Genomic DNA, 57,671 nt, shown 5'->3' with positions numbered 1-57,671 from the left:
GCATGGGTAGTTTTAATTCTTGGAGTGTAATAACAAACCGTATAATCGCCCGCACCTGCAATGCCTCTTGTAAAAGGCAAGGTGGTATTGTGGTCTGCATCGGGCATTTCTTCATTTCCTCTTATGCCTTCAACTGTTAAAACATTTGGCCAGGTTCTTTGTTCTCCTGTTAATCTAAATTCATCGTGGATGTTAACCATAAGCTCATTATCAGCCGCACGCTGAATTGATTCGTGCAGCCAGGTAGTCCATCTGTGAGAACCAACTTCTACAAAGCCATATTTGATACCTGCTATGCCCCATTTTTTATAAATAGGAAAGATCTGGGCATCTTGTTTCAGTAATGCCTGCTGATTTACATAAAGCCAAATTCCAATACCCTTTTCTTTTCCATAGCGAATCACTTCAGGCAAATCCAAATCAATAGCTGCTTTACTTGCATCTGAATCAAATGTAAAGGCTGGCCCATACCATTTCCAGTCAAATAAAACATATTGAAGATTATGTGCTGCTGCAAAATCAATCCACGCTTTGGCACCTTTCTCCGTAAGAGATAAATCTCTGACAATCTTACCCGGCTTTATCCAAGAGGTATTTTTAATTCTCGAAGACTCATTGAGATTAAGTAATAAATCATTATTCTCGATAAGTTCTCCGGGAGTTTCTCCAGCCATGACAACACGCCAGGGAGTGCCAAAATAAGGTACCTTGTCTACTGATTCATAAAGAACCGTTTTCAGGGTATTTTTTTTAGTCTTCGATAAGTCAAAGTTCATTTTGACATAATCTACCATACTGGCCTCAGCCAAACAGGCATATAATCCGTTCTCTAATTCTAATGTTAAGGGGCGAACACTCTGACCCGTCCAATCCTTTAATGGTTTTAGTGTAAATGGCCCTTGTGCCCACGGCTCAAACCAAGCCATTGTATTGTCTGGAAAAGTAAACTCGGTATTTTCTTGTGTAATTTTATAATAAATTCCTGTTGGATTATCATGAAAATAATAACGCATCGCAAGGCCTTCATCATAAAGTCTGATCTGAAGATCCATTTTATAATTAGAAGAAACTTTTTGCTCGAAGGTTAAAATAATTTCATTGTATTTTTCTTTGATAATTTTTCGCTCTCCGTATAATGGAGTCCAGGAACTATCAATACTTTTACTTTTAGATTCTTTTAAAATCAGCTCATCCATCCAATCTCCTGAGGGAGTATTTTTAATGGCCAGCGCCCATTCAGATGCACTATTATCTAATTTAATATCTAGCCCTGAATCCAGTAAAACTGTTTTGTTTTTAAAATTTAAGCGATAAGAAAAAATACTTTTTCCTGATGAATTTTGTTTTTGCTCCAATACGAATTCATAATTATTGTCAGGAGAGAAAAGTTTTTTCTCTAATACTGTTTTAAAATTAACGGTCTGTGAATAGCCTGAGGTTACAAAAAGACTAATAACAATTAAAACTGACTGAACTAAAGGCTTACTTATTTTATACATTTTATTTGTGTAATAAAGAATTTGTCTGCATTAGGCCCTAAAAAAATAATTCTTAATGAATTTTTATATCAGGCAATACTTCCCGGTATTTAGACTGAGTTTATGCAGTAAACATATGTGTATAATAGAAAGTCCCCGGGGTACATATAGAAACTAATTTCCCCAAGGACTTAACTACATGCTAATTATATTTTTTTTCCGTAAAACTCAATTTCTGCTACATTATTACCATTACCGGCAGTTTCATTATAATAATAAATATAACGGTAACTGGTTGAGGTATCTGAAATTATAAGCTGATTCCAGCCGTATATAGGTGTTGTAGAAATAGCTGCCAGCAAAGTTCCTCCATTAGTTCCCACTTTAGAAGGATCATTTGTACCATAAATTTTACCATTCAGCATTCTTGCTGCATAAGTTGCTCTGGGATAATAACGAACTGCTTTTAAAGTAGCTGCCGCTGATGCTTCAAAATCATATCCCAGATAATAATTACTAGCTCCTGTTCCATCAACAAATGTTGCTGTATTTCCATCAAATGCTGCAGCAATTGTAGTGGCTTCATTATTATTCCACGAACCAGGAGTTCCGATAATCGTGCCGGATATCTTTACTGCATCGACTAAGAAAAATCCTGCATCAAGCTTCTGTAATCCCACATAAACATTAAGTGTACCTGTAATACCTCCTTTTGGAACTTTTACCTGAATTTCTGTATCGGTAACTGAAATAACTTCACCATAAACTCCTCCAAAAGCAGCTTTTATATCACTTTTCACAGTACCAAAATTCTTTCCTGTTATTGTAATTATATCATCTTCTAAACCCATCAAAGGTGTCACATTTGTAATTACACCACCTGGAATGAAAGTAAAGCTGCCCGGAAGCTCTTTGGTAAACTTCCAAACTTTTACCGATACTTTACCTGTACTTTGTGCATTGTCAGGAACGGTTACAACAATTTTATTATCTTCAACACTTTTTATATTAGCGGCAGGAACAGCTATACCATTAAAATAGACAGTAACAGCATTTTTTAATGTTCCGAAATTAGAACCATTGATTGTAATCTCCTGTGTAGGACGAGCAGTCGCAGGAGAAAAATCACTTACTGAAAGCTCCGGATATTCCTGAATTTTGAAATTAGCATCTGATTCACACCCATTCAGCAGATTCAATAAACCTGCCAACAGCACGAACCCGATACCCTTTTTAATTTGTATTTTCATAATTAAAAATTTAAGATGAATATTTTTTTAAGCTGGCAGCTATACAAAATATACCTGCCGGCTGGATTATTTTATTTAATAACCCGGATTTTGTTTAAGAGAAGGATTTAAATTTCTCTGATCTAGCGGAATTGGCCATAAATAATTTTTCTTAGAAAAAACGCGGTTGCTTTTACCATCTACAACTACACATCTCAATGGTCCCTGAGCCGTATTTACAACTTCTTCTCCCCAGGTAAAAGTTGAAGGCTTATAAGCTGCAGTTGGATTTCCTAAAGCATCTTTGTATGGAGTACTATATGATGCATCTCCAACTACCTGGCCACAAACTGACTGATTGAGCTCTGCTTCGGCAATTCCCCATCTTTTCAAGTCATCATAACGAAACCCTTCACGGTATAGTTCTAATGTTCTTTCTCTTCTAATTTCATCTTTCATATTTAAACCATTAGAGCTTACCAATGCATTTGTCAAAGAAGCAACACCTGCTCTGGCTCTTATTTTATTGATTGACATATTCAAATCAGCATCAGTAATTGCTCCGTCTCTTTCAAATAATGCTTCTGCATATATTAGATATATTTCAGCCAGTCTTATAATTGGATAATTAGCAGATTCCTGATTGGCATTTCTGTAAGTACCATATTTATAAGCAACAAATTTTCTATTACCATAACCTGCAATTCCGGTAGTTAAAGATGTTGAAGCTGGTGCAGCTCCTCCATAACCCAAAAGTCTTAAGTCTCTATTCTTATATTCATCTCCAACTGCATGATATCCCTGAAACAAAGGAGATTTAGAAGGCGGCAGACCATCTGTGCATAAAAACATATCCATCATTTTTCTACTCGATCCTGCATTTTGCGACGTAAGCGATAAATTCTGGTTTCCTGTTCTTAATGTTACATCATAAACTCCGTAAAGAATAAATTCATTATTTGATGCTTTTGTTAAACCTGCGGGATTACTGCCGGCATCTTCCAGACTAAACAGATAGTAATAACTCTCGTTTATCATACCCGCAGTAGAATTATAATTCCACAATGAGTATCCTCCATTATCTATTATTTCTTTAGATAAATTCGCAGCATCAGTTAGAAAATCATTAATCTGATTTGAAGCAGGACCGCCTGAACCTTCAAAATCTGTAGTAGTCCCATTATATTTTCTCCAGGTAGCTTCGTATAATTCTACCTCTGCCTTTAATCCTTTTGCTGCCCATTTACTAACCCTGCCTTTATCAGCTGCTACTATCGCTGACTCTATAGGTAAATTAGCTATTGCTTTGTCTAAATCTGATAATATTTGTGTTACAACCTCATATCTGCTGTTGCGGGGTGCCTGCAATTCAGGTGAATTTATATTAAGGACATCAGTCACAATAGGTACGCCGCCAAAAGTTTTTAACAAAGAATAGTATGCATTTGCCCTGAAGAAATATGCTTCAGAAATATATTGTGCAATATCATTTTTGTTACCTGGATAATCTGCTTCTTTTGACAGAAGAGTATTAGCCTTTCTTATCCATGCGTAAGGATTATTCCAGCGGTTATCGCTACTCCCCGGGGCAATTGTGCCTCGTCCCACATCTGACTGAAAATTAAAATAAACTGAAAGATCTGATGAGAAATCCATATGATTATAGATTTCATTTCCCCCATATGGAGATCTCCATCCCATTAATTGATTGTAAAAATCTGTTGAATAAGATTTAAAATCTGATGCTCTTTTAAAATAGGATGCATCGTTAAAGGTATCTTGAGGTTTAAGATCTAAAAAATCATCCTGACATGAAAAAAGGCCTAATGTCAATCCCCCTATCAAAGTCATATATATTAACTTTTTCATACTATATTTTTTATATTACTATTTTTAAAATTTTCTTAAAACCCTAGATTTAAACCAAAAGATAAGGTTCTATAGTAAGGGTAACCGGCATTTTGAGATGTTTCACCCATCTCAGGATCATATCCGTCTTTGATTTTAACAGCTTCCCATAAATCGTTACCAGAGAAATAGAATCTTACTCTTTCTAATCCTGCCCTGTCGCTTAAACTTTTAGGAAGTGTATAACCAATAACTAAAGTTTTCAAGCGGATATATGCGTTGTTTTCTAACATAAAGCTGTTAGATGCATAATTCCAGTTTGCTCTGTTAGTATTAGTTGTTAAACGCGGGAATTCTGCATCGGGTTTTTCTTCAGTCCAGGTCTTACCTAAGAAATTAGTAGGCTGATTTGTATAAATAGTTGAAAATGGATACGCTAAATATCCCGCACGCATAATTTGTTGTTTTGCAACACCCTGAAAGAAAGTCTGAAAATCAAATCCTTTATATGACGCCCCCAAATTTAATCCGTATACATAATGGGCATTAGCATCTCCCATGTATTTAAGATCGCTCTTTTTACTTCCGGCACCGGTAATAATACCATCTCCATTCAAATCAATTCTTTTTGTGTCACCTGGTCGTAATTCTGAAGCAGTTCCTTTTACTACTCTGGTCATTTCCTGACCTCCGGCAGCATAAGAAGCATAATAAGCATCAACCTCTGCCTGATCTTTAAAATAGCCGTCTGTCTGATACAAAAACCATGAATTTAAAGGAAATCCATTAACATTATTTTTACCAGCGCCATAAGTATCAGCTCCTTCTTTATGCATCAGCTTACTTTGTGTGTCCCCAATATTAAAAGAAACGTTATATGAAAAATCCTTTATCCTGTCTTTCCATGCAATAACAGCTTCCCATCCGTCAACACTCAATTCACCGCTATTGGTTTTGGGAGCTGCACCTCCTAAAACTGCCGGATAAAGTACATCTGTTAACATTCCCTTATTACTTTTCATAAAATAATCATAGCTCGCTGTTAATCTGTTGTCAAAAAATGCGAGGTCAATACCTATATTTTTTTGGGACACTCTCTCCCATTCCCTGTCTAAACTAATAAGCCCGTTGCCTGCCAGAGAACTGCTGGTCTGCTGCGCTGGAGGAACTCCTAAAACTATTGTTCCCATATTTACTGCAGAGATGTAATCGTAGTTTCCTATTCCTGCATAATTACCCATAACACCTGTACTTACCCTTATTTTTCCAAAATTTAGAACAGAGTTATCTTTAAGGAAAGACTCTTTAGTAAATACCCATCCTAATTCGACAGAACCAAAATCTTTAAATTTATGTCCTGGCGCAAAGTTTGACGCACCGTCCATACGTCCTAAAACTGATACTAAATATTTCTCATCGTAATCGTAGCTTAATCTCGCCAGGTATGAATAGTTCCCAAATTGTGATTTTCCACCCGAGTTACTCTGAGTCACAGGATCGGCAGCATTTATGTCATACACTCCAAGGTCTGTAAAAAAAGCACGGGTCGCTGATAAGGTTCTGATTTGAGTTTTTTCAGCATTGAGACCAGCAACCGCCGAAATGTGATGGCGGCCCCAAAATGTTGCATTATATCTCAGCAAAGCTGAATAATACTGATAAAATGAATCATAATCATTGGTTTTATAACCAGGGTTTGAAGCACTTTGAATTGTTTTTGCAAGATTTTCTACTGATTTATTACCATACCAGTCATAAAGCTGAACCGGGATTACATATCTTTCCTGATTAAAATCTTCTTTCTGATAAGATACCATTCCTTCTAAATCTAACCCTTTAAGGATATTAAAGGTCCCTTTAAAATCAACTCTGCTGGTCAGTGAAGTTTTATTATCCCTTCCACCATCTGATGTTGCTGCTGCTGAATTCCTGTTACCTACATTTCCAAAATTTGCATTCCACTGCCCATACGGGTTTTTAGCAGGGAAGAAAGGCATATCATTAGCATATAAAGTTTCATCCAGTCCCACAGATGGGCCTTTTGTTATGGCATCTATAAAGCTTATCGCTGTTTCAAGCTTAATTCTTTCAGATAATTTATAATCATAGTTAAAACGCAGATTATATTGCTTCTGCCCGTCATAAGCAGTTGCCAGGTTTCCCTGGTTATCAGCAGTTGCAAACGAAAGACGATATCCTGATTTATCTGTTTTACTAGAGATACTTAAATTATATTGGTAAGAATATCTTTGTGCAAACATTTCGTCAATACGGTTTCCATTGCCAATAAACACATCCCCCCAAAACTGTGTTGGATAAATTCCTTCTTTGCCTGTGGCCATCATTTCCATATTTTCTTTTGAAATCCATGCCCACCAGTTTGGTGTCTTTTCTTCTTTATTTGCTGCAAGCCAAATCTTAGCGTAGTCAGTTGATGAGGCAGAAAAATTTGTAATTCCATTTTCTGTGAAACGAATATTGCTGGTAAAATCTACTTTTAACTTCCCCTTACCTTTTTTAGTTGTTACCAAGATTACCCCGTTTGCCGCTCTGGACCCATAAATTGCAGCCGAAGCATCTTTTAGGACACTGATACTTTCGATATCATCCGGATTCATATTCTGGAATGAAAAATTATTTAAGGCAGGTACGCCGTCAATAATTACTAAAGGACTTCCCCCGTTTATGGAAGTTGCCCCACGTATTTGAAAAGCAATTCCCTCATTACCAGGTCTTGAAGAACTTCTGGTTACTACAAGTCCCGGGCTCTGCCCCTGAAGGGCTAATCCAACATTTGTAACGGCCCTGTCTTCAAAAACTTTACTGGATATCTGCTCAACTGCGCCGGTTACAGCCGCTTTCTTTTGAGTTCCGTAACCCACAACCACCACTTCATTTAAACTTGATACATCCTCAAGTAAGATAACATCAATAACTTTATCTGTTAAATTCCCTACTTTTATTTCCTGAGTCTTAAAGCCTACCGAAGTAAAAACAAGTATTGCATCGGCAGATGATACCTTTATAGTATAACTACCGTCAAAATCAGTACTTACTCCGCCCTTTTGTCCCTTTATAGCTACGTTTACCCCTGGTATTCCCAGTTTACCAGAATCTGTAACTTTTCCTTTTACTATAATATCCTGCAGAACCTTTTCTAATTCTGTTTCTTTTAAACTTAAATTATGGGTCGTATTGGAACCGGCATACAGGTTACCTGCAGCACTACACCCAAACAACAATACCAGCAAGGCCGGTTTTGATAAAAATTTCAGCTTAAACTGATTGATTTTTGGTTTAGTCATAAACAATTAATTTTTGGTTAGTATTTTAGTTAGTTTTGTTAGTCATGTGTTATTTAAAAAAAATCTCCAGCGATATCGTTTGAGTTTTTTTAGATAAGTCTGCAGCATTGGTAATAAAAATCCATAAAAGTGTTATGAACTATTCTGAGTGGTCATTACTCTTTAAAAACAGCTGCTAAACAAACTATTAAGTTGAACTATAGATTAAAGAGAGTTTCTGATTTGTATATTAAAGCTGCTTCTGATCTGCTCTTTTTCATTCCTTAAAACCATTAAACCTGCCTGTTCTCCCAGTCGTTCAAAATCTGTTGAGACGGCTGTAATTCCGAGAACTTCTTTTAAAGAAGAATCATTATAAGAAATGATACCAATATCTTCTCCAATTGTAAAATCATTATTCCTAATCTGTTTAATAAGCTCTATCAAATCTTCTTCTTCCACACTTATATAGACCGTATTTTTTTCCAGGTTTTCACTGGCGGCATCTGCAGCAATTCCAAATTCATAACCGGACTCAATGCAAAATTTTAAAAAACCTCTTTTAATTCCTGCTGGCAGTTTGGCAGCCTTAGGAAACACTAATTTTATAGCCTTGTATTTTTTCAATAACGGATTCAGTTCGACAAGAGCTGAATAAATATCATTTTCAAAATCCTGATATATACATGCTACATTTCCTAAATGATCCATTTTTTTATCCAGGAGAATCAATCTTTCAAGAGGTATTTCATTTTTAATAAATTCAGTCACTTCATCTTCTTTTTCGTCAAAATTTGCATTTAAAATGTAATGTGTATATTCTTTAGACCTGCTGTTTATAATATGCTTTTTAAATTGTTCATAATCGTTCTGATAAACATAAAAATCAATAACAGCGGTCTCGTTCAAAATATAACTAAGCGCATCAAAAATTTTCCTTTGATAAGGCCCCAGTTTATTAAACAATAAAAACACCTTAGCTTTTATTTCTTCACAGGCTGATTTTAAATAGTAACCTTTTCCCGGAATGGATTCAATAATATTATTTTCTTTCAAAAAAGCATACGCCCTTACTACTGTATCTCTTGAAACATTATGATCAAATGCAAGTTCATTAACAGACGGCAGTTTATCATTAAATTTTAATGACCCTGTACGAGTAGCATTCAAAACAGAATTTACAATTTGTTTATGTTTGCGGACTCTTGAATAATCACTTATTGTTATTATATCCTTTAAATTTTCCATTAGAATAGCTGTTAAGATTTTAAAACCATATTCTTATATAAATCCTTATATAATCATTACCGTTATCTCTATAAGAGGGGTGTTTTTTGAGGTTAAGTCAGCTGTCGGCTATTTAACCCCGACAGCTGCCTGCCGATTGTTTAGATCGGCTCTCTACTTAAACTCACAGGTAAACCAAACCCGCATTATTATATTCAAAAAATAACAAACAATTATAAAAAAGCAGACTTGCATTTATATTCCTTCTTTTTTATACAGAACTTATTTTTATAAAAACAAGAACTTGAAAAATCCCTTCTCTTAAAAGCAAAAAAACATTATAACGATTGCGTAAATTATACAAATCTCTTTCTGTTAAATCTTCTTTACTTTATTGTTAAGTTTCTTCGTTAATACATTGTCAAATTTAGGATGAACAACTTTTTAAAACGATAAATTATAATTCATTATAGATAAATTATCATCCATTTTTTTATTCATTGTAAAAAAAATACCTACTTTTTTTTCTTATACCATATTTTATATCTAAAAAAAATAAATTATTATTAATCACTTATCATCTTTAAAAACAATCATTTAACATTAAATTCTATCTTAAAAAATTTGTAACCACTATAAATGCAATACAAATCGCATCATATCGTAATAAAGCTGCTAGTTATAAAGTGTAGTCCCTACGGGCAATGTCATTAAGTTAAGCTTTTAGAAAATAAAATTATTGCAAATCAGATCCGTGTTTATCAACGTTTTTACGAAGTAAATCTGTTTTATCCGCATCACAATTAGACGCTGATTTTACTGATTCGCTAAAGCGAAAACGCTGATAAAAACTGATTTTTCTAATTACTTTCTTAATTAAACTGTTAAGTAATTTTATAGATTTACTCTTAACTTAATGACATTGCCCGTAGGGATTAAACTTTTTTAGAGCCGATTTATTTATTGAATTATTAAACCAGCAACTTGAATTAATTATGTATTTTAAGTGTGAAATAAAGATTTTTAATTACGGTTTATGTTTGCCTGAAATAAGAAATAAGTACAGCTTGGCATTTCATATCATAAAAAAGCACATTCGAAATTTTAACTAAACTGTTAAAAACAGCTGTTATCTTTTTCAAAAAGACACAAAAAAAGCTGACTTTTAATTAAAGCCAGCTTTTTATTTTTTTTTTAATCAGGTTCTCAAAACATTGTTATTTTTCTCCCCCTATTTCTCAGGTTTACCTTCTACAAATTGTGTAGGAGTTAAACCAAAGAGCTCCCTAAAGGTTTTAGTAAAATAAGCCGAAGAGTTAAAACCGCACATATGGGTAATTTCTTTAACCGAATACTGTTTGCTCAATAATAATTCTGAAGCATATTTGAGTCTTATCGTTCTTATAAAATTACTTGGGTTCTGTCCTGTAATAGAACTTATCTTTCTATAGAACTGTGACCTTCCAATGCTTAGTTCCTTAATTATATCCTCTAATGCAAAGTCTGGATCTGAAATATGATGCAGCACAATTTTGGTTGTTTTATCTAAAAAAGCCTCATCTAGTGAATTAGTAGCAATTTCGCTGGAAGGCAGTATACTGCCAATAGAAGCAAACCTTTCTTTTGCTCTTTTTCTTGCTTCGAGTAAATTTTTAATTCTTGCCTTTAATACATTTATATTAAATGGTTTTGAAAGATATTCATCTGCACCTGTATCATAACCTTCAATCCTGTCTTCTTCAAGACTTCTTGCCGTAAGCAGTATAACAGGAATATGACTGGTTTCTAAGTCATTTTTTACCTGACGGCATAATTCAAAACCGTCCATCTCAGGCATCATAACATCACTGATAATAATATCAGGAAAATATTTTTTTACCTTCTCCAGTCCGATCAAACCATTAGAAGCCTCTTTAACCTGGAATTGATTGCTGAGTTCATTCTTTAAATGGCTTCTCAGCTCTTTATTATCCTCTACAATTAAAACCACCGACCTGTTACCTTCTTTATCAATATCTACCGAAACAAACGCTTCATCTTCATTAGATATGGCAATTTCATATTCAGCCGAGATTAAAGAATTTCTATCAATTTCATAGTTACCTGCCTGATGCGAATTAACTAAAGACTTTTTATTAACCTGAAGATCCGCAGGTATTCTAACAATAAATGTGGTTCCAACCTCGTATTCGCTTTCTACTAAAATTTCACCTTTATGCAATTCGACTAAACTTTTAATAAAATTTAATCCAATTCCTGTTCCCGTTTTAGTACTATCAGGATGAAAAAATCGCTGAAACACTTTATTAATTTCTTCTTTTCTGAGTCCAATTCCAGTATCTTTAACTTTCATTTCCAAAACTCTTTCCATTTTTGATTTTTTAAAAAACCATAATAAAGAAGTTGTTTTCTCTTGCATTGATTCTGAAAGGGACAATGTTATTGTACCTCCTTTATCAGTAAACTTAATAGCATTTGAAAGTAAATTACTTAGAATTTTTTCAATTTTATCAGGATCAAACATTCCGTAGAATTCTTTTTTTGGAGAATCAAACACAAACTGAATTCCTTTAGCCCTGGCCAAATCTTCAAATAACAAGAAAACATCTTTGCTAAACTTGACAATATTTATCCTGCTGATTTCTAATGGTGTTTTACCCAGATCCATTTTCCTTAAATCCAGAAGCTGATTTACCAGATGCAGCAGGCGCCTGCTGCTTCTTTGAATAATCAACGCCGACTTTTTAACTTCTTCCGGATCATTAAACGAAGAGAGAATCTTATCAACAGGGTTTAAAATCAAAGTAAGAGGTGTTCTGAATTCATGAGATACATTGATAAAAAAGTTCAATTTCATCTGATCCAGTTCCTGTTCTTTTTCTTCCCGGATTTTTCTGGTATAATAATTCACCCCAAAATATAAAAGCGAGCTAAATGCTAAAATATAAAAACAATAGGCCCACCAGGTTTTCCAAGGCGGTGAATCAACTTTTAGACGGATAGCCGTTTTTTTTGCCTGATCCCACTGCCCATCAATAGCTGCGATGACTTCAAAAGTATAATCGCCCGGTTCCAGGTTAGAATAATTAGCAATCCTGCCAGAACCTGCATTAATATATCCCTGATCCAATCCATCAAGTTTATAGGCATACTTAACTCTCTCAGGATTCTGGTAATTGAGTGCCACGAAACCAAACGAAATATAACCCTGATTATATTTGAGTTCTATTTCTTTAATTTTTGTTATTGCCCTGTCTAACAATACCCTGCCATGAATAACTTCTCCCGGACTCACTTTTTTATTAAACAGCCGGATTTCGGTTATTACAGGATTCACAACATTTGATTTTAACGAAATATCATTAGGATTAAAAATATTAAATCCATTTATTCCCCCTACTATAATACGCCCGTCCTGCGTTTTATCAATAGATTTACTCTGAAATTCAGTACCTTGTAATCCATCATGGGTATTAAAATTTTTAAAAACCCCTGTTTTAGGATTAAAGTATGACAATCCGCCTTTGGTGGTAATCCATAAATTTTTATTATTATCTTCCTCTACACCTACAACTAAGTTATTTGGTAAACCATTTAATGAAGAATAAGAATGTTGTAAATTTAATGCCGTATCCAATTCATACAATCCCATATCAGTCCCTACCCATATGTTCTTTTTGTAATCTTCAGTGATATAGTTAATGCGATTTCCCTGAATATTTTTAATTTTAATTTCATTAAAATTAATTTTATCAGGAATCCGACCTTTTATAGTATTCAGACTCATAACACATAAGCCCTGGGAAGTCCCTACAAAAAGCCTGTTTTTAGAATCAATAAAAAGTGAAAATACAAAATTACTTATCAGACTCCTGGAATCTCCCGGCTGATTCTTGTAGTGATAAAATTTTTCAGATACAGGGTCAAACAAATTTAATCCGCCAGTGGAAGTTCCCAGCCATAAATAACCATTTAAATCTTTTTTGGCACACCAAACCGTATTTTGTCCAATGGAAAAAGGATTCGTTTTACTGTATTGATACGGTTTGACCTTACCTGAATCTGTATAAAACTTATTGAGTCCGCCATCCCAGGTACAAACCCACAAAACACCATTATCTCCTTCAACTAAATTTACAATTTTATCTGAACTTAGTGCATTTGGATCACCTGCCCTGGCTCTGTAATGCCTGAAAGTTCCTTTTTTTTCATCAAAAAGATTCAATCCGCCGCCATCAGTACCTATCCAAATTCTTTTTTTACTGTCCTGAAGAACAGATTGTGCTATCTTAGCGCTCAAACCTTCATTGCTCTCTGACTTATAAAAATAATGTCCGAAAGAAGTTTTAGAAATAGCCAGCTTGTTAAGTCCTGTGTTATAAGTAGCAATCCAGTAAATTCCATTTTTATCCTCTAAAACTTCAGAAGCCTGATTATTAGACAAAGAAAAAGGATTAAAAGGATTGTGCTGTAAATGCTGCAGCAAACCTTTGTTTTTATCCAGAAGAAAAATACCATCTCCGTCTGTTGAAGCCCAGACAACACCTTTTTTATCCTGATAAAGATGAAAAATCGGAACACTTTTATTTAAAGGAGAAACATTCTTAAAAGTCCCTGTATGTACATTAAAGAGAAACAAACTCGAAATATCATTGCCTATCCAAAAATCCCCGTCTTTGTCAATTAGAATTCGTTTTGGAAGATGATTCAAATATTGGCTTCCTTTAAAATCAATAGGAAACCTTGTAAAATTATTGGTCTGAGGATTATATCTGTGCAGATGATTTCCTTTCGTTCCTAACCAAATATTTCCTTTCCTGTCTTCAATAACACTCGTTACATCATTGCTGTCCAGCGATTGCGGATCTTTTGAATTATAACCGTAATGAGTAAACTTAATCTTATCATAAGTCCCGCTCTGGGTATCATCTAACAATAATTTGGTAACACCATTTTTGGCGGCAACCCAAAGTGAATTATCAATCTTATGATACAAAAGCCCGTTGATTTCTTCTCTAAAATTTGCGCTTTCTTTCTTTTTTTGATCTAAATTAATCTTATAAAATTTCTCTGTATCCCTGTCAAAAACATTTAAACCATTACTGGTCCCAATCCAAAGGCGTCCCTTGTTGTCTTCTGTTATTACCGTTATTCTATTATTGCTAATAGAATTGGGATCATCAAGGATATTACGATAAATTTCGAAATCATATCCATTATACTTGTTCAGTCCATCTATAGTTCCAAACCATAAAAATCCTTCATGATCCTGAAAAATATCAACACAGGTACTACTGGAGAGTCCTTTTGAAGTATCAAAGTTCTCAAACTTAAGATTTGAATACTGAGCATGTGATATGAAGGCTGTCAGTAAAAAAAGGCATCCTGTAATTATTTTGCGTTTCATAGCATATGCTATCAATTCATTAAAATTTAATTTTATTTTTTATCAAAGTCTTCAAAAATAAGGAATAAAAAAAGAAATATGAAAACTCAAAAAATTTAATTTTACTATTCAATACCGCTTTTCACTAAAAAATACAATGGCGCTGTCGCATCTAAAGTTAAATTATTTCTTTGCTTTTTTTAAATTCTTAAAATTAATGGATACAAAAAGGAAAGGAGGAACGATTATTCCAACAACGGGATAGGATTTTTTATCTATAACTAAAAATAAAACAATGCTTTAGGATGTCTTTAATTCTTTTTTACTATGCCTGACAAACCTAATGATTACTTTAGGCCGAAAAGAATGGGCCATTTGCCCTTATTTTCTACAGCAGTATGAAACACTCTTTAACAAACAGTTCATAACAGCTCTTAATAAAATTATACATACGTTTGAAGAACTAAAGCAGATTGAAAAACTAACTAAACTAAAACCATGAAAAAAGAAAATGAAAACAACCTTATTCCAAATCGGTTGAGCAGAAAATGGTACCTGGCCATACTAGCAATGACCGCAGCATCAACAAATTTTATTCAGGCAGAAGGCCGATTAATCAAATCTTCGTTTGAAATTACTAAAATAATACAGCAGGAAAAAACAGTAACCGGGAAAGTAGTCTCGACAGAAGATAATATTGGAATTCCCGGTGTAAATATTATGATAAAAGGAACTACTAAAGTTGTCACAACAGATTTAGACGGTAACTTCAGTATTAAAGTAGAATCAGATCAGGATATATTAGTTTTTACCTCTGTAGGACTGGCATCGCAAGAAATAAAAATAAACGGCAGATCTGTAATTGATATTGTCATGGTTTCAAGTGCAGAGAACCTTGAACAGGTAATTATTATAGGATATGGTTCACAGAAAAAAGCGGACCTAACAGGAGCTGTTACAACTATAAAAGCAAAAGATATTAACGGTATCAGAGCAGGAAATGCTGCTGAAGCGCTTCAAGGCAAAAGCGGTCTGACTGTTGTATCAGCAGGTGCACCTGGATCTAGTCCAACGGTAAGGATTCGCGGAATAGGAACCAACAGTGATTCTTCACCTCTATATGTTGTAGACGGAATGATGACAAATGATATAACCTGGCTGAATCCGAAAGACATTGAAACAATGAGTGTTCTAAAAGATGCATCTGCAACTGCCATATATGGTTCCCGAGGAGCAAACGGTGTAATCGTTGTTACCACTAAAAAAGGCAGGCTCGGAAAAAGCAGTATTACTTACTCAGGAAATGTTGGACATCAATACGTTATAAACAACTATAAAACAGCCAATGGGTCACAATATGCTTCACTGATGAATACTGTGGCAGCAACAGCCGGGCAGCCTGCTCCCTATACAAATCCTTCGCAGTTTGGAAAAGGAACAGACTGGATGGATGAAATCAGCAGGACCGGCCTTATGTCTGATCACCAGATTTCTGCCTCAGGAAGCACCGAAACTGTAAGCTATAATATAAGTTTAGGTTATTTCGAACAGGAAGGCGTATGGAACAATACCGATTATAACCGCTGGACGCTGCGTATAAATAACGATTATAAACTGAACAGTAAAATAAAAATCGGGCATAATTTCAACCTAAGCAATTCTAACACAGGCCAGGCACTGACTTATAGAACTGTACGTTCAGTACTTTCAGGTTCTCCTCTGATAACTCCAAAAAATGATCAGGGAGAATGGAATCCAATGCAGAACAATGATCTTATAAACCCCGCAGCCGAGCTTGAGTTTAATAAAGATGCTAATACAAACGATCTGCGCTTTGTAGGTGACCTATGGGGAACATGGGATATTGTGCCGGGACTTCAATTCAAGACTTCATTTGGAGAAGACTGGATGCTTACACGCTTTGACCAATTTCTGCCAAAGTACAGTATTAACCCTTCTTTCCAATTTAACAACCCAAGCAGTTATACTGAAAATTACAGTACTAATAACACCTGGCTGTGGACCAACACCCTTACCTATGATAAAACCTTCAAAGAAATCCACCGGGTAAACCTGCTGGCTGGACAAAGTTCTGAATCTTCTCAATGGCGTGGGCTTGGTGCCACAGGAAGAAACTACGCAGTTGACAATTTAGATTATGTTTCTATATATTCTGCAAGTATTAACAATAGAACTGTAAATGCATTTCTTCCGGCAAAATCATCCAGGGCCTCTTTTTGGTTCAGAACAAATTATGCTTTAAAAGACCGTTATCTACTTACGGCTACAATCCGCGCCGACGGTTCCTCAAAATTCGGTCCTAACAACCGATGGGGGTATTTTCCTTCTGCAGCACTAGGATGGAGAATCAGCGAAGAAAATTTCTTAAAACATCTAAGCTGGCTTAATAATCTAAAAGTAAGAGGAAGCTGGGGTATGACCGGAAATGATAAGATTTTTAACAATGTTGCCTATTCACTGGTAACACAGAGTGATGAATTTCATGCCGTATTTAACAATCAGGTAAATCCAGGTGCAGGTATTGTAAACGCTAACAATCCTAATGTTAAATGGGAAAACAATGTTCAGGCAGATTTTGGACTTGAAATGAGCGCACTAGACAGCAGACTAACATTTGAATTTGATTATTTTAACCGCAAAACGAAAGACTTATTGATGATTCTTCCTATTCAGGGAGGATCAGTTGGTATAGCGCCTACATACAGCAATGCCGGTTCTGTACAAAACAAGGGGTATGAAGTGATGCTGGGATGGCAGGATAATAAAAATGATTTTAAATATGGTATCAGCTTTACAGGGAGTTCTTTTAAAAATAAAGTGATAGACTGGAACGGCCTGACCACAACCAATACGACATTCTCTACCAATCTTCAGACCCGCATACAGGAAGGCAAACCTTTCAATTACTTTTATGGGTATAAAACTCAGGGAATATATCGTACTCAGGCAGATATTGACTCTTGGAATGCATATGCTGTAAGTAAAGGAAAAGCCGCTTATCATACTGCTGCAAAATTAGGCGATATGATATACACAGATACAAATGGAGACGGACAAATTACTGCTGATGACCAAACTAATATAGGAAATCCATTTCCTAAATTTACAGGCAGTATAGCTTTAAATGCAGAATACATGAATTTTGATTTTAACCTTGATTTTACAGGAAGTTTCGGTGCAAATGTCATGAATAATTCATACAACGATTTTACATCTCCAAACAACAATATGCATACTGACTGGCTTGATTCATGGACACCTTCAAATACAGAAGCTTCAATGCCACGTCTGGCAGCAGGCTCAGTAAATACGAACAGAACTATTGATATTATGGTCTTCAGCGGAGATTATGTAAAATTAAGAACAGCAACACTGGGCTATACCCTACCGGATAGTATTATTGAAAAAACAGGAATCAGCCGTCTGCGTTTTTATTTGACAGGTGCTAATCTTCTATATTTCACTAAATATAAAGGTTTCACTCCAGAGTTAGCTGACGGGCTTGATTACAACTCTTTTCCAATCTCTGGAAGTATTCAATTTGGTGTAAACCTTAATTTTTAAATAATTATTAAACCTTATTAAGCATGAAAAAGCTAAAATATATATTAATTATAGGAGGGTTCAGCCTTTTAGTATCGTGTGACGACTTCCTTGATGTAACACCTCAGGCACAGCTAACCACGGATGTTTATTTTTCCGACGAAGAAAGCATAAATGATGCTGTAAACAGAGTATACTCTTCTGTAAACTGGCGTTTTTTCAGACTTGGGACAATGTATTTTACTTCCCATGAGTTCTCCTCCGATGATGTAAAGATGAATACTGCCGATGTTAACTTTACCTCAGCGTACACCTTTACCAATAGTCCGTCAAACATTTACATAGAACGCCTTTGGGAAAGATGGTACCAGTACCTTAACGACTGCAATCAGGTATTAAAGCTCACAAGCAAATACAGTGGCCCAAAAGCCACCCAGTATAATGCACAGGCACGCTATTTCAGAGCGTACTGGCATTTTGATCTGGTAAATGTATTTGGGGATGTAGTAATAAGAGATCATGTCCCTGCAAATGAGGAATTCAATATTCCTAAAAGTCCTCAGGAAGATGTCTACAAACTTATCATAAGCGATCTGGAATTCGCAGCTGACAACTTGCCGACCCGTCAGCAGTGGGGAGCAGCAAATCTTGGACGTGTGACTAAAGGTACAGCTCTGGGGCTTTTGGCTAAAGTATATTTATACAGACAGGACTATGCCAACGCTTATAAATATGCAAAACTTGTAATTCAGAGCGGTGAATATCAGCTTGATCCTGTTTTTAGAAATCTCTTCGCAATAGAGGGCAAATATTCAGTTGAAAGTATGATGCCGGGGCATTATATCTATCAAAATATAGCTGGAAGAACTAGAAATCCATATGTAGAATTTCAAGGCATACCAGGATCAGGATTAGGAAGCGCCTTTTTTGCCCCTTCTGATGAACTTGTCAACAGCTTTGAAGCTAATGATCCGCGTAAAGCAGCATCCATTTTTACAAAAGGTGAAACAATAGAAGGCTACACCGGTACTTTAAACTGGGCAGCCGGATTTCAATATGCTAATAAAAAAGTAATCTGGCCTACTGCACAGTGGCCTGATACTGATTTTTTTAAACAACAGCTTAATCTTCCTTTCCTTCGTTATGCTGACTTACTGCTTATATATGCAGAAGCCGCAAACGAAACCGGAAACAGTACAGACGCCCTAAATGCATTGGAACAAGTCCGCTATAGAGCACGCGGTAATAAAACTTTTGATGAGGCTGGGGTTCTTCCACAAATTACTGTAACTGACAAAGCACAGTTACGTCTTCTTATATGGAAAGAAAGAAGAGTTGAACTTGCCATTGAAGGTAACCGCTGGTTTGATCTTATACGTTATGAGAAAGTGGTTCCTGGTTATACAACCAATATCATGAATAACTTAGGACGAACAAACTTCAGTTATCAAAAAAACAGCAAATTTCCAATTCCTTCCACCTACATTACAAATTCAAACGGGGTATTGACACAAAATCCTAATTGGCAGTAATTAATCATCTATCCGTTTTTTCTGGGCAGTTGTCTGCAATGCAGCGACTGCCTTTTTATAGATTATTTAAAATTGAATTTAAACACACTATTCATAACAGATACTCAATATATCTGAGCAAAGCAGTAACTAGTTTGAGTCTGAAAATTCAGTTATTTTTTGATTACCTGCACTTGAATATACTACTCTTTCAATTTTAATTCTGATAAACCTACTTACGAATTAAAATATTTTTTTATACACTTTAAATATCTAAATACTTCCCAGATAAATGAAAAGCTTCAGAGAAATCTGAGGCTTTTTTATGAAATAAATCTGCTTCTTACACTCCATTTATAATAAGTGAATTTGAGAAACCTCAACAACAATTACACAACATAAATTTTGCATTTTTAACTAAGGATTAATCTCCACAGATAAGTCTCCTCCGGCATATTAACCTTACGCTATTTCAAAACCCTTTTTTAGAATAATTCTTAAAAATCAAAAAACTTTTATTAGATTTATAAGAATAAAAACTGCACGGGGTCAGAAACATTTACACAGCTTTTATAAGAATTCTTCAGGCTGCAAGGAAACATTACCTGTAAATGCTGCTTTAAACTGAAAAAGTACCTCATTTTTTGAATGCCGTAAACATAAATTTAAAAAATTATGACACTAGCAAAACCTATCATCCGGCTGAAATTAAATTTAATAGTCAGCTGCTTTGTGTTGACTTTATTCCCCGCTTTTATAATTGCACAACAAAACTCAAATCCCGGGCTGAAAAGTATCTCAGATCAAAATGGACAAAAAGATTTTGATTTTGAAATTGGGAAGTGGAACACAAAACTTAAAGTTCTTAAAAATCCCCTTTCTGGATCTACAACCTGGAATGAATACGAAGGGACAACAAATGTCATAGGAGTTTGTGATAATCGTTCTAATCTGGTTGAACTCAACGTTAAAGGTCCGGCGGGACAAATTGCTGGCGTGAGTCTGCGTCTTTTTAACCCCAAAACAAACCAATGGAGTCTCAATTTTGCAAACATCAGAGACGGAAATTTAGTTATACCATCAATTGGCAGCTTTAAAAATGGACGCGGAGAATTCTTTAATGAAGATATTTTTGATGGAAAGAAAATTCTTGTTCGTTTTATTATCTCAGTAATCACGCCTAATTCTTGTCATTTTGAACAAGCATTTTCGACTGATGGAGGAAAAACATGGGAAGTAAACTGGATTGCAGATGATACAAGAATAAAATCTTAAAAAAACTAACTATTTCCTGTTAGGGTTCTAAAAAAAAGCTCCTGATTTCTCTGGAGCTTTTTCTATATATTTATTTCTTTGAAGACATAAGTGCAAATTTGTGCAGCCGCGTCTAAATTTAAAATCATTTTACTCAATTAAAGCTATATTCTCCCTAGTTTTTGACTAAGATCATACCAGAAATACTTGATTTCCTGTAAATACTTTATGAACTAATTAGTCCCCAGCACATCTGGAATATTATCTAAAAATTAAAGATGATATAAAATAAAAGGTTTTGTATTAATATTTATAAAAATACTACAATACCAGTATGAATATCATAATATCCCCCTATAATTTTTATATCTCCCTTTGATTCCATCTCTTTCAGAATAGGGCTTTTGGATTTAATAGTTTCAATGGTATTCAGAACATTTTCTTTTGTAACCGCTTCTACATATGCATCATTTTTAGAAGTGGTTTCGCCTGTAAAATCTTTCACCCTTTTTATTGCCGGTTTTATATTAGCCAGCATTGGTGTAATATTCCCAAGCTGTACATTATCAATAGCACTTTTTACCGCTCCGCACGATCCATGTCCCAGAACCAATATTACTTTCGCCCCCGATACCTTACAACTATACTCAAGGCTTCCTAATATATCAGTATTAGAAAAGTTCCCTGCAACACGAGCCACAAACAAATCACCAATGCCTCTATCAAATACATCTTCAACCGGTACCCGGCTATCTATACATGATAATACTACAGCTTTTGGAAATTGTCCTTCTGAGGCATTTCTTACCATAGCTGAATGATCTCTCAATGTCAGATTATTGCTTGTAAAACGTTTGTTCCCTTCTTTTAAAGCAGTAATTACATCATTAGGTTTCAAAGCTGCCTGTTCTGCTGCGGTCAATACTCTTTCACGCAATATGGGCTGGTTAACAGGTACTTTATTGACAGTATCCGAGGCCGCTGTTTCTGATTCTACAGTCTTAGTGGTTTTCTCTTTACAAGAAAACAGTGTTATCGCCATAGCGAAGTAAAGGATAGTTTTTTTCATGGTTTAGAAATTAAATTTGTAATAAAGATAGTTCAAATTCAACATACTGAAAACAATCATTAAGCTAAAACATTTTATGCCTTATAATAATTTAGATGATTATACTCCGCCTTTAATTTTAATTGGAGCCGAATCACTAACTTTTGCCCAAGTAGTACCTTCTACTTTATCTGTGGATATTACGGAATGATTATTCTTTAAAATAGTATCCCAATCTTCTTTTTTATTGACACCATATACTCTGCTAATGCGTACTGTTGGGGTCGTATAGGCATATTTTAAACCTTCAGATTTCGTCATATTGACAACAACAATGTTATTGATATCTTTATTGTCATTGTAATCCATATCGCTAAAACAGCGGCGATCGAGGATATCGGTGTTGGAATATTTTTTTCTCCAGCTTTTTCTGCCGCTCAGGCAAAAAATAAATTTGCCGGGCATATTTTCAATTTTTGGCCATCCGTATACTCTGGCATTATCATATAATCCGGCATTTTTATCGGGCATCATAGCATTTGGCATAAAGATTTTGTCATCACCGAAATACTGCTGGAGATAGGTATCAATTTCTTCATGAAACTGGTCATATTTTCCTTCGTAGCTTTTTATATCCAATGTTATAAATACAGGATAGTGCAGTTTGTCTACTTCGTGCCAGATTTTGAGAATGTCAAGAAAATACTTTAATTTAATCTGGCGTCCGTTAGAGTGGCTTACTGTAAAGTACCCTTCATTAATAGACTTATAAGGAGTATATTTTGTGGAATGTCTCCAAATATCCAATTCCAGTCCCAGACACCCATCTTTAGCCGGATCGCTGGCATTAAATGATAACTGCGTCGACAGGAGAGGCAATGCATCAACATAACTGTTGTGCGAAGCTTTAATCTGAATTTGATTGTAAAGGCGGTCTTTAATTTCCATAGTTCTTGATTTAGGGTTTAATAAAAAGGTTCAATGCCAATAAATAGACCTGGTTTGAATTTCTAAATCATTGGTACCAGGATTTGGTGTGCGGTAAGTTTTTATTTAAAGAAAATTCTTTAAATAAATCATTACGAATGTAGAAAACTTAATAAACAACCACCACAGTAGAAATACGTGTTTATTAATTAGCAACTTAAATTAAATAAAAAAATAGACTTAAAAATTCTATTATTTCTGATGATTTTTTTGCGAACTGTCAGGAATCACAGCCAGACATCTAATACCGATTTTGTTTTTTTTGACGACTTAAAATAAGCTGTCTATTGGTTCGGATCCTATTATTGGTGACTTGATAATTATAAACATCTAATTTACAACGATAAACTAAAAAATATTATCTTTATAAATTTTAATAAAAAAATTAATAATTAAAGACGGTTAAAATGAAAAATAATATTCTTTTTCTGTTTTTTATTCCTTATTTATCTTTTGCCCAAATCGGAATAAACACCACTGATCCCAGAACAACATTAGATGTCAATGGAGCAGTTACAAGTAGAGAAGTAAGTTTTACAGTGGCTTCTAACGCGGCGAACATTAACACCGAAACTTCACTGGCCAATATTACAGGTACTGCTACGGGGACAGTTACAGTAACGGCATATACCCCGACTATTAATGGCCACATGTTAATTATTTCAAACAATACTACAGGTGGTTTTGGTGCAGCATTTGCAGGAACAACTATTCCTAATGGTCAGGCCATCGCTTTTGTTTATACCAATAGTGCATGGAAAACTACAATGGGATCATCGACTATATCGACAAACAATCTTTACAATAGTGATGGTTCCCTGACTGGTAATCGTACGGTAACTCTGGGTTCAAACACCCTTACTTTTACCGGTACAGGAAGGGCTGAATTTCTCAATTGGTTCGGATATGCCAGAGATTCCCGAATGGGGATTTCGGCAATATATAATACATCTGTTGGTGATGTATACGGTATGGAGCAGGTTTCGACTGCCCAAAGCGGTACAACTCCGGCACTGCGTTTATATACAGCAAATGCAGCATCAGCGCATCTTGCTTTTGGCAAATATACTACTGCAACTGCTTTTACTGAATTTGCCAGATTCACCAACGGGGGCAATTTTGGTATTGGTACTGCTGCGCCAACATCTACCTTTCAGGTAAATGGCAGTATTGCTAATAGTATCACGGTTATTTCAGGAAATTTAACATTAGATCAGAGCCATAAAACAGTAATTATTCCGCTTGGGTCTGCATTTACCGTTACGCTGCCTGCAGCAGCAGGAATATCTGGGAGAGTTTATACCATTGTCAATAATACAGCCGGTTCAAAATCGCTGACCGTAAATTATTCTGATTTAACCGGAACTTCTGTAAATACAATCAATGCAGCAAGCAGTATAGAAGTACAGAGTGATGGTACAAACTGGCATCAGATACAATAAGGCAGAAAGAGTTTTGACAGACTTATCAATGTGAAATTGAAGGCCGAAACTTTATTACATAATCTTAAAGGACAATTAAAATGAAAAATAAAATTCTGCTCTTGTTTTTTATTCCCTTCTTATCCTTTGCTCAAATTGGGATGAATACTACTGATCCCCGAACGATGCTGGATATTAACGGAGCGGTCACACTTAGGCAGGCAAATTTTACGGTGGCTTCTAATGCGGCCAGTATTAATACTGATACTTCGCTGGCCAGTATTACAGGCACTGCTACAGGCACTGTAACTGTAACAGCATTTGTCCCGACTATTGATGGACATTTATTAACTATTTCAAATAATACTACCGGCGGTTTTAATGCAGCATTTTCAGGTACTACTATTCTCAATGGCCAGGCCGTGACTTTTGTCTATATCAGCGGTGTATGGAAAACTACATTAGGAACATCAGTAACCGCAACTGAGATTTATAACAGTAATGGTACGCTTACTGGCAATCGTACAGTCACTTTGGGATCTAATAATCTTATTTTTTCGGGCGGAAGGACTGAATTTCAGGCTCCAGTCGAATTAGATTTTGCAAAAGACACACGAATGGGAATTTCGGCAGTATATAATACATCTATAGGTGATGCTTATGGTATGGAGAAAGTTTCAGCTGCTCAGACTGGTACAACAGATGCACTGCGTTTTTTTACAGCGAATGCTGCAACAGCGCATCTCGCTTTTGGTAAATATACTAATACAACGGCTTTTACTACCTTTGCCAGGTTTACCAATACGGGGAGTTTTGGAGTCGGAATTTCACCAGCATCTACTTTTCAGGTAAATGGCAGTATTGCCAATAGTATTACAGTTATTTCAGCAGATTTAACATTAGATCAGACCCATAAAACAGTAATCATTCCGCTTGGATCTGCATTTACTGTTACGCTGCCCGCCGCTTCGTCTGGAATAACGGGTCGAATATATAATATTATTAATAATTCAGCCTCATCAAAATCCCTCACAGTAAATTATATTAATTTAGCAGGAAGTTCCGTAAATACAATCAATGCCTCAAGCTGTATTGAAGTACAGAGTGATGGCATTAATTGGTATCAGATACGATAGACTATTTTATTCCTATTTGCTTTAATTAAAGATTCGAATATTTAAAATTTTTAAAAGTAACATTACCTTCCCCTATAGAACAAAGCGCTATTCTAAGACCTAGAAATCCGCTTAAAGCATTATGATTATAAGAAGAAACTTCGGCAGAATTTTCAATTTTAATCCATTGCCTGCCATCAAGACTATAAAACATATCTACATTATTTTTTATGTTTTTCAGTCGAAGATATACATGTCTTTTATGTACATTTTTCTCTGTCTCAAACTGCCATCCTCTAAGGTTTGCCAGGATATTTTCCTTATCTGCCAAAATACCAGAATAATGACTATTGTCATAAAAAAGTACCAGCCCGCCAATGGCATCACCTTCAATTTCCATTTCAACATCGGCTGTATAAGAATGACCAGATGGTACACAAACCATAGGAGAACTGTTACCTACTCCATTGCCTTTACCTTTTATGACAATACTATTATTAGTTATCTTAAAACGTGAATTATCAACTCCATTAAAAAATTTCCACTGTGGTTGAAGCTGTGTGCCTGAAAAATTATCACTCTGTGAAAAACGCGAAACTGCTGTACCCTGCGGCCTGCTAATAGGCTTATCTGTCTGTATTTTATCTGGAACTTTATACCAGCCGTCCTTTGTCCATTCTACAGGCTGTAGGAGTGTCTGACGTCCCAAATTATAGTATCCTTTTTCGTAAGCATGAAACATCATCCACCATTTACCATTATAATCCTCAAAAATGGTGCTGTGTCCTTTTGACCACCATCTCTCATCGCTGTTTTGAGTTCTCATTATTGGATTATACGGAGAATTTTCCCAAGGACCAAATGGAGTTTTGGAACGCGCTGAAATTACCATATGGCTCGTAGATGGTCCCGCAGTTCCTCCTTCTGCAACTGTCAAATAATAATATTCCCCTTTTTTAAAAAGTTTTGGTCCCTCCATACAAAAACATTCAATTGACCATTCTCTGGGAATAACCCAGCCATCGTAAGCATGTTTAGCTTCACCAATCGTTTTAAGTCCATCTTTGGATAAACCAATATAATCGCCATTACTGAAGTACAGATAACGGCCGCCCTTGTCATCTGTAATATGTCCGGGGTCGATATTGCCAATTTTGAGATCTACAGGATCGCTCCAGGGGCCATTTATATTATCAGCACTAACTACAAAATTGGTTTTATTGGCAGGGAAATAAATATAATATTTGCCATTATACTTTACAAGATCGGGAGCCCACACATCACCCACATATTTCTGCAAAGCACTTGTAACTGGCTCCCAGTTAATTAAATCCTGTGAATGCCATATCGTAAGCCCAGGATAATAATCAAAGGACGAATGCACCATATAGTAATCTTTACCTTCGCGCAGCAAACTCGGGTCAGGATAATCTCCTCCAAAGATTGGGTTTTGATAGGTTGGTTTATTGTCTATAGCTTCTGGCTGGTTTTGCGCAGTTATCGCAGAAACGAAAAAAAGCATGAGTAAAAATACTTGTATTGTTCTTAGTGTCATTTTCTTTTTAATAAATTAATAGTGAAGTTGTAAATATACTATTTAAAACTATACTTATAGTCTATTTAACCATAAGTTGTAAAATTTCATAAAAATGTATAAATGCTTAGTATAGTTTTTAGGTTTCCCTATACTTTTATATCTCCTTTTATTTTCTCAACCAACAAATATGATATAATATTAAAGTCTCATATTTTTTTCTCCACAAAGCGGTTTAAATCATCCAAACAAAAATCTAAGGCTGCATTATGATTGTATACTAAATCCGGTACATCATTTAACCTGAACCACCTTGGAATTACATCAGAGCCAAAATTGATTCTGTAATGCTCAATATCTATTAAAGCATAATATCGTAAACGTGCCTCAGACGTATTATAGCAAATCGAGCAATTTATTTGTTTGAAAAGAATAGTAGAATGAATTTTAAATTTCTTCAACAAACCGTGTACAACATCATCAGTATTATTTCTATTTTCGACTATACTCGACAAGAGCCCCCATTTTACAAGGCCAATTCCTTTTTCTTCTTTTACAAGAAGAACTTTGAGGTCATCTTCATCATAACAAAAAACAACACAATCTACTGAAATCTTATCTATAACCGACTGATTATCTGATCTCCCTAAATTTACCTCTCTTATTGTTTCCACAGAATTCATTATTCGCTCCAAACCAGAACACCGGCAGGTTTTAGTGTTTTCTCCCCTACAAGTACTTTAGCATTTGCTGGTACAGTCATTGTATAATCGCTTGAAGAATAATTTACGGCTATATAAAATCCATCACGCCAGTAAACATATATTCCTTCCGGATAATCCTCAGTAGCAGCGCCGGCTTTTGTGTAGGTCTCACGCAAAATATCTTTCTCCAGTTTTGAATCATCGGTATCTACACCAATGTAGGTAACAGTCCCTTTTCCTAATTTACGTTTTACCACTGCAGCTTTACCTTTATAGAACTGATTATTGTAAGTTGCAAGTATTTCGGTGTCTTTATCGGCTTCAAGCAAATCAGCCCAATTGTTCCAGCTGTAATGGGATGATTTCATCAAAATGTCTCCTTTGGCATAACCAGAAAGCATATCAGCCGCTTTAACATGCGCACCAATAAGGTCAGAAACAGGAGCTGCCCATTCTCCTTCCCAAAAATGTCCTACACGATCTTTAGTGGCTGTACGACACGTGATAATTAGATGCCCGCCGTTTGTTACATAATCGTTCCATTTCTTTATTAATGCAGCATCAGCCAGCTCATAAGCCGGAACAATAAGAAATTTATATTTAGAAAAATCTGCTGTTTCAGAAATCACATCTGCAGGTGCACCTAAAGATTTTGTCATTTCAAGGAATTTAATCGGATAGTTCCAGGTATCCCATTGAAAAGTTTGTTTTTGTCTGTCGATAGACCAGAAATTTTCAAGATTCCAAAGAATAGCAGTTGATCTTTCTGCCAGCTTTTGTGGCAACTTTGCATTGGGTTTGTATTGTTTTCTAAGCTCTTTTATTTCTTTTATAAATTGAATATAATCCTCTCCTCCTTGCGATGGCGTTACGCCGTCTGTTTGAATTACACCGGCATGGTACTGCTCAGAACTGTACAAGACCTGACGGAAACGGTAGGAACAAGCAAGTCTGCCTCCTGCCGCAAAGCTGTGATACAGCCACAAACGCACCGTACCGGGCAATAGAAGCGGGTTATAAGATCCCCAGTTTACAGGTCCGGGCTGCATTTCCATCACTCCTGAAACGCCTCCAACCGATTTATAATATTCAGACGCAAAAAGAACTACTTTACTATTACCCAAACGAAAACCTGATTCTCCAATATTATCGCTGCCTCCATTAGGATAAGCAGTATAAGAAGCAAAATCCATTTTCTTAGTTCGCCTTGGATCAGATCCGGTGCAAATAGCAGTATAGTTTGTAGTAATGTACTGCCCCTTCGAAATAGAATTTCGCAAAATATCTGCCTGAAAATCTAAAAACTCAGCCTGCATATCGGCCAGATAACGTTTAAAATCGAGCAATGCATGGGGATTATTCCCCCACCAGCCAACCAAATCAGGGTTGGGAATAATAACCTGATCGAAGCTGTTAAACCATTGGCTCCAAAAAGCTGCTCCCCATGCAATATTCAAAGTGTCAACGGTTTTATATTTATTTTTCAGCCATTGTCTGAAAGCTTCCTGAGAAGAAGGGCTGTAATCAGAAATTGCCGGAGGTTCATTATCAAGCTGCCATCCAATTACATTTTTATTCTGTCCATAACGTTTGGCCATTTCACTCACAATTTTTTCAACAAACTTGCGGTATTTGGCATTAGTGATAGAACCCAATCCTCTTGTGCCATTCTCGGCACGAGTGTAGTGGCTGTACATAATGAAAGTTTCGGGATAATTTACACGCATCCATGTAGGAGTAGTTGCCGAAGGTGTACACATCAGCACTTTCAGGTTGTTCTTTACACATAAATCAACCACTTTATCCAGCCATGCAAAATCGAATTTCCCTTCTTCGGGTTCCATTTTATACCAGGCAAACTCTGCCAGATGGACAAACTCGAAACCCATATTGGCAATTTTCTTTATATCTCGTTCCCACTGGTTTTCATTCCACTGCTCAGGATAATAATAGATTCCGGTTGTTACCAGATTTTTATCTGGAAAATACGAATTGGCATTTTGTGATTTCACGGTAATTCCGGAGATCATTATTACTATTAATGCCATTAAATACTTCTTCATAATTTTATACTTATTGTTATATTACTTTAAAAAAGTTAAACGATTACTAACTCGTTTGATCCACTCACGAGCCATCAATTCATGGCCAAATACAGTTGGATGTATACCATCCCAAATCCAATAATCAATTGGGGCAAGCTGTTGTGCATCTTCAAAAACCTTAGGATAATCAATTAAAACTGCATTAAAATCTGCAGCAATCTTTCTTATAACAGCAGCTCTTTCTATTGTCAATGGATGCCACTTCGCATACTGATCTTTACGCCAGCCCGAAGCAAAAAAGAACGGTAATCCCAATACGATCAAAATATTTGGTTTTTGCTGTACCACTGAAGTTAATAACTTACGATAAGTACTTTCAAACATTTTTACATCCAGTGCATCTTGTTTTCCCTCTATCAAAGCATTTACGTCATTTATACCAATTAATAAACTTAAAACATCAGGTTTAAAATCTAAGGTATCTGCCTGCCACCTTTTTTCGAGATCGCTAATTGTGTTGCCGCTTATACCCCTATTAATAAATTTAAAACCGTATTGCGGAAAATCAGTGCCAATTCTACTGCAGACAGAGAAACAGTAACCATGTCCCAAAATATGATTTGGGTCTTCATTTCGTCCCCGGTTACCATCTGTTATAGAATCGCCCTGAAACAAGAATACCAGGTTTTCCTCTTTTGGTTTTGCCAGTACTGATTTTGCATTTGAACAAGCAATTGGCAGTCCGGTTATAGCAATTCCAGCCACTGACATGAGCTTAATAAAATCTCTTCTGGAAGAATCTTTTGTCATTCTATTTATTTTTTCTCTTATTCTTTATTATCATTATTTGAAAATGTGCTGAACAAAAAGGTACAGATCATTGGCCCACTCGGTATCATCGTGACCATTGCTGTCTACGTGCCATATATGTGGTACTCCCTGTTCTTTAAGATACTGGTGTACGCGCTGACTAACGCTGAACAGACCATCCTTGCTGCCGCAGGCGAGCCATAATACTTTAAGCTGTTTTTTAGCTGCTGTTAAATCAGGTAAAAGTTTAGTATTTGAAAGTCCTCCGAATTCATTGGTGTTTGGAGCCGAAGAAAACCCGCCAACATAGGCGAAAGTATTGATATGAGAAAGTCCAATATTCAGGGATTGACCACCGCCCATAGACAACCCGGCGAGCGCACGCTGTTTACGATCCGTGTAAACTGAATAATGAGATTCAATGAAGGGAACAATGTCGTTGAGCAAATCGTTTTCAAAAGATTTACCATAACCTTTATATCCATCTTTTCGGTCTCCTTGTTCATCAATTTTAGGATTTTCTACAGTCACCTTTGTATTGGTATTAGGGAAAACCATAATCATTGGCTTGATTTTACCATCGGCTAACAAGTTATCTATAATGTAATCGGCACGAACCCAATACGGCCATTGACCATTACCGGAATTAAGTCCGTGCAGTAAATAAATCACTGGATATTTTTTATCAGGAGAATAACCCGGAGGAGTATAAACCATCATTTCGCGACGTGTACCAAGTGTTTTAGAGTCATATTGAACCGTCGTAATAGTGCCGTGTGAAATATTATTACGCTTATCTCTAAAACCAACCGGCGGATCGTTGAATGCAGGTTTGTCGTCAGGATTTAGTTTCGCTGGTTCACCAAAACCTACTTTGGGTGTTTCCTTCTCGCCTATATATCCCCTTGCCTCCAGCCATTTACGACAGGCTTCAGGCCATGAAGATTCTGTATTTTTTGATCTTCCAAGTCCGTAGCCATGCCCTCCCGATTGATAAATATGAAGTTCACAGGGAACATTGTGCTTTTCCATAGCCAGTGCATAATTAATACTGTTTTGCACAAAAACTGCTTTGTCGTTGATAGAATGAACCAGAAAAGCCGGCGGGGTTTCATTATTTACCTGCAGCTCATTCGAAAAATGTTTTACCTTTTCTAAGGATGGATTATCTCCCAATAAATTCACTTTTGATCCTTTGTTTGTAATACTTTCTTCCATTGAGATTACCGGATAAATCAATAATGAAAAATCAGGGCGGGCACTAACAGAATCTGATGTATCATATACCTTTTCATTAAAATGAGTTGATATTGTAGAAGCAAGATGTCCTCCGGCAGAAAAACCCATTATTCCTATTTTAGCAGGATCAATTCCCCATTCCTTGGCGTGACGTCTAACGAGACGAATGGCTTCCTGCCCATCTTGTAATGGTCCAATAGATTTATCGACCATAATTGCATCACTCGGCAGCCTGTATTTTAATACAAAAGCGGTAACTCCAAGATTGTTGAGCCATTTGGCAACTTCCTCTCCCTCGTGAGCAATAGCCAGCCCCCAGTAAGCTCCACCCGGACAGATGATCACTGCTGTACCGGCTGCTTTTTCTTTGGGAGCTGGATACATATCAAGTACAGGGTTTGTAACAAACCTCATCTTAGTCCAGTTATCTTCTGAATCTACTGTTTGTTTATAATTGACATTTGGAATCGCTCCAGGGATTTTTCCGTTCCAAAGATTGATCTGCGTACTTTGACCAAAAAAATTAAAGGTGACCATTGTCAAACAGGCAAAAGTCAATACGGTTTGTTTTATACTTCTAACTTTCATTTTCTTTTATAATATTGTTCCATAATATACCAGGCTTTCTTTTTTTCTCCTTTTTCAGATAACAATCCTTTTCTGTTATATCCTTTTTGATACACCTGGTTCATTCTTCCCAATGACTTGTAATCAAATAACAGCCAGGGAGAGATTCCGCATAAGTTTGGAATAGTCTTAAATAATTCTATTTGATCCTTGTAAATTTGTTCCTGATATCCTTCTGTCCAATAAGCCGCTTCATCACTTGATCCGGCATTATTTCCATAGACTGCTTCACCTCCAAACTCAGAAATAAATACCGGTTTATCAGGATAAGCAAAGTCCCATTTTACCTCTGATGGTTTGCCCTGCCACGGATCATACCATCCAATATACTCGTTAATGCAAATCAGGTCAGAATACTCATAAATTGTGTCCCACACCTTAAAGGAATTATCCTTGTAGGATTGTGTATTGACCACATGGGTAATCAATCGGGTTGAATCTAATGCCCTACATTTTTGAGTTAACGCAATAAGAGCATTATTCCGATTTGGTGTTCCCGGATATGTTTCATTTGAAAGACTCCAGATTACAACTCCACAGCGATTTTTGTCTCTATGAACCATTTCTTTAAGCATAGTCTCCATTTTTATTTGAACAAGGCTGTCTGAAAACTGAATATGCTGATAAATGGGAAGTTCACTCCAAACCATTAAACCCATTTTTTCGGCTTCCTTAATTATGTTTTCATTGTGCGGGTAATGGGCAAGACGAACAAGGTTACAGCCTAATTCTTTTGCTGCATTCAACAATACTAAAGCATCTTGTTTTGAATAAGCCCGGGTTCCTTTGTATGGATTTTCTTCGTGAATATTCACTCCTTTAAAAAAGATTTCTTTTTTATTGAGCAGCACTTTATTTCCTTGCACTTCAATAGATCTAAAGCCAATAGTATCGGTAACAGTATCTGTTTCGCTTTCAATTATTATTTTATAAAGCTTAGGATTTTCAGGAGACCAAAGCTTTAAATTTGAATCGAACTCAACATTTGCATATCCAATATCGTTTGATTCCGTTTTATAAGATTTGTTGAGTTCCGGAATCTTTATTTTAAGCTTTTGTTTTTTATTTGTTCCATTTAACTGTATCCATCCCGAAACTTTTTTCAGGCTTCCTTTTTTTAATTGAACAGAATAGTCTTCGATAAACGTTTTATTCGTTTCAATCAAATTAACATCTCGGGTTATACCGCCATAGTTTAACCAATCATAGCCCGTACCCGGCAAACCGTTCTCCAACCGCTTGTTATCTACTTTTACGATTAGAGAATTCGCTCCATTTTTTACCTTATTGGTAATTTCGAATTCAAATGGAGTAAAGCCGCCTTCGTGACTGCCTATTTTTTCTCCATTAAGATATACAGCAGCTGAATAATTTACTGCACCAAAATGAAGAAACAACCTTTTCTCATTATTGGGCTTGTAATTAAATACTTTCTTGTACCAAACAACTCCTTCAAAATAAGTTAGTTCTCTTAATTGTGAATTAAAATCACCCGGAACTTTTAAAACTGGCCCGCCATCAAAGGAATACTCAACAAAATCAGTTTTCTTTTGCGGTTTTTTCTCTAACCAGACTTGTTTCCACTCGCCTATATTTGTTGGATCAAGAATAACCTGCCAGTCACCGTTTAAACTCAACGAGTTTCTGGACTCAACATTGATTATAGAAGTTTGTGCCTGTAAATAATTCCCAAAAAAAAGAATGATCAAAACAGCCAGTTTCTCTATTTTCAATACTATTTTCTCCGTTCTTTTTTGCATTTCTTTTGGGTTATTTCTATTAATTTTATCTTCTATTGCATGCTAATTTTGGAAAAATAACCTGTTAGGGTAATTCCTTCCTCTATTCTTTTTGTTCGGGTCATGAAAACTCAATTAAACACATAGATTCTGTGTTGATTTCCAAATTAAATTTATATATTAAATATTTTTTCACGCAGATTTTGCAGATTTTATTTTTTAATTTTTATAATCCTTTAATCTGTGGCTTATTTTTAAACACTTAGAAACATAGATTTTATTTGTAAAAAAGAATACAAAAAGAAACATATTTCTTTCACATAGCTAGTGTCCCGAAGCTTCGGGATGTATTAAAACAAGTGAAACGCCTTATTTTTAGCAAAGAAATCTATATTTCTATGTGTTAAAATTTATTTCAGCAACTGTTTTTATAATTACTTTATTTTATCACGCCAACAAATCCTCCTCTTGAAAGACACTCCACTTTAACAATGCTTCCTTTTTTGATTTTTATTATTTCTGAAGAAAAAGACTTATCATCCTTCCCGTCTTTAATCAAATGCAAATCATGGATTCCTTTGTCCAGAAAGTCAAATTTTATTAGTAAAGTCTGAGGCGTATCTTTTCCATTCAATCCGCCGATATACCATTGATTTCCTTTTTTGCGGGCAATAATGACTTTTTCTGTCGGCACACCGTCGATTAGCTTTGTATCATCCCACGCAGCTGGAACCTCTTTCAAAAAGTTTTTTGGTTCTTCAGGTAAAGATTTATATGCAGATGGGCTGTCTGCAAAATGCTGAAATCCTGATTCAAATACAACTGATAAAGCCAGTTCATGGGCATAAGATGTTATATGCGGATGCTGCGAATTTGAAAAGGTAACAGGTGTGTAATCCATCGACCCGACTACGTTACGTGTAAACGGAAGTGTCGCATTATGAGCTGCTGCTTTATCTGTCAATATCTCATTATTGTTATACCATTCTGCACCGTACACGGCCTCTGTTGTCATCAGGTTTGGGTAAGTTCGCGCCCAGCCGCGGGGAACCGTTGCGCCATGAAAATTTACCATTAAATGATGTTTTGCCGCATCTTTTAAAATATCAATATAATAAGCCATCATATCCTGCTGGTCGCCGGCAAAAAAATCGACTTTGATTCCATACACACCAATTTTATTCAGCCATGAAAATTCTTTGGCACGTTTTTCTGCTGTAAGTAAGCGGTCATTAGGTGTTGGATCAAGCCAGCTTGTACCGGAATTGTACCACATCATTGGTTTTATTCCTTTGCTTCTTGCATAATCTACTGCTTTATTTATATCGCCCCCATTGGCCATCACATCCCATTCCCAGTCGATCAATACATAAGGCCAGTTCATTTCGACAGCTAAATCAACATACTCAACTACCTTTTGGTAATCTTTAGAACCATGATTATTTGCCCAATAAATCCATGAAACTGCACCCGGTTTAATCCACTCAGTATCTTTTATTTGGTTTGGTTCGCTGACATCTGTAATCAAAGTAGATTCGACAATATCTGATAATTTTCCAATGATAAGCGTGTGCCATTGAGAATGCCACGGTAATGTAGTTATAACTCCTTCCTGCTTAAAATTATCACGGGCAGAAGGATATGTAACCTTATATTCGTTAGCATTTTTTAAATTACTCAGCTTTGCAGCACAATTATTTTCTGTTACATCTGCCTCCGAAATTAATGCCCAGACTGGCTGATTATTTACTTTGTACAAAGCTGGAAAACCCCATTCCTGTTCTTTATTAGCAGATAAACCTGTTTTGCTTAGCGGATAAAATTTTTCATACGAAAGATCGTAAGGCTGCATCCAGCGAAATGTTTTTTCAGGTAAAACATACGTTGTAGCCTCACTTGTGATATTAATTTTTATGTCTGATTGATTTGGGAAAACATAACGAAAGGCAACACCATCATTATATACCCTAAAAACAATATCTAATGGCTGATGATCGGAATTCTCGAAACTGAATGTTTTTTCAGTAGCGAAATTTTCACATTCATGGCGTTTACCACAAATCATTTCATATTTATCATGTATTGCAGCAGGTTTTGATGCCGCAATAAAACGCAGGTTATCTGCAAACTGTTCCTCGGCGCGATTAATACCTAGTTTCGAATATGGTAATACTTCTACAAACTTGCTGCCTATTTTATACAATGCCTTATAAGAAAGATTGTGTGCTGCATTTTTTTCAGGCAGATTCAAAACAACTTTTACTTTCCCGTTTGGCGAAACTATTTCCTGTGCATTTATGCTAATTGAACTTAAAATAACAAATAGTGCGGCAATACTATATTTCATTGATATTCTCATATATTAATTATTCTGCTTTTATTAATTAATTCAAGCTGCTAGTTAATAAAGGTAGTCCCTACGGGACAAAATTTGACATGAATAAATTGAATTCTACCAATATGTAATCTCTCCGAGATATTTTTTTGTTACTCCGTTAGGAGTTAAATATTGACAGTGGAATAATAAAATCTACCCGAAAAAATATCCCGTAGGGATTAAACTTTTTTATAGCCAATTTATTTATTGAATTATTAAACCAGCAGCTTGAATTAATTATTCTGTATTGATTTGACAATTATATTTTTTCCTTCTAATCCATTGGAGGTTACTGATAATTTAATTTCACCTGCCTGATGATTGCTTTTTATCACGACCAAAGCCCTTCCGTGCCATGCTTTACGTGTATTGCCTACATATTGCTCAGTGTCTTTTATATCAGCATTATCAACTCCAGCAATAACACCTGGGCCTTCAATTTTAAAATCAAGACGGTTAGCTGCATTTGGCTGAAATATTCCATCTTTATCTGTTATCTCAATAGTTATGTATGATAAATCCTGACCGTTGGCCAGTATTTCCTTTCTATCGGCTGTAAGTTTTATTTTTGCAGCATCGCCTGCAGTTTGTAAAATGGCAGATTCTACTTCTTTATCATTTTCTACCCCAACTGCTTTAAGCAAACCTTGAGAATATGGAATTGAAAATGCGGCCTTAAATTGCTGTTCGCGTATAGTTGGCTGTTCACCAATCAACTTGTCGTTCAGGTATAATCTTACTTTTGGATATTTAGAATATACTTCGACCTGAACCGTTTTTCCTTCGAAAACAGGCCATGTCCAGCTTTCCCATGCTGGCCAGACTGACCACCATGTTTCTTTAATTTCTAATGGTTCAGGTGCTGGTTCACGAACTGCCATATAAAGCTTTTCGTTAGTATTATACAGCATACTGCGATAATGAGAAATAGGTTTTCTCCAGCCAATCAAATCTATATCACCACAGTAAGCGCCGTGATAAGGGAAGAAATCATGTTCCCAGTGTTCACCAGGTACTTCGCCAGAATAATACCAGCGTCCAATTCCTGATTCTCCTAAATAATCCATGGCTGTCCAGACAAAATCCCCAATTACATAGCTGTTCTCCTGAACCAGTTTCCAATTATTAAAGGCATCTTTTGGGTAGGATTCGGTTTGAACTATAATACGCGAAGGCACTCTTTTATGGTCATCCGGAGCCCTATGCAAATTGTAATTATAACCCGCAGCATCATGTACTGCCATTAACGGATCAAACACGTCCCAATTCTTGTCGTTATTTACTATTGCAGATGTAACAGGACGGGTTTTATCTATTTTCTTTACCGCATCTAAAAGCATTTGGGCTGTTTTTACAGCATCAGGATCTGATCTCTCCGGTATTTCATTACCTATGCTCCACATGAAAATCGAAGGGTGGTTACGATCGCGCAATACCATTGCTTCTAAATCACGCTGCCACCACTGGTTAAAATATTTAGAATAATCGTTGCTGTTTTTTCCAATTTTCCAGCAGTCAAAAGATTCATCCATTACTAATAAACCTAATTTATCGCAGGCCTCAAGAAATGCTTCAGAGGGCGGATTATGAGAAGTTCTCACTGCATTGAACCCACCTGCTTTAAGCAGTTCGACTTTGCGTTCTTCGGCACGGTCAAAAGCGGCAGCTCCTAAACAGCCATTATCATGGTGTACGCAGCCACCGTTTATTTTCACTGTTTTTCCATTTAACTGAAATCCATTTTCTGTCGTAAATTTTATAGAACGAATACCAAAATCTGTCTTTGTATTGTCTACCACTTTTTTACCTTTTAGAACCTGAATCTGAGCCTGATATAAATAAGGTGTTTCCGGTGTCCAAAGTTTAGGGTTCGACACTTGTATCGTTTGGGTTAATTCCTTCTCACTATGAGCCGGAAGCTCCACTTGCATCTGGCCATTTCCTGCATTTTTAGAATTATTTGAAAGAAGTGTTTTTACAACAATGCTCTGTGCAGATTCTGTTTCATTTTTTACTTTGGTTTTCACCAATACAACTGCCTTTTTTGAAGACACCTCGGGAGTTGAAATGTCAACGCCCCAATGCGCAACATGTACAGGATCAGTAACGACCATCCAAACATGACGATAAATTCCCGAGCCTGAGTACCAGCGGCTGTTCATTTGCTGTGAATTATCGACACGTACTGCAATAGTGTTTTCTTTTCCAAAGTTCAAATAAGGTGTAAGGTCGTAACTGAATGACGAGTAGCCATAAGGATAAACGCCCAGCGATTTTCCGTTGATAAAAACCTCTGAATTCATATAAACTCCTTCAAAATAAACAGCTGTTTTTTTTGCTTTCCATTCATCAGGCACCTGAAAGGTTTTACGATACCAGCCAATTCCTGCCGGAAAATATCCTCCGCCTCCGCCTGTTGTATTTTTAGGATGAATTTTTCCTTCGATACTCCAATCGTGAGGCAAATCGAGTTTGCGCCAGCCCGTATCATTGAAATTGTTTGTTTTGGCTTCAGAATCATCACCTAAAAAGAATTTCCAGTTATAATCAAATAACTGTTTTCTTTCAGGTCCATTTTGTGCATATCCTGAAAAAATACCTATAAGTATGATGAATACAAATAGTACTTGTTTTATGTATGAATTTAAGTTGAACATCTTGTTATTGTTATATTTCTAAATACTTTATAATAGCATTATTAACCCGTTGGATGTGATTATTTTAACACATAGAAACATAGCTTTTGTTTACTTAAAAAAGGCGTTTCACTTATTTAAAATACACATAGCTATCTATGTGAAAGAAATGTGTTTCTTTTTGTCTCCTTTTTTACACCTAAAATCTATGTTTCTATGTGTTTAATATTTTTTTTAATTACAACCAACGAGTTTTTATTATTCACATAATTGAATACAATTTTAAAACACCGGATCTAAATTAATTAAGCGAATAATGAACAAATTCCTTGTAACTATCGAAGTTCTTATTCGATCTTGAATACGACAGCTGTTTCAAAAGGCATTTTTGCCGGACAAGTAACAACTAGACCATCACCTTCCTGTTTCCATTGTAATTTGCCATTATATCCAAGCAGTTTCACCTCTTTAATAGGTTTGCTAAACAACTTTGCTTCTGTACCAAGAGATTTGATTTTTAATTGTGCTCCCGGAGCAGGTACATTCATACAAAATGCGTAGAATTCACCCTTCTTACCAACAGTAAAACGAATGTCCTGAGCATCGAACTTGAACTCTGCTTGTATGTGATCTAACTTACCGCCAGGAAGCATTTTCAACTTGCCGTTAATTTGTTCTCCTTCACCGGGAATAGTCCATGCATGACTTCCGTAAACGGCTTCTCCATTTCGTTTCATCCAGACACCAACTTCTTTCAACATTTTTGTACTGCCATCGTCTAATGAACCATCAGGCAAAAGCGAAATACATATAGCGGCATTACCATCGCGGGCAATAGCTTCGATAATATAACGAATCATCATTCCCGAATCGTAAGTAAAGCCGGGAGCATAAAACCAGTCGCCAACCGGAATTTCTGCAATCCATGGCTGATCGGTTTTGATCTCTGCCGGAACACCAAATTCTTCGGTATTTACTGTACCATTAGTCTTTTTTCGGAATTTCACTATGCTAAAAGTATTTACCTTACCACGATTTTTGAGTGTACAGTTATAATAATCGGCTATGACCGTTTGCATAGCGTCTACTTTGAGACCAGTTCCTGTTAAATTGCCTGTAAAAGGCCCTTGTACTATTCCATCAGTATAAATGAAATCAGGATCATAATGCTCCACAACATCCATCATTCGTAGTGCCCACTTTGTTGTGTACCATTTTGCATAATCAAGATGATTAGTAAATATTCCTCCCGATGGAGATCTCCATTCTATTCGGGCAGCCTCAGCTACCCCCTTATACTCTCGCAAATTAATACCATAAAGCAGCTTAGGATCATATCCTTCCCACCATTTACCTTTACCATCAGCAAGGGTCAGGTTTCCATCATATGGAACACCTTTTTTGGCACCTTCTTTGTCGCTGCCAAAAGCTGTCTGCCACCACCACCATGTATATTCGTGGTGAAATGTTACACCATAATGCATTCCATTGGCACGACAAGCTTTTGTCCATTCATCAAGTAAATCACGTTTTGGACCGATATTTACAGAATTCCACGGTTGATATTTTGAGTTCCACATATCGTAATTATCGTGATGCACTCCCTGAATCATCAAAAAACGAGCACCAGCATCATGATAAATTTTTGTAAGCGCAGCCGGATTAAGTTTTGTTGGATTCCAGTCACGAAGTATTTCTTTATACCCAGATTCAGATGGATGACCAAATTTCGCGAGGTGGTTTTTGTAGGCATCTGTACCTTCTGTGTAAAGTTTTCGTGCATACCAGTCACCGCTTTCACCTGCCGCTTGTGGGCCAAAGTGAACCCAAATACCAAATTTAGCCTCACGAAGCCAAGCCGGCTCACCAGGATAATTCTTCTCTATTGATTCCCAGGTTGGTTCAAACGGTCCTGATGCGATAGGAAGATTCAGCTTCATTTCGGGAAACGATTGCCAGTCACCCATGGAGACGCTGTCTTCTGGTAATATTGCTGGTACCGAAGGAAATGCTGGCAGTAAATAAGGTTCATCACTCGATTTTGTCTTCTTTTTTTTATTTTGGGCATATCCTGAAAAAATACCTATAAATATGATGAATACAAATAGTATTTGTTTTATGAAAAATTGTTTTTTGTATGAATTTAAACCGGTCATTTTATTGCTTTGTTTCTAGTTAGGTCATTCGTTTTGAAAAATTTATTGTTTCTCAATATATTCCATGATAAATTCAAAATGATAGGGTTTATTACCTGAATTGGTATATTTTTCCATTGTTTTGGCTCCCCATGTATCATCGCCACCAACCCCATGAATATTCAAATCAATATTCAGGTTAATAAAATCGCGTTTCGGCAGCTGGTAATCATGTGTCGTGTTCTCTAAATCATCTTCTGTATAAGGCCATGCACGAAAATTAAGAGGCTGTAAACCTGTTATTTTTATGGTTTCATTATTTTGAGCCTGTAAAGAAAACCAGCGAACATCACCGCGATTTGCATTGTCTTGCGGCACCGGATATGGAACCACAAAATTTTCCAGTTCTGAATGATACAAACCAATCAGCGAACCTGTTTTTCTGTCCGGATAATTTTCATTTGGCCCTCTTCCATACCAGTCAATTGTACTATAGTTATCCGGAATACGAACTCTCATTCCGAATTTAGGAATCAGCGGAATAGTATCGCTCTGAGGTGTATATAATGCTTCAACTTGTAATTTTCCTTCGCCATTTAATTGGTAATTCAGTGTATAATTGGCACCAATGGCTGGCAGGCTCATATCGAACTTAACTGTTATTAAGTTACTGTTTTTTAAAACACTAACATTTTTAACAATTCTGGTTTCTGCTGCTTTTTTCCATTTGCCCAGTTCTTTTACATAACCGCTTTGCTTTTGATTATCGTTTGGCGTTTTCCAGAAATAAGGTTCAAGTCCGCCCATTAGTAATTCCTTCCCATTAGTTTTCCAACTTACCAATGAACCATTTTTTCGGTCAAGGATAAAAGACATTTTTTCGGTTTTTAGTTCAATTTGTGAAGCTGATTCTGTTACAAATACCTTTTTTTCAGTTGCTGTAATATTGATCCAGTTGTAAGGTTTGATAACAAACTGTTCGCGGGCAATACAAAAACCTTCTTCTGCCCAAAGGGCTGCAGATTTGAGTTTAGCATAGATATTTAAAGTTATTTCTGAGGGAACCGTACCTGTAAGCTGCGGTGAAGGAATTTTTATATCTGAAAATGTTCCCGGCAAAATGTTGTCACCGCTAAATTTACCTTTTTGCAGCAATTTACCATTGGATGTATATTCATATTCAAAATCAAAATTACCAAGCTGCAGAAAATCAAAATGATTTGTAACTCTTAGTGTTACATCTTTATCATCTAAAAGCTGAAATACCACCTGCTGATACACTTTTTGCACTTCAAAATAATGTGGATGAGGCGTTCTGTCTGATGAAATCAAACCTTTTATTGAAAAAGTTCCATCGTTTGGCTGATCTCCAAAATCACCTCCGTAAGCCCAAAATTCATCGTCTTTCAATTGATAATCATCCGGGTGTTCGGTGAGTTTTAGAGGAGAGTTATCTTTTTTCTTTGCCAAGCCCTGGTCTACCCATTCCCAAATAGCGGCACCGGTAAGGCTTGGGTCATTATAAATTACATCCCAGTATTCCTGAAGATTTCCTCCCGAATTACCCATTACATGTGCATACTCACGCATAAATACCGGCCTGTCTGTTATTTTTTCTCCTAATTTTTTCAGGTCTTCAGGATGCAGATAACCTTCATCGTAAATATCTGATACACTACGATCTGTATCCGAATAGACCGGTCGGCTTGGATCGAGTTTCTTTACAGTATCAGCCATAGCCACAAAGTTTTGTCCGCTGCCGCCTTCATTTCCTAATGACCAGAAAGTAACACAAGCGTGGTTTTTATCTCGCTGAACAAGGGCAGCAGCTCTCTCGACATGCTGCTTTTTCCACATTGGGTTATCGCCCATTTCTTTATTTCCGAGGCCAAAACCATGAGATTCCTGATTTGCTTCGTCCATTACATAAAAACCGTATTTGTCGCAAAGTTCATAAAACAAGGGATCGTCAGGATAATGGCAGGTACGTATCATGTTGATATTAGCCTGTTTCATCAGTTCAATATCCCGAATCATGGTATTACGACTTACATGCTTACCTGTGCGCGGGTGCTGTTCGTGGCGGTTTACACCTTTGAGTTTTACTGCTTTATTATTGACATAGAATACATCTCCGCGAATTTCAATTTTACGAACGCCGAAATAACACTCGGCTTTATCTACAATTTCGTTTTTATTGTTTTTGAGTTTCAGTTTAAGATGATATAAATCCGGCGTTTCGGCAGACCATAACTTAGGATTTTTCATCAATGCATTTATTTCGATTGACAGTTGTTTTGACTTTTGAACCGCAGCTGCTTTCTTATAAAAAGTAAGATCAATCCATTCGCCTTGAGCAGAAAAACCAGAAACCTCAGCATCTATATACAGTCCTTTACTATCCTGATCTGATCGATTATCAATATTTAGATCTATAGAAATACTGGCATTGTTAAATGAATTATCAGGTACAGCTTTAACAAAAAAATCGCTGATATAAGTTTTTGGGCGGGCAATTAAATCTACATCCCTAAAAATACCGCTTAATCGCCACATATCCTGATCTTCAAGATAACTGCCATCGCACCAGCGGTATACTTCAACTGATAGTTTATTTTCTCCTTTATGGATGTATTTTGTGATATCAAATTCTGCCGGACACATCGAATTTTCGCTGTACCCCACCTTTTGTCCGTTTACCCATATATACATTGCTGAAAGTACTCCTCCAAAATTAATGAATACCTGTTTATTGTTCCAGTTTTCAGCAATGGTAAAAGTTGTACTATAACTTCCTACCGGATTTCGCTGCAGATAACTTGTAAAATATTTTTCAGGTTCACTTGTTACTTTGGGAGGATTACGCTTAAACGGATAAGTCGAGTTCGTATATATTGGGATTCCGAATCCCTGGAGTTCCCAGTTTCCGGGAACCAGAATGTTGTCCCAATTTTTTGTTGAATAATTCTCTGTATAAAAATCAGCCGGTCGTGATTGCGGATCTGGCGACCACTTAAATTTCCAGATGCCGTTAAGCGACTTAATCATCGCATTATTCATTTTCTCTTCAGACAAAAAACCATACGCATGCGGTTTTTCCTTGTTTATGCCATTAATATCCGGATTCTCCCAATCGGGAACATTTTGAGCATGAAGGATATGTATGGAGAAAAACAGAATTCCTAAAAAGAGTTTTTTTATTATAGTAATTGATTTATTCATACTTGTTATATTAACAATCTTATCTGGCTTAAGAAAATGGTTTCCGTTTTTTAAGTGATTCAAAATACTGCCTTTATTTTTAATTATATCAACCCGCTGGATTTAACTACATCGTCTGTTCGCCTCGATCGAGTTCATAAATCTTTTATTTAAACACATAGAAACATAGATTTTATACCTAAAAAAGAATACTAAAAGAAACATATTTCTTTCACATAACTAGTCCCGAAGCTTCGGGATACATTTCAATTAAGTGAAATGCCTTTTTTGAGAGATTAGAGTCTATCTTTCTATGTGTTAAAATAAAATGCCATGAGCTGGCTAACTTTTAAATAGATTTTATCGCGCAATAATAAAAGGGATGCTTTTTTTATAGCTGTTGTTTTTTACTGATAAAAAATACGAGCCGGCAGAAAGTCCACTCACATCCAGCGTATGCAGCTCTTGTCCGCTATTTACAGTAAAAACTTTTAGTTTTTGTCCTGCAATATTATATATCGCTATTTGGGTTGGTTCAGTAATCGCCGAATCAAATTTTATATTCAGTTTATCGTTTACCGGATTAGGGTAAATCATTACTCCTCCGCTGCCTGGCAGTGCGCTTACTTTATCAACCGACAATGTGGATGTTTTAATCAAAACAGCTGTAGTTGACAAAGCGGGTACCGTAACTGTAAATGAATTTGAATTAACATTTACGGTGTTCTTTTTTAATGCATTAGTCGTATGAGATACGAAAGTTTCCGCTGCCGGAAGCCCGGAAATCTGTAATGTTTCAAAATTTCCATTTTCGACAGCAAAGTTGTTAAGGTTTACTGTTACAGTGCGTGATGCATTCATATCCTTATTCACAATAATTACAGTCATCGCATCTGCTGCCTGGTTTACTGTAGTGTAAGCCGAAACCGTGTTTTCAAGTGAAGAAGTACTTGAAACACTATAGTCTTTTGCATAACGGCTAAAAAGGTGCAGTGTTTCCCACATACCTACAGACCAGTTCCATGGGCTGAACAATTCAACGCCATTGTTGGCAAATGTCCCTAAATGTGAAGCATATATAACAGATTCAAGGCTTGGGTTGCTGCTTGACATTGTACCCCATTCGCTAACTCCGGTAGTAATGCCATGGTTTGCGCCAAAATGTTCTGTCAGCCAGTCCTCAACACGCTTGAAAATGTATTGTTTTGTAAGTGAGGTATCCCATCCGCCAGTACTTGTTTTAACACCATTTGAACCCGGATAATCATAATTTGTATCATAATAAATTCGGTGTCCCTGCAAAGCTGCGGCATCATCCCCGCTATACGAAGGGTAATTGTGAATATCTAATACGTCTACCAGTTTAATACCCGTTGCTTTATATTCGTCGCCAAGGCGTTTTATGAAATACTCAATCCATGGATAATATCTGCCATTGATGTATATACTTTCATTTGACCATTTGTACCATTGCCATTCAGAGGTTGTAACAGGTCCGCAAAGTTTAATACCAGGGTATATCGCTTTTGCTTTCTTGGCTAATTCTATATAACGATCCATAAAAGCAGAAGCCGATAACTGAGTTGGCATAGCCCAGTCGTGCGTTCCGTTCCATATATCTACCTCATTGTCCATGTTCCAGTATACAAACTGATCTTTGTTATAGCCTTTCCCATTAGCTCCGAACCAATCATTAAGAATTCCTACCGAAGAATCTGCCGGCCATGGCTTGCTGAACAACTCGGGATTTCCATCGACTAAGGCAGTACCTCCTCCGCTTGTATTGGGAGTTCCTCCTCCGGCCAAATTCTGATGAACACCAGACCAATACTGTGCCTGGTTATATCCCCAGTCATTGAAATTATTATTGGCATTGGATGCAACCCTGCCTAACAGCTGAAAGGCAAACATGCCCTGCATATCAGGAAAATTATTAGTAATATTCTGTGCAGGTGCATCCCAATCAGCAGCATAAACGTTGTTATACCAGTCAGGATGAACAGCCAGTTTTGCCTGCCAGTTATAGGCTGATGCATTATTACCTCCATTCAGACGGGAAAAACGTAAACCTGCATCTTTATAAAATTGGGCTGGTTTGTCTAAAAAATCATTTTTTCCATAAATGTATGGTGATACCTTTTTTTTGTTTACAGCTGCATCTACCGTAATCTGAACATTCTGAGCTAAAGTTACTGTACTAGCAAGGCCGCAAAAGCTTACTACAAAAAAACACTTTTTTAAAAACGTAAATTTCATATCCATATCTAATTTTATTTATTACTATTATAACTTTTTTTAGGCGTATAGTTTATTATTTGTCCATTTCGTAAATTCGTTCCATCAACTGCCATTTCTGGTTTGCTGTTGCCTCGGCAGACGTGTCCTGAAATTGTGCCATATGCGCTTCCCATTCGCTTTGTCTCGGTTTTGCGGCCAGTTCCTGCATTGCCTTGTCGTGATTGAAATCGGCTACAGTGTCCATAATCATGAAAAGCCTTGTTCCCATAAGATAGATTTCCATATCGATAATTCCCACTTCTTTCATTCCCTGGGTTATTTCCGGCCACGCTGCCCCTTTTGCATGCGCCTTTTTATATGCTTCAATTAATGCAGCATCATTAAGCAGTTCCATGGTTTTGCAATAACGTTTAAATGAGATTGGCATTTTTTATAATTATTAATTTGTTATTAAGTAAAAGTGATTTTGTTATTTGCCAGCTATAGCCAATTCGTATATTATTATTTTATTTTTAATACTATAGCAATATCGTTCGGGATAACTTTTGGTTTTGTAATTACCAATGAATCGCCCGATTGTTTCCAGGAAAGTTTCTCTTTACTTCCAAGGATTTCAATACTCTTAATTTTACCGTTATATTTATTCTTACCAAGCAGTTTCAAACTAATATTATCAGAAGGCACTCCTAAAAGGGTTGCATAAAGAATATTCCCTTTTTGATTATAACGGATATCATTAGCCGACAATTTTACTTTTCCCTCACTAAAGCTTTGGTCTTTACCAGGTTTTATGGCATCTGAAACAGGGCCTTCTCCATATTGTTTCCACGGACGTGTATCAAAAATACTTTCTTTGTTTACATCCATCCAGGCTGCTATTTTTTCAAGAATTGCAACTTCCTTATCATCAATAGTACCGTCTCCCTTAACAGGAATATTAAGCAGCAGATTTCCATTTTTACTAACAATGTCAACCAGCATGTGAATTACTGTAGCGGCAGATTTGTACCCATTGTTATCATAAACTGATTTACTGTAGTGCCAGTCTCCGATACACGTACAGGTTTGCCATGGCAAATCTTCGATTTTATCCGGAGCACCTCTCTCTACATCCCATACCATACACTTTTTTTGTTCATTAGTCAGCATTTTTCCAAACAGTACAGCCTCCAGCTTATCGTTGTGAGCAGCCATATTACGGTTATAGAAATCAGCCGCAATTTTTAATCCCGCATCACTTACAGGGTAAAGCGGCAGGGCGGTATCATCAAAATAAAGCAAATCGGGATTGTACTTATTAATAAGATCTATTGTTCTATTATAGAATTTTTCGCAGTAAGCCTGTGAAGGTATTGACGCACCATTGTCCCAATTCCACTGACCCCACAGCGCAAATAAATCTTTATCACTGTTTAAACTGAAAGGATGATTTTGGGCATAAAGTTCCTGCGGATCAAGTCCTTCCCACCATTTTCCTTTACCATCGGCTTTTGTAAGTTTTCCATCATACGGAATTCCCGCAAATGGTCCGCTGGTATCTGATCTCTGCGATGTCTCAAACCATGTCCATGCATGAGTAGCATGAACGCTTATCCCGAATGGAAGTCCGTATTTTTTTGCTGCTTTTGACCAGCCAGTCATAATATCTTTTTTAGGCCCTACACGTACCGAGTTCCACTCCTGATATTTACTGTCCCACAAATCCAGGTTGTCATGATGATTTGCCATGGCAAAGAAATACTGAGCTCCTGCCCTTTTGTAAAGTGCTACCAGTTTTTCAGGGTCCCAGTTTTGGGCTTTCCAGTCATTAATAATTTCTTTAAACCCAACTTTTGATGGATGTCCGTAATGTTCAACAAACCATTTGTATTGGTCACCGCCTTCGTTATACATAAATCTCCCAAACCAGTCACCTTGTTCAGGCTGGCACTGCGGCCCCCAATGAGCCCAAATACCAAACTTGGCATTACGGAACCACTCAGGAGTTTTATATTGCTGCAATGACTGCCAGGTTGGGGCAAATTTCCCAGCTGTAACCGGTTCGTTACCTTCCCTAACGGGTGATACATAATTTTCCTGAGCCATCAGACAAGATGAAAATAGTATATAGAATACTATAGACAAACTGAGTTTCACTGAAATTTTTATATTCATTTTTTTGTTTTTAGGATAAATAAATTTTAATGTAAGACCTGCGGAAAAACTCAGTTTTTATTGAATCATCGCAGGCCTTAATTTAACTATTAATATTTTTTTATTAAACCGTTTTTAACACATAGAAACATAGACTGTAATCTCTCTAAAAAGGCGTTTCACTTAGTTAAAATGCACAGAGCTTGGCTATGTGAAAGAAATGTATTTCTTTTTTGTATTTCTTTTTTGTATTTCTTTTTTAACTATAAAATCTATGTTTCTATGTGTTTAAATAAAATATTTATGAATTACACTCAACGGTACTTATTACTTAATTTTTACAACTCTAATATTATCAACAGCAGCACGCAGACCAGTTACAGTTGCTTTAGAACCTGAAACTGCCTGAATATGAAATTCGCCAGATCCGGAAGCCCCTAATAACTCTGTTAAACTTGATGCCTGAGCTCCGTCTTTTTTGAAATCTGATAATGGAATCGTAACCGTAACCCATTTTCCTTTAGTAGTGTACGAAACAATTTTATCATTAGCTTTCCAAGGCTCATACTTTGCATAGAAATCATAATTTCTTGTTATCTGAATCGTAGTTCCATTCCATTCACCAGGAACATTGATTTCAAATTTTACTGCATAATCTGCAACTGGGTCTGCAAGATCCTGTGCTGGAACCCACTGACCGGAATTGACGTTAATACTGCGTCCCCATTCCCACCATGTACCATTATTAGGACCTAGTGTACCATGATCCAGAACTGCAAAATATCCATGATTTCCGGGGAAATCAGCATTGCTGTTACTTGTAGCGCAGCCCCAGCTAAAAGTATTTACATTATCAAAATTACATAAAGATTTTGTAGTTACATCATTCACATTGAATGTTGTAGTAACTGTGCCTGAAGCTGTAATTATATTTAAAGGTGCACTTGTTGTGACATTAGGCATTACGAAACTAATGCTCTTTCCATCAACTGCAGCTGTGTAATCAGTAATTATTTTTCCTCCAAAATTAATTTCGTTTATAAGGAATAAATTTGATCCAGATAGGGTAACCAGATCTCCTTCAACCGGATTTTCGTTTGAAATACTAACAAGCGCAGGCGGTCCGGCAACAATGCTGAAAGCAAAAGTTGTTGTTCCTACTGATGTAGTGTATTGAATAGTATTAAGTTTATTTGCAGGAATAGACGGGAATGGTATTACCGCCGGCACTTGAACAGCTGCATAAGTATTTGAAAACAAACCAGCATTAAAATCTGCAGATATACCATTAAAAGTGATTTTTGTAGCGCTCTTTAAATTTTTACCTGTGATTACGATCCATTGACCAGGGACTATTTTATCAACCAGGGTATCATTTGGCGAAGCGGCATAATTTCTTATCTCTGTAATAACAGGACCTGTTCCAGATGCATTATCATCATCATTATTACAAGAAGTCATCGAAGTAATAATTAAGATTATGCTGAGCGTCGATAATAGACGGATGTGTTTATAAATTATATTTTTCATCTTGATTCTTTCTTTATATTAATAATAAGGAACTGCAGGTTCAGCTAATTTAGGGTTAGCAACTATCTCTGAAGCTGGCAATTGTAACCTGAAAGTAGATTGAGTAGCGGGAGAAATATTTCCAACAGGATCGTTGGGCGTGGCTTCTCCATTTGAATAATTAAACAATACTCTTTTTTGATTGTTAAGAATATCTATCGCTTTTACAGGATTGTAGTAAGAGAGCCTTACCAAATCATACCAAAATTGTCCTTCACAGGCAAATTCGATTCTTCTTTCTTTAAAAATAATATCGGCATCAAGAACGGTTACCGGGTCAACTCCGGCACGGTTCCTTACCTTATTAAAATACATTAATGCATTAGGATCACTTGTAGTCGCATTATTACCAAGGATGGCATCAGCATATATTAAGTAAACATCTGCTAATCTTAATATATAATTATGTTCTATCGAACCTAAATATGTCATTGCAGGTGTATTGTTATCTGCTCCGTTTCCTATAATGTGTTTTTTCATAGCCGCTGATGTAGCGTTATAACCACCGCCTGCAGCATTTAACTCTGCATAATGATCTCCCGGCAGCATAAAAGTCGTTTTTCGTCTTATTGAATCCTGTGCGGTATACTGATTATATAAATCATAAGTAGGCCCCAGTGGAGTCCAGGCTCCTTCTTTTCCCGGGTTGATATCATTACTTGGTGAGTGTGTCAATAATTGGTTCCCTATACCCCATCCTGAAGTGGCAGCCCATTGCAGGGCAAATAATGATTCTTTATTATCATTAAATTTCGTTTTAAAAAGATCTGAATAACTTGGAAGTAAGGTTAAACCACTGTTTTCGACTACATCTTTTGCATATTTTTTGGCAAGGTCTAAATATGCCTGATTACGATTACCTCCTGATTGTCCTAATCCCGCCATTGTTAAATACACCTTACTTAACATACTTTTTGCTGACCAGGATGTAACTCTTCCCGGTACATCAGAAGCAGGAAGGTTTTCTGCAGCAAAAGTTAAATCGTTTACTACAAATTTGTAAACATCTTCTACCTTATTTCTATTTACTAATGGCGATTTTACTAACTTGATGTTATCTTCAATAATTGGCACATCACCCCATAGTATGGCAAGATGGTAATAAGCCATAGCGCGGATAAATCTCGCTTCGGCTATTGCTGCATTTTTATCAGCCTGAGATACTGATGCCGGAGTGTTTTTATTTATAGCTTCTATTGTAACATTACAATGTGCGCCTATAATGTATAATCCTGTCCAGCCCCCTACTAAGATACCATTAGACCCTGAAAGCGTAAAAGTATTTAGCTGTACTGCATCATTATACCAGGCGGCCAGTAAGTTACCACTCAATATATCGCCAAGCATAAGGTATGGATTTGTATTCCACTGAAACCATGCTTTACCTCCGTAAAGTCCAGCTGTGGCTAATCTAAGTTCATCTTTTGTTTTGTAAAAATTCTCTGTGCTTGTCTCTGATTGAGAAGGTCGGTCAAGAAAATCATCCTGGCAGCTGCTTACTATAAAAAATATAGCAAACACCATATAAATCGGTTTTATATTTATTAGTTTCATAATACGTAAGTTTTATTAGTTATTTGGTTAAACCCAGGGTAAGTCCAAAAGTGAATACTCTTGGTTGTGGATAAAAACCATTATCAATTCCTGTTTGTAATGGATTCCATGAACCAACTTCGGGATCTAAACCTTTGTATTTTGTAACAAGAAAGGCATTGGTAACATTAAAATACAATCGTAAAGAACTTATGTACATCTTTTTTAATGCATTTTCGGGAACTGTATAACCTAAAGTAATATTCTTGCATCTAATAAAAGAGCCGTCTTCAAGATATCTGTCAGAGAAACGATTGTTACGGTTACTGTCATTATTTTTAACTCCAACTATTGTAGTATTAGGATTGGTAACATATACGTTATTGACATCACTGGCCGAACCATTAGGATCTATTAAAGCTAATCTTGCGTGATCGTTTAATGATTTTAGGTAGCCGTATTGTGCTAAAGGATTATCTCCGTTAACCCTCATTCCGTTTAATACTTTGTTACCATAATTACCACTAAAGAATATATTTAAATCGAAACCCAGATATTTAAATGTATTACCAAAACCGAACTGAAATTTAGGAATAGAAGAACCTAGAAATGTCTGGTCTTTTTCAGTAATAATACCATCTCCGTTTATGTCTTTAAATTTAAGGTCACCATACCATACCCCTCCGGAATTTGGCGTAACCGGTAAACGGCTGCCATCAGTATTTGTAGGCATACCATGGGTGTGGCCAAGCGCATTGTTATTGGTAAAATCAAAATCTGATGCGTTTGCAAATACACCTTCAACCTGATAGCCGTAAAAATTCCCCATAGATCTTCCTACTACAGTGTTAGTAACCACATCACCTCCATTGTATCCTGGTAATGATGCTCCATCGGTATTTAACTTTAATACTTTGTTCTCATTATGAGACAGCGTAAAGTCTGTATTCCAGCTAAAGCTCTTGGTAGATATATTTGTTGTGTTTATTCCAAAATCAAATCCTCTGTTTCTAACAGAACCTATATTAACATCTGGGGCATCAATTGCTCCCGGAGAATATCCAACGTTTGTTCCGGAATAAAGTGGTAACGGAATTTTCATTAACAATCCGTCTGTTAAACGATTATAAACATCAAAAGAAAAATTAAGTTTCCATCCAAAAAATCTTCCATCAATTCCGGCATTACTATATTCTGTTTTTTCCCATTCAACTAAAGGATTTCCTAAACTGGCTGTCAGCTGTGATACACCAGATAAAGAAGTTGCAACTGAACCTAATGTAGATAAATAAGCATTGTTTCTAATATTTTGATTATTAGTAAAACCATAACTTACCCTTAATTTTAATTCATTGACAATTTTTGAATTCTTTAAAAAATTCTCATTATTTAATTTCCATGAAAGGGCTCCTGAATAAGTAGTTACCCAGCGGTTTTCAGGAGAGAACTTCGAAGAACCATCTGCACGGATGTTACCGGTAAACAAATATTTATCGTTATAAATAAAATTAACACGTCCGAAATAAGATTCCTGTGCACCATCTCCTCTGGTTCCGCTATTGGTAGCAGTACCAATGTCACCACTGCTTATGTTAGTAACACTATTTGAAATGAAATTTTTTCTTGTTGCCGAAACATTTTCATACTCTGACCATTGAGCCTCATGTCCTGCCAAAACATTGACATTATATTTGCTTTTAAATACTTTAGCGTAAGTTAAAAAGCTTCTAAAAGTGGTATAATAGTTTTGATCGTAACCATAAGTTGCCTCATTCTCTAGTCTCTCCGTATTTCCAAACTTATATTTAGGGCTAAATCTGTCTGTCGTGTTATAAGAATAACTTCCTGATATTTCATTTCTAAAAGATAAATCTTTTGTAAATGCTATATCAGCATAGAAATTTGCAAACAACTGATTTCTTCTAAGGTCGTTTTTGTTCATTGCTGCAAGGGCAACCGGGTTAACTAAATTTCTAACCCATCCGTTTGTACTTTCTCCTCCTGCAAAAGAACCGTCAGGATTTTTTAAGGGAATATCCGGAGTTTGTCCTAATGCTTGTGAAATAACACCTGTATTAGTTGAATTTACATTCTCATTAATACGCGTTAGTTGTATACTAGTTCCAATTTTTAACCAGTTGGTTGTCTTGTTATCCAGGTTTAACCTTACGGAACCTCTGGCAAATTCAGACCCAAGAGATATCCCTTCCTGATCGAAATAAGATCCAGACAGCAAATACTGTGTTTTCTCATTCCCTCCGCTTAAAGTTAGTACATAATTGGTGATTGGAGCGACTCTGAATAATTCGTCCTGCCAGTCTGTTCCTTTACCTAAATACTGCGGGTTCGCTAATTCAGGTCTTGTGTCAAAACCCCAGCCAATACCTTGATTTCGATCATTAATAAAAGTAGCATATTCCTGTAAATTCATTGTAGGATACTTCTTCATTAACGATTGAAAACCCGTACTATAATCAAAGGTTATTTTTGGGGCACCTTCTTTGCCTCTTTTTGTAGATATAACAATTACACCGTTAGTAGCCTGCGAACCATAAATAGCAGTTGCCGATGCATCTTTTAGGACATCGATAGATTCAACATCCGAAGGGTTAATAGTTGCCAGCGGGTTAGTTCCATCTACACCTGCAAAACCCTGCCCAATAATAACACCGTCTATAACATATAGTGGTGAATTATTTCCAAAGGAAGATAAACCGCGTATTTGTACGCTGACACCTCCTCCAGGCTGACCAGATGTTTGCTGTACCACAACACCAGGCACTTTACCCTGCAGTGCCTGATCGATTGTTACAGGCTGTGTTCGACGAAGCTCATCTCCTGATATTGATGATATTGCTCCGGTAAGATCTTTTCTTTTTGCTTTACCGTAACCAATTACTACTACTTCTTCTAAAGACCTTACATCTACCTTTAAATGAATTGTTAGTTTGCTTCCGGTTATTTTTGCTTTTTGAGTTACATATCCAATGTAACTAATCTCTAGTGTTTCCCCTATTTTTGCGTCAATAGCAAATTGACCATTTTGGTCAGCTATTATACTTTTCCTGGATGCTGGTACATAAATATTAGCCCCTAAAACAGGCTGGTTTAATTCGTCCAGGACAATACCGGTAATTTTTCCGTCATTATTTTGAGCCGATACTGCTCCAAACGAAAAAAGCATTACCAAAAGGAGGTACTTACTAAAGAGCTTCTTGTCTTTTACAAAACGCTGAATCACGTGTTTTTTGTTCATAATAAATTTTGGTTAGGTTAGTTTAAAGTGGTTTACTCGAAAAAGCATTTTATCATGAAATATTTTCAACTTTTTACCTCGTGAGTAAATGCTTTTTTTTGTCATATTTAAGAACAAATTAACAATAAAGTAACATTAAACTATGGTGCATTATGTATCAAAAGACTGTATCAATTGTTGCAATTACTGCAATTATCATAAAAAAACTACAAAATTTATTTCATTAACTCATTTAATATTATAATAAATTGCTATTTTAATAATGATAATTTATTATATCCAAAAAACAGGGTTGTGAAGACAAAAAGACGTGTGTTATATTTAACAGAATACATTTAAATTTTTAAAAAAGATTTGATGTATTCTAAGAAGGGATTATTAGCTGGTTTGCAGATCAATTCCAGCGAAAAAACTCAATTATAATTAAAGACTAAATTGAAGTTGAAAAACAGTATTTGTATTTCCTGAGTTTTCCTGCAACGTATTTTTTTAACCTTGAGTTTTTGAAGTGCAAAAGATTAAACCTGCAAGGTTTTAAAAAATCCTGCAGGAACTAAAACATTCTATAAATCAACAATTATAGATTATTCTTGTGGCTATTTTTGTAGATACGTAAATACTCCGAAGGTAAAGAACCAAATTCTTCGCGAAAATACTTCGCAAATCTTTTTGGGGAATTAAATCCAACTTCATACGCTATTTCGGCAATCTGCAGCTGGCTTTTTTCAAGAAGCTGGCGTCCGCGTTTCAATCGAATTGTTCGAATAAATTCAGTTGGGCCTTTGCCTGTAATAGCCATTAATTTTTTATATAAATGGCCACGGCTTAAACCTAAAGCCGTACTCAGGGTTTCAACAGAAAATTCAATGTTATTTATATTTTCTTCTACAATTCTAATAGCATTTTCTATAAGAGTCTCATCCAGCGAAGTAATAGTAATTTCTGCCGGTGACACATCTAGTTTTTGACTAAACGAGACATGGCTTTTCTCCGTCCATTCGACAAATTTTTGAATGCGCAGTTTTAGCAGGTTAAAATTAAAAGGTTTAGTAATATAATCATCAGCGCCAAGCTCCAGCCCTTCCTCTATATGTTCATCGGCAGTACGGGCTGTTAATAGAATCACCGGAATATGAGACCAATGAATATTGGATTTTACCTTTTTACAAAGTTCTATTCCATTCATAATAGGCATCATTACATCACTTACAATAATTGTTACATTAAACTTATGCAGTAATTCTATTGCCTCTTCTCCATTATTAGCCGTTATTACAGTATATACCTCTTTAAGGTTATCTTGAATAAACTCACAAAAATCATTGTTATCATCTACAAATAATAATACTTTTTTACTTGCAGGCATATTTTTTTGTTCCTCTTCTTCCTCTTCGAATTCCTTTAATAGATTTTGTGCCGAATATTTTTCTTCAGTATCAGCTTCAACTACTTTAATTGGAATTTTAAAAGTAAAAATACTGCCTTGCGGTACATTATCTGTAACGGTTATTGTACCTCCATGAAGATTGATATATTCGTTTACAATATGTAATCCGATACCTGCCCCTGTTTTTTCCTGTTCTTGCTGTGCTTGGTAAAATCGTTCAAAAATATATTTCTTTTCTTCATCACTAATTCCGGAACCGGAGTCAGAAACACTAACGCAGACATTACCATTCTCCTGCTTTATGTGAATACTAATTGTACCTCCGTCTAAAGTATATTTGAATGCATTTGAAAGTATATTGATCAATATTTTTTGAATTTTATCCTGATCAAACTGCATTGTTAAACTTTTCAAATCATTGAAAAAGAGAAAGCTGATATTACGCTCTTCTGCATAAACACAAAATGATGTATAAATTTCACTAATAAAATTAACAAAATCACCCGGCTTTAAATTCAATCTTTCTACACCAACATCCAGTTTATGAAAATCAAGCAGTGAATTTATTAATGTCATCAGCTGTTGTGCATTTTTATACATAACACTCAGCTTTTTCTTCATATTTTCATTTGCCGTATCTTTCAATAATATCTGCAAAGGTGTAATAATGAGCGTAAGGGGCGTGCGTAAATCGTGGCTGATATTGGTAAAGAATTTCAGCTTTATTTCATTAATGTGTATTTCTTTCTCATGATCCATTTGAACACGCTGCTGTTCCATATTTATAAGATGGCGTTCTTTTGTTTTACGAACTAAGAATATCAGCGTACCAATAATTAAGATTGCATATATAATAAAAGCCCAAATTGAAAAATAAAAAGGAGGCATTACAGTTATAGATAATTCAGTAGGAACGTTATTCCAGACGCCATCACTGTTACGGGCTTTTATTAAAAGTTTGTAATGTCCTGTTGGAAGAGAGGATATAACTATTTTATTTCTTTGAGTCGGCATCCATTGTGTATCAAAGCCCTCAATTTGATAAACATATTTTACCTTATCTGCACTTAATAAATCTCCTGTAGTAAATTGTAAAGAAATAAGTTTATCATCATGCTTAAAATTTAACTGGTTGGTTAACTGTATTGTCCTATCA

30 protein-coding genes (2 of these 30 running past the window's edge) are annotated in these 57,671 nt (G+C 36.1%); 5 read left to right on the top strand and 25 right to left on the bottom strand.

Annotated features, from left to right (window positions below; all coding sequences use genetic code 11):
- The 6 genes from LUU93_RS08495 to LUU93_RS08470 all read right to left on the bottom strand — a co-directional run.
- A protein-coding gene (locus LUU93_RS08495) for a glycoside hydrolase family 97 protein (RefSeq protein ID WP_232680313.1) crosses the window boundary here: on the bottom strand, positions 1-1,499 show its 5' portion. The gene continues 424 nt to the left of window position 1, outside the view; 1,499 of the gene's 1,923 nt are visible here — the first part of the coding sequence; the start codon lies at positions 1,497-1,499; its stop codon lies beyond the left edge, outside the window.
- A 185-nt stretch (positions 1,500-1,684) separates the two neighbouring features.
- Complete coding sequence (locus LUU93_RS08490; protein ID WP_232680311.1) at positions 1,685-2,728, bottom strand: IPT/TIG domain-containing protein; 1,044 nt, start codon at positions 2,726-2,728, stop codon at positions 1,685-1,687.
- A gap of 75 nt (positions 2,729-2,803) precedes the next feature.
- A complete protein-coding gene (locus tag LUU93_RS08485) occupies positions 2,804-4,576 on the bottom strand; it encodes a RagB/SusD family nutrient uptake outer membrane protein (protein WP_232680309.1) in 1,773 nt (590 codons plus the stop codon).
- Between the two features lie 35 nt (positions 4,577-4,611).
- Positions 4,612-7,860 carry a SusC/RagA family TonB-linked outer membrane protein gene (locus LUU93_RS08480; RefSeq protein WP_232680307.1) on the bottom strand — a complete coding sequence of 1,083 codons (3,249 nt, stop codon included), beginning with the start codon at positions 7,858-7,860 and terminating at the stop codon, positions 4,612-4,614.
- Positions 7,861-8,064: 204 nt separating this feature from the next.
- Positions 8,065-9,087, bottom strand: a complete 1,023-nt coding sequence (locus tag LUU93_RS08475) for a GntR family transcriptional regulator (RefSeq protein ID WP_232680305.1) — start codon at positions 9,085-9,087, stop codon at positions 8,065-8,067.
- 1,210 nt (positions 9,088-10,297) lie between these two features.
- On the bottom strand, positions 10,298-14,473 hold the full coding sequence (locus LUU93_RS08470; protein ID WP_232680303.1) for a hybrid sensor histidine kinase/response regulator transcription factor: 4,176 nt from the start codon (positions 14,471-14,473) through the stop codon (positions 10,298-10,300).
- A gap of 477 nt (positions 14,474-14,950) precedes the next feature.
- Between LUU93_RS08470 and LUU93_RS08465 the strand changes: the two genes are divergently transcribed.
- From LUU93_RS08465 to LUU93_RS08455, 3 genes are all read left to right on the top strand, one after another.
- The gene (locus tag LUU93_RS08465; RefSeq protein ID WP_232680301.1) at positions 14,951-18,037 is read left to right on the top strand and encodes a SusC/RagA family TonB-linked outer membrane protein; all 3,087 of its coding nucleotides are present in this window, start codon (positions 14,951-14,953) and stop codon (positions 18,035-18,037) included.
- A gap of 23 nt (positions 18,038-18,060) precedes the next feature.
- Positions 18,061-19,548 carry a RagB/SusD family nutrient uptake outer membrane protein gene (locus tag LUU93_RS08460; protein ID WP_232680299.1) on the top strand — a complete coding sequence of 496 codons (1,488 nt, stop codon included), beginning with the start codon at positions 18,061-18,063 and terminating at the stop codon, positions 19,546-19,548.
- Positions 19,549-20,202: 654 nt separating this feature from the next.
- Entirely contained in the window at positions 20,203-20,802 is a 600-nt protein-coding gene (locus tag LUU93_RS08455; RefSeq protein WP_232680297.1) for a hypothetical protein, read from the top strand.
- A 289-nt stretch (positions 20,803-21,091) separates the two neighbouring features.
- On the opposite strand, the gene LUU93_RS08450 is transcribed toward LUU93_RS08455, so the two are convergent.
- Both LUU93_RS08450 and LUU93_RS08445 read right to left on the bottom strand, forming a co-directional pair.
- A complete protein-coding gene (locus tag LUU93_RS08450) occupies positions 21,092-21,850 on the bottom strand; it encodes a carbonic anhydrase family protein (protein ID WP_232680295.1) in 759 nt (252 codons plus the stop codon).
- 99 nt (positions 21,851-21,949) lie between these two features.
- Complete coding sequence (locus LUU93_RS08445; RefSeq protein WP_232680293.1) at positions 21,950-22,777, bottom strand: Ca2+-dependent phosphoinositide-specific phospholipase C; 828 nt, start codon at positions 22,775-22,777, stop codon at positions 21,950-21,952.
- A gap of 446 nt (positions 22,778-23,223) precedes the next feature.
- Between LUU93_RS08445 and LUU93_RS08440 the strand changes: the two genes are divergently transcribed.
- Complete coding sequence (locus LUU93_RS08440) at positions 23,224-24,258, top strand: hypothetical protein (RefSeq protein WP_232680291.1); 1,035 nt, start codon at positions 23,224-23,226, stop codon at positions 24,256-24,258.
- An 80-nt stretch (positions 24,259-24,338) separates the two neighbouring features.
- A complete protein-coding gene (locus tag LUU93_RS08435) occupies positions 24,339-25,373 on the top strand; it encodes a hypothetical protein (RefSeq protein WP_232680288.1) in 1,035 nt (344 codons plus the stop codon).
- Between the two features lie 25 nt (positions 25,374-25,398).
- Here LUU93_RS08435 and LUU93_RS08430 read toward each other — a convergent pair whose 3' ends face one another.
- The 17 genes from LUU93_RS08430 to LUU93_RS08350 form a co-directional block, all read right to left on the bottom strand.
- A complete protein-coding gene (locus LUU93_RS08430; protein ID WP_232680286.1) occupies positions 25,399-26,907 on the bottom strand; it encodes a family 43 glycosylhydrolase in 1,509 nt (502 codons plus the stop codon).
- A 188-nt stretch (positions 26,908-27,095) separates the two neighbouring features.
- The gene (locus tag LUU93_RS08425; RefSeq protein ID WP_232680284.1) at positions 27,096-27,560 is read right to left on the bottom strand and encodes an NUDIX hydrolase; all 465 of its coding nucleotides are present in this window, start codon (positions 27,558-27,560) and stop codon (positions 27,096-27,098) included.
- A gap of 8 nt (positions 27,561-27,568) precedes the next feature.
- Positions 27,569-29,653 carry a beta-galactosidase gene (locus LUU93_RS08420; RefSeq protein ID WP_232680281.1) on the bottom strand — a complete coding sequence of 695 codons (2,085 nt, stop codon included), beginning with the start codon at positions 29,651-29,653 and terminating at the stop codon, positions 27,569-27,571.
- 21 nt (positions 29,654-29,674) lie between these two features.
- Positions 29,675-30,445, bottom strand: a complete 771-nt coding sequence (locus LUU93_RS08415) for an SGNH/GDSL hydrolase family protein (protein ID WP_232680279.1) — start codon at positions 30,443-30,445, stop codon at positions 29,675-29,677.
- Between the two features lie 33 nt (positions 30,446-30,478).
- Positions 30,479-32,272, bottom strand: coding sequence for an alpha/beta hydrolase-fold protein (locus tag LUU93_RS08410; RefSeq protein WP_232680277.1), 1,794 nt, complete (start codon positions 32,270-32,272; stop codon positions 30,479-30,481).
- On the bottom strand, positions 32,269-34,071 hold the full coding sequence (locus LUU93_RS08405) for a glycoside hydrolase family 2 protein (protein WP_232680275.1): 1,803 nt from the start codon (positions 34,069-34,071) through the stop codon (positions 32,269-32,271). Before LUU93_RS08405 ends, LUU93_RS08410 begins: the two co-directional genes overlap by 4 nt.
- A gap of 418 nt (positions 34,072-34,489) precedes the next feature.
- A complete protein-coding gene (locus LUU93_RS08400) occupies positions 34,490-36,409 on the bottom strand; it encodes a glycoside hydrolase family 97 protein (RefSeq protein WP_232680273.1) in 1,920 nt (639 codons plus the stop codon).
- A 251-nt stretch (positions 36,410-36,660) separates the two neighbouring features.
- Positions 36,661-39,084: a glycoside hydrolase family 2 TIM barrel-domain containing protein gene (locus LUU93_RS08395; protein WP_232680271.1), complete on the bottom strand. Its 2,424-nt coding sequence runs from the start codon at positions 39,082-39,084 to the stop codon at positions 36,661-36,663.
- Positions 39,085-39,410: 326 nt separating this feature from the next.
- Complete coding sequence (locus LUU93_RS08390; RefSeq protein ID WP_232680269.1) at positions 39,411-41,219, bottom strand: alpha-L-fucosidase; 1,809 nt, start codon at positions 41,217-41,219, stop codon at positions 39,411-39,413.
- A gap of 42 nt (positions 41,220-41,261) precedes the next feature.
- Positions 41,262-44,420 carry a glycoside hydrolase family 2 TIM barrel-domain containing protein gene (locus LUU93_RS08385; protein ID WP_232680267.1) on the bottom strand — a complete coding sequence of 1,053 codons (3,159 nt, stop codon included), beginning with the start codon at positions 44,418-44,420 and terminating at the stop codon, positions 41,262-41,264.
- Between the two features lie 339 nt (positions 44,421-44,759).
- Positions 44,760-46,655 carry a glycoside hydrolase family 44 protein gene (locus tag LUU93_RS08380; RefSeq protein WP_232680265.1) on the bottom strand — a complete coding sequence of 632 codons (1,896 nt, stop codon included), beginning with the start codon at positions 46,653-46,655 and terminating at the stop codon, positions 44,760-44,762.
- Positions 46,656-46,710: 55 nt separating this feature from the next.
- Positions 46,711-47,064, bottom strand: a complete 354-nt coding sequence (locus tag LUU93_RS08375) for an L-rhamnose mutarotase (RefSeq protein ID WP_255669428.1) — start codon at positions 47,062-47,064, stop codon at positions 46,711-46,713.
- Between the two features lie 74 nt (positions 47,065-47,138).
- Positions 47,139-48,791: an alpha-L-fucosidase gene (locus LUU93_RS08370; protein WP_232680260.1), complete on the bottom strand. Its 1,653-nt coding sequence runs from the start codon at positions 48,789-48,791 to the stop codon at positions 47,139-47,141.
- A 306-nt stretch (positions 48,792-49,097) separates the two neighbouring features.
- Positions 49,098-50,300, bottom strand: coding sequence for a glycan-binding surface protein (locus LUU93_RS08365; RefSeq protein ID WP_232680258.1), 1,203 nt, complete (start codon positions 50,298-50,300; stop codon positions 49,098-49,100).
- A gap of 18 nt (positions 50,301-50,318) precedes the next feature.
- Positions 50,319-51,893, bottom strand: coding sequence for a RagB/SusD family nutrient uptake outer membrane protein (locus tag LUU93_RS08360; protein WP_232680256.1), 1,575 nt, complete (start codon positions 51,891-51,893; stop codon positions 50,319-50,321).
- A 19-nt stretch (positions 51,894-51,912) separates the two neighbouring features.
- Positions 51,913-55,128 carry a SusC/RagA family TonB-linked outer membrane protein gene (locus tag LUU93_RS08355; protein ID WP_232680254.1) on the bottom strand — a complete coding sequence of 1,072 codons (3,216 nt, stop codon included), beginning with the start codon at positions 55,126-55,128 and terminating at the stop codon, positions 51,913-51,915.
- Between the two features lie 577 nt (positions 55,129-55,705).
- Positions 55,706-57,671: the 3' portion of a hybrid sensor histidine kinase/response regulator gene (locus LUU93_RS08350; protein WP_232680252.1), read on the bottom strand. It continues 2,072 nt past the right edge of the window; 1,966 of the gene's 4,038 nt are visible here — the last part of the coding sequence; its start codon lies beyond the right edge, outside the window; its stop codon occupies positions 55,706-55,708.

This window comes from Flavobacterium soyae (genome assembly GCF_021245985.1).
Lineage (GTDB): Bacteria > Bacteroidota > Bacteroidia > Flavobacteriales > Flavobacteriaceae > Flavobacterium > Flavobacterium soyae.
The sequence above is the reverse complement of the archived record's forward strand: the minus strand, read 5'-3'. Positions and strand labels throughout refer to the sequence as shown.

Excerpts from the sequence above, each read along its gene's own strand:
- LUU93_RS08490 (WP_232680311.1), bottom strand. The coding sequence starts at position 2,728 with ATGAAAATACAAATTAAAAAGGGTATCGGGTTCGTGCTGTTGGCAGGT.
- LUU93_RS08485 (WP_232680309.1), bottom strand. The coding sequence starts at position 4,576 with ATGAAAAAGTTAATATATATGACTTTGATAGGGGGATTGACATTAGGC.
- LUU93_RS08480 (WP_232680307.1), bottom strand. The coding sequence starts at position 7,860 with ATGACTAAACCAAAAATCAATCAGTTTAAGCTGAAATTTTTATCAAAA.
- LUU93_RS08475 (WP_232680305.1), bottom strand. The coding sequence starts at position 9,087 with ATGGAAAATTTAAAGGATATAATAACAATAAGTGATTATTCAAGAGTC.
- LUU93_RS08470 (WP_232680303.1), bottom strand. The coding sequence starts at position 14,473 with ATGAAACGCAAAATAATTACAGGATGCCTTTTTTTACTGACAGCCTTC.
- LUU93_RS08465 (WP_232680301.1), top strand. The coding sequence starts at position 14,951 with ATGAAAAAAGAAAATGAAAACAACCTTATTCCAAATCGGTTGAGCAGA.
- LUU93_RS08460 (WP_232680299.1), top strand. The coding sequence starts at position 18,061 with ATGAAAAAGCTAAAATATATATTAATTATAGGAGGGTTCAGCCTTTTA.
- LUU93_RS08455 (WP_232680297.1), top strand. The coding sequence starts at position 20,203 with ATGACACTAGCAAAACCTATCATCCGGCTGAAATTAAATTTAATAGTC.
- LUU93_RS08450 (WP_232680295.1), bottom strand. The coding sequence starts at position 21,850 with ATGAAAAAAACTATCCTTTACTTCGCTATGGCGATAACACTGTTTTCT.
- LUU93_RS08445 (WP_232680293.1), bottom strand. The coding sequence starts at position 22,777 with ATGGAAATTAAAGACCGCCTTTACAATCAAATTCAGATTAAAGCTTCG.
- LUU93_RS08440 (WP_232680291.1), top strand. The coding sequence starts at position 23,224 with ATGAAAAATAATATTCTTTTTCTGTTTTTTATTCCTTATTTATCTTTT.
- LUU93_RS08435 (WP_232680288.1), top strand. The coding sequence starts at position 24,339 with ATGAAAAATAAAATTCTGCTCTTGTTTTTTATTCCCTTCTTATCCTTT.
- LUU93_RS08430 (WP_232680286.1), bottom strand. The coding sequence starts at position 26,907 with ATGACACTAAGAACAATACAAGTATTTTTACTCATGCTTTTTTTCGTT.
- LUU93_RS08420 (WP_232680281.1), bottom strand. The coding sequence starts at position 29,653 with ATGAAGAAGTATTTAATGGCATTAATAGTAATAATGATCTCCGGAATT.
- LUU93_RS08415 (WP_232680279.1), bottom strand. The coding sequence starts at position 30,445 with ATGACAAAAGATTCTTCCAGAAGAGATTTTATTAAGCTCATGTCAGTG.
- LUU93_RS08410 (WP_232680277.1), bottom strand. The coding sequence starts at position 32,272 with ATGAAAGTTAGAAGTATAAAACAAACCGTATTGACTTTTGCCTGTTTG.
- LUU93_RS08405 (WP_232680275.1), bottom strand. The coding sequence starts at position 34,071 with ATGCAAAAAAGAACGGAGAAAATAGTATTGAAAATAGAGAAACTGGCT.
- LUU93_RS08400 (WP_232680273.1), bottom strand. The coding sequence starts at position 36,409 with ATGAGAATATCAATGAAATATAGTATTGCCGCACTATTTGTTATTTTA.
- LUU93_RS08395 (WP_232680271.1), bottom strand. The coding sequence starts at position 39,084 with ATGTTCAACTTAAATTCATACATAAAACAAGTACTATTTGTATTCATC.
- LUU93_RS08390 (WP_232680269.1), bottom strand. The coding sequence starts at position 41,219 with ATGACCGGTTTAAATTCATACAAAAAACAATTTTTCATAAAACAAATA.
- LUU93_RS08385 (WP_232680267.1), bottom strand. The coding sequence starts at position 44,420 with ATGAATAAATCAATTACTATAATAAAAAAACTCTTTTTAGGAATTCTG.
- LUU93_RS08380 (WP_232680265.1), bottom strand. The coding sequence starts at position 46,655 with ATGAAATTTACGTTTTTAAAAAAGTGTTTTTTTGTAGTAAGCTTTTGC.
- LUU93_RS08375 (WP_255669428.1), bottom strand. The coding sequence starts at position 47,064 with ATGCCAATCTCATTTAAACGTTATTGCAAAACCATGGAACTGCTTAAT.
- LUU93_RS08370 (WP_232680260.1), bottom strand. The coding sequence starts at position 48,791 with ATGAATATAAAAATTTCAGTGAAACTCAGTTTGTCTATAGTATTCTAT.
- LUU93_RS08365 (WP_232680258.1), bottom strand. The coding sequence starts at position 50,300 with ATGAAAAATATAATTTATAAACACATCCGTCTATTATCGACGCTCAGC.
- LUU93_RS08360 (WP_232680256.1), bottom strand. The coding sequence starts at position 51,893 with ATGAAACTAATAAATATAAAACCGATTTATATGGTGTTTGCTATATTT.
- LUU93_RS08355 (WP_232680254.1), bottom strand. The coding sequence starts at position 55,128 with ATGAACAAAAAACACGTGATTCAGCGTTTTGTAAAAGACAAGAAGCTC.